Annotated in this window: 42 protein-coding genes (2 of these 42 running past the window's edge); 24 read left to right on the top strand and 18 right to left on the bottom strand. The window is 31.6% G+C overall.

The features are described from left to right. From ACH5TX_RS16805 to ACH5TX_RS16845, 9 genes are all read left to right on the top strand, one after another. Positions 1–227: the 3' portion of a hypothetical protein gene (locus tag ACH5TX_RS16805; protein ID WP_439340651.1), read on the top strand. The gene continues 22 nt to the left of window position 1, outside the view; only the last 227 of its 249 coding nucleotides appear in the window; its start codon lies off the left edge, out of view; it ends in the stop codon at positions 225–227. Between the two features lie 397 nt (positions 228–624). Beyond that, entirely contained in the window at positions 625–1,260 is a 636-nt protein-coding gene (locus ACH5TX_RS16810; RefSeq protein ID WP_439340652.1) for a Cap15 family cyclic dinucleotide receptor domain-containing protein, read from the top strand. Between the two features lie 4 nt (positions 1,261–1,264). Further along, entirely contained in the window at positions 1,265–2,263 is a 999-nt protein-coding gene (locus tag ACH5TX_RS16815; protein WP_439340653.1) for a CBASS cGAMP synthase, read from the top strand. Next, positions 2,263–4,047 carry a ThiF family adenylyltransferase gene (locus tag ACH5TX_RS16820; protein ID WP_439340654.1) on the top strand — a complete coding sequence of 595 codons (1,785 nt, stop codon included), beginning with the start codon at positions 2,263–2,265 and terminating at the stop codon, positions 4,045–4,047. Before ACH5TX_RS16815 ends, ACH5TX_RS16820 begins: the two co-directional genes overlap by 1 nt. Further along, positions 4,044–4,499: a Mov34/MPN/PAD-1 family protein gene (locus tag ACH5TX_RS16825; RefSeq protein WP_439340655.1), complete on the top strand. Its 456-nt coding sequence runs from the start codon at positions 4,044–4,046 to the stop codon at positions 4,497–4,499. Before ACH5TX_RS16820 ends, ACH5TX_RS16825 begins: the two co-directional genes overlap by 4 nt. A 386-nt stretch (positions 4,500–4,885) precedes the next feature. Then, positions 4,886–5,167, top strand: coding sequence for a hypothetical protein (locus ACH5TX_RS16830; RefSeq protein ID WP_439340656.1), 282 nt, complete (start codon positions 4,886–4,888; stop codon positions 5,165–5,167). A gap of 9 nt (positions 5,168–5,176) precedes the next feature. Then, the gene (locus tag ACH5TX_RS16835) at positions 5,177–5,746 is read left to right on the top strand and encodes a hypothetical protein (protein ID WP_439340657.1); all 570 of its coding nucleotides are present in this window, start codon (positions 5,177–5,179) and stop codon (positions 5,744–5,746) included. A gap of 1,041 nt (positions 5,747–6,787) precedes the next feature. Continuing rightward, complete coding sequence (locus ACH5TX_RS16840; RefSeq protein ID WP_439340658.1) at positions 6,788–8,266, top strand: ATP-binding protein; 1,479 nt, start codon at positions 6,788–6,790, stop codon at positions 8,264–8,266. Positions 8,267–8,280: 14 nt separating this feature from the next. Further along, positions 8,281–9,057 carry a YifB family Mg chelatase-like AAA ATPase gene (locus ACH5TX_RS16845; RefSeq protein WP_439340842.1) on the top strand — a complete coding sequence of 259 codons (777 nt, stop codon included), beginning with the start codon at positions 8,281–8,283 and terminating at the stop codon, positions 9,055–9,057. A 2-nt stretch (positions 9,058–9,059) separates the two neighbouring features. Here the strand turns inward: ACH5TX_RS16845 and ACH5TX_RS16850 are convergent, their stop codons facing one another. Beyond that, positions 9,060–9,314 (bottom strand): hypothetical protein, encoded by a 255-nt coding sequence (locus tag ACH5TX_RS16850; RefSeq protein ID WP_439340659.1) that lies wholly within the window; start codon positions 9,312–9,314, stop codon positions 9,060–9,062. Positions 9,315–9,915: 601 nt separating this feature from the next. Here ACH5TX_RS16850 and ACH5TX_RS16855 point away from each other — a divergent pair. Genes ACH5TX_RS16855 through ACH5TX_RS16870 form a run of 4 tightly spaced genes read left to right on the top strand, consistent with a single transcriptional unit; the run spans position 9,916 to position 13,462 of the window. Then, positions 9,916–11,148 (top strand): Nramp family divalent metal transporter, encoded by a 1,233-nt coding sequence (locus ACH5TX_RS16855; RefSeq protein ID WP_439340660.1) that lies wholly within the window; start codon positions 9,916–9,918, stop codon positions 11,146–11,148. Further along, positions 11,148–11,888, top strand: coding sequence for a 5-oxoprolinase subunit PxpA (pxpA, locus tag ACH5TX_RS16860; protein ID WP_439340661.1), 741 nt, complete (start codon positions 11,148–11,150; stop codon positions 11,886–11,888). The genes ACH5TX_RS16855 and pxpA overlap by 1 nt, the downstream gene beginning before the upstream one ends. Then, positions 11,875–12,624, top strand: a complete 750-nt coding sequence (gene pxpB, locus ACH5TX_RS16865; RefSeq protein WP_439340662.1) for a 5-oxoprolinase subunit PxpB — start codon at positions 11,875–11,877, stop codon at positions 12,622–12,624. Before pxpA ends, pxpB begins: the two co-directional genes overlap by 14 nt. Continuing rightward, complete coding sequence (locus tag ACH5TX_RS16870) at positions 12,605–13,462, top strand: 5-oxoprolinase subunit C family protein (protein WP_439340663.1); 858 nt, start codon at positions 12,605–12,607, stop codon at positions 13,460–13,462. Before pxpB ends, ACH5TX_RS16870 begins: the two co-directional genes overlap by 20 nt. A 60-nt stretch (positions 13,463–13,522) precedes the next feature. On the opposite strand, the gene deoD is transcribed toward ACH5TX_RS16870, so the two are convergent. After that, a complete protein-coding gene (gene deoD, locus ACH5TX_RS16875) occupies positions 13,523–14,221 on the bottom strand; it encodes a purine-nucleoside phosphorylase (RefSeq protein ID WP_439340664.1) in 699 nt (232 codons plus the stop codon). A gap of 2 nt (positions 14,222–14,223) precedes the next feature. Continuing rightward, complete coding sequence (gene deoC / locus ACH5TX_RS16880; RefSeq protein ID WP_439340665.1) at positions 14,224–14,892, bottom strand: deoxyribose-phosphate aldolase; 669 nt, start codon at positions 14,890–14,892, stop codon at positions 14,224–14,226. A 118-nt stretch (positions 14,893–15,010) separates the two neighbouring features. On the opposite strand from deoC (ACH5TX_RS16880), the gene ACH5TX_RS16885 reads away from it, so the two are divergent. Next, a complete protein-coding gene (locus ACH5TX_RS16885) occupies positions 15,011–15,664 on the top strand; it encodes an OmpW/AlkL family protein (protein ID WP_439340666.1) in 654 nt (217 codons plus the stop codon). An 82-nt stretch (positions 15,665–15,746) separates the two neighbouring features. On the opposite strand, the gene deoC (ACH5TX_RS16890) is transcribed toward ACH5TX_RS16885, so the two are convergent. Continuing rightward, entirely contained in the window at positions 15,747–16,478 is a 732-nt protein-coding gene (gene deoC, locus ACH5TX_RS16890; protein ID WP_439340667.1) for a deoxyribose-phosphate aldolase, read from the bottom strand. Positions 16,479–16,832: 354 nt separating this feature from the next. Next, positions 16,833–19,445 (bottom strand): ATP-dependent chaperone ClpB, encoded by a 2,613-nt coding sequence (gene clpB, locus ACH5TX_RS16895; protein ID WP_439340668.1) that lies wholly within the window; start codon positions 19,443–19,445, stop codon positions 16,833–16,835. 321 nt (positions 19,446–19,766) lie between these two features. Here clpB and ytxJ point away from each other — a divergent pair, with 321 nt between their 5' ends. Both ytxJ and ACH5TX_RS16905 read left to right on the top strand, forming a co-directional pair. Then, positions 19,767–20,159, top strand: a complete 393-nt coding sequence (gene ytxJ, locus ACH5TX_RS16900) for a bacillithiol system redox-active protein YtxJ (protein WP_439340669.1) — start codon at positions 19,767–19,769, stop codon at positions 20,157–20,159. Positions 20,160–20,252: 93 nt separating this feature from the next. Continuing rightward, a complete protein-coding gene (locus ACH5TX_RS16905) occupies positions 20,253–20,681 on the top strand; it encodes a hypothetical protein (protein ID WP_439340670.1) in 429 nt (142 codons plus the stop codon). 213 nt (positions 20,682–20,894) lie between these two features. Here ACH5TX_RS16905 and ACH5TX_RS16910 read toward each other — a convergent pair whose 3' ends face one another. Next, on the bottom strand, positions 20,895–22,070 hold the full coding sequence (locus tag ACH5TX_RS16910) for a hypothetical protein (protein WP_439340671.1): 1,176 nt from the start codon (positions 22,068–22,070) through the stop codon (positions 20,895–20,897). Positions 22,071–22,566: 496 nt separating this feature from the next. On the opposite strand from ACH5TX_RS16910, the gene glyA reads away from it, so the two are divergent. Next, positions 22,567–23,838, top strand: coding sequence for a serine hydroxymethyltransferase (gene glyA, locus ACH5TX_RS16915; RefSeq protein ID WP_439340672.1), 1,272 nt, complete (start codon positions 22,567–22,569; stop codon positions 23,836–23,838). Positions 23,839–24,161: 323 nt separating this feature from the next. Here the strand turns inward: glyA and ygiD are convergent, their stop codons facing one another. Continuing rightward, on the bottom strand, positions 24,162–24,995 hold the full coding sequence (gene ygiD / locus ACH5TX_RS16920; RefSeq protein WP_439340673.1) for a 4,5-DOPA-extradiol-dioxygenase: 834 nt from the start codon (positions 24,993–24,995) through the stop codon (positions 24,162–24,164). Between the two features lie 202 nt (positions 24,996–25,197). Here ygiD and ACH5TX_RS16925 point away from each other — a divergent pair, with 202 nt between their 5' ends. Next, on the top strand, positions 25,198–25,578 hold the full coding sequence (locus ACH5TX_RS16925; RefSeq protein WP_439340674.1) for a winged helix-turn-helix transcriptional regulator: 381 nt from the start codon (positions 25,198–25,200) through the stop codon (positions 25,576–25,578). A gap of 325 nt (positions 25,579–25,903) precedes the next feature. On the opposite strand, the gene ACH5TX_RS16930 is transcribed toward ACH5TX_RS16925, so the two are convergent. From ACH5TX_RS16930 to ACH5TX_RS16980, 11 genes are all read right to left on the bottom strand, one after another. Beyond that, positions 25,904–29,194: a S41 family peptidase gene (locus tag ACH5TX_RS16930; RefSeq protein ID WP_439340675.1), complete on the bottom strand. Its 3,291-nt coding sequence runs from the start codon at positions 29,192–29,194 to the stop codon at positions 25,904–25,906. 294 nt (positions 29,195–29,488) lie between these two features. After that, the gene (locus ACH5TX_RS16935) at positions 29,489–29,878 is read right to left on the bottom strand and encodes a nuclear transport factor 2 family protein (protein ID WP_439340676.1); all 390 of its coding nucleotides are present in this window, start codon (positions 29,876–29,878) and stop codon (positions 29,489–29,491) included. 65 nt (positions 29,879–29,943) lie between these two features. Continuing rightward, the gene (locus tag ACH5TX_RS16940; RefSeq protein ID WP_439340677.1) at positions 29,944–30,834 is read right to left on the bottom strand and encodes an MBL fold metallo-hydrolase; all 891 of its coding nucleotides are present in this window, start codon (positions 30,832–30,834) and stop codon (positions 29,944–29,946) included. 96 nt (positions 30,835–30,930) lie between these two features. Next, the gene (locus tag ACH5TX_RS16945; RefSeq protein WP_439340678.1) at positions 30,931–31,551 is read right to left on the bottom strand and encodes a DsbA family protein; all 621 of its coding nucleotides are present in this window, start codon (positions 31,549–31,551) and stop codon (positions 30,931–30,933) included. A gap of 161 nt (positions 31,552–31,712) precedes the next feature. After that, the gene (locus tag ACH5TX_RS16950) at positions 31,713–32,294 is read right to left on the bottom strand and encodes a Crp/Fnr family transcriptional regulator (protein WP_439340679.1); all 582 of its coding nucleotides are present in this window, start codon (positions 32,292–32,294) and stop codon (positions 31,713–31,715) included. 12 nt (positions 32,295–32,306) lie between these two features. Beyond that, the gene (locus ACH5TX_RS16955) at positions 32,307–33,872 is read right to left on the bottom strand and encodes a hypothetical protein (protein WP_439340680.1); all 1,566 of its coding nucleotides are present in this window, start codon (positions 33,870–33,872) and stop codon (positions 32,307–32,309) included. Positions 33,873–33,946: 74 nt separating this feature from the next. Next, positions 33,947–37,162 carry a beta-galactosidase, LacZ type gene (gene lacZ, locus ACH5TX_RS16960; RefSeq protein WP_439340681.1) on the bottom strand — a complete coding sequence of 1,072 codons (3,216 nt, stop codon included), beginning with the start codon at positions 37,160–37,162 and terminating at the stop codon, positions 33,947–33,949. A 17-nt stretch (positions 37,163–37,179) separates the two neighbouring features. Further along, the gene (locus ACH5TX_RS16965; protein WP_439340682.1) at positions 37,180–38,199 is read right to left on the bottom strand and encodes a UDP-glucose--hexose-1-phosphate uridylyltransferase; all 1,020 of its coding nucleotides are present in this window, start codon (positions 38,197–38,199) and stop codon (positions 37,180–37,182) included. A gap of 25 nt (positions 38,200–38,224) precedes the next feature. Further along, positions 38,225–39,373, bottom strand: a complete 1,149-nt coding sequence (galK, locus tag ACH5TX_RS16970; RefSeq protein ID WP_439340683.1) for a galactokinase — start codon at positions 39,371–39,373, stop codon at positions 38,225–38,227. A 142-nt stretch (positions 39,374–39,515) separates the two neighbouring features. After that, positions 39,516–41,723 (bottom strand): hypothetical protein, encoded by a 2,208-nt coding sequence (locus ACH5TX_RS16975; protein WP_439340684.1) that lies wholly within the window; start codon positions 41,721–41,723, stop codon positions 39,516–39,518. 11 nt (positions 41,724–41,734) lie between these two features. Further along, positions 41,735–45,142, bottom strand: coding sequence for a DUF4450 domain-containing protein (locus ACH5TX_RS16980; RefSeq protein WP_439340685.1), 3,408 nt, complete (start codon positions 45,140–45,142; stop codon positions 41,735–41,737). A 258-nt stretch (positions 45,143–45,400) separates the two neighbouring features. On the opposite strand from ACH5TX_RS16980, the gene ACH5TX_RS16985 reads away from it, so the two are divergent. The 6 genes from ACH5TX_RS16985 to ACH5TX_RS17010 form a co-directional block, all read left to right on the top strand. After that, positions 45,401–46,447: a GntR family transcriptional regulator gene (locus ACH5TX_RS16985; protein WP_439340686.1), complete on the top strand. Its 1,047-nt coding sequence runs from the start codon at positions 45,401–45,403 to the stop codon at positions 46,445–46,447. Between the two features lie 116 nt (positions 46,448–46,563). Next, positions 46,564–47,847, top strand: coding sequence for a rhamnogalacturonan acetylesterase (locus tag ACH5TX_RS16990; RefSeq protein ID WP_439340687.1), 1,284 nt, complete (start codon positions 46,564–46,566; stop codon positions 47,845–47,847). A 71-nt stretch (positions 47,848–47,918) separates the two neighbouring features. Further along, on the top strand, positions 47,919–50,714 hold the full coding sequence (locus ACH5TX_RS16995; protein WP_439340688.1) for a glycoside hydrolase family 2 protein: 2,796 nt from the start codon (positions 47,919–47,921) through the stop codon (positions 50,712–50,714). 20 nt (positions 50,715–50,734) lie between these two features. Then, on the top strand, positions 50,735–52,237 hold the full coding sequence (locus ACH5TX_RS17000; protein WP_439340689.1) for a rhamnogalacturonan acetylesterase: 1,503 nt from the start codon (positions 50,735–50,737) through the stop codon (positions 52,235–52,237). Between the two features lie 239 nt (positions 52,238–52,476). After that, complete coding sequence (locus ACH5TX_RS17005) at positions 52,477–54,720, top strand: fasciclin domain-containing protein (RefSeq protein ID WP_439340690.1); 2,244 nt, start codon at positions 52,477–52,479, stop codon at positions 54,718–54,720. Between the two features lies 1 nt (position 54,721). Continuing rightward, a protein-coding gene (locus ACH5TX_RS17010) for a SusC/RagA family TonB-linked outer membrane protein (protein WP_439340691.1) crosses the window boundary here: on the top strand, positions 54,722–57,671 show its 5' portion. Its footprint extends 329 nt past the window's final position; the window shows 2,950 of its 3,279 coding nt (coding positions 1–2,950); it begins with the start codon at positions 54,722–54,724; its stop codon lies beyond the right edge, outside the window.

Genomic DNA, 57,671 nt, shown 5'->3' on the forward strand with positions numbered 1-57,671 from the left:
ACGAATTAGGTTGGAAAATAAAAACAACTAGAAAAACGAAGTCTATTGATGTTTCACATGGTAATGGACTTGTCGATAACTGTTCAGTTTTGGAGCAAATCATTGTTTCTCCAAAAGGAGAAATAGTATGCGTAACTCAACATATAGGCAATCAATCAGAATATCATGATATTGATATTATGCAATTAACAGCACAAGAGCTATCAGATAAAGGAATACTAGAGTAATTTGAATGAAACTTTTTTAAAAAGGAATAAATAATTTATAGAACTAAAGTAGTTTATTCATAATGCTAAATAATGAGTAAGAGTAATATTTAAAGAGTTTTTATAATAAGATGTTTATTTGTTGGAATTCTTGCTTTTTTATTTGTCAGTTTTTGACTTTTTAGCCTAGTATGGGGGGATTACACCGAAATTAAGTCATGGGGGGGCATATAGAAATATGGTGGTTTATCCCATGACATATCAAATAGATATTAATTATTTTAGCACAACCTTACTTTGAAGTTGTTTTCTGTCAAACTGACATCTATCGATTTGATTATCAATATTTTTCTGCCAAATGTTAAGTTATCATAAAAAGGAAAGGTTTTTGCTATTAATATATCAATCAAAACTATCTATGAAGCCAACCTTTAATTTTAAGTACTATAAAGAAACATCTTTAATACTATTAATAATAATACTCTACATTCTTTCTGAAAGTTTAATCAAATTTTTAGATTCCTTATTGGAGAGTTATGATTTTGAGTATCATCGTTTCTATCCTGCTACCATATTGTTAGCTATGATATTTGGTTTCATAAATTATCATCTACACAAAATACCTTTTCTATGGAATTTATTAATTAAAGTTCCTCTTATTAGAGGAAAATATGAGGGGTTTATATATTATACAATTGACGGTGTAGAAATGAATAAAAAGTGTACTGCAATAATTAATCAAACTACTTCAAAAATAAAGATTAATTCTCGATTTTGGAATGAAGGTAAAAAAAAGAAAGTGGTAGTAGCATCTGAAACACCCTCTGAAAGTTTAGTTGAAGATTTTGTATTAAATGCTAGTGATGTGTATGAATTGCATTTTTATTACAGAAATGGAGGGAATCATAATAGTACAATTCCAATAAAAGAAGGTTATAATGTTTTAAAGTATAATAAAAAGGATAAATTATTAGAGGGACACTATTTTTCTAAAAACAGTATAACAGTAGGTAATGGTGGGAAAATAAAAATAAACTATAAAGGAAAAATTTAATAGGATGGCAGACAATCACGAACAATTCATTGAGTTTAACAAGACAGTAAAACTTGATAAAAGTAAGAAAGACGAATTAAAGCAAAATAGAGATGCTTTAAGAAAAAAAATAACTAAATACTTTAACGAGAAAAAGCCAAATGAAGTAAAGCCAAAGTATTCAGCTCAAGGTTCTTACATGATGAATACAATTGTTAATCCACTACCAAATGAAGAAACTGATGATGATGGTAATACAAGGATTTTGCTTCCTTATGATTTAGATGATGGAGTTTATTTTATTGATGAACTTGATAATAGAAAATCAGAATCTACTTATCATAATTGGATTTATGATGCAGTTAAAGAGCATACTACAAAAGGAGCTTTAAAAAAGAATACTTGTGTACGAGTATTGTATGCTGATGGGCATCATATTGATTTACCAATATATTTTAAAGAGATTGAAACTGATGATGAAAAAACGATACCTCAATTAGCTCATAAATCTGAAAAATATACAGATAGTGACCCAAGAAAATTTTATAAGTGGTTTAATAAGGATGCAGAAAAACAGCTAAAAAGAATAACAAGATATTTAAAAGCTTGGAGGGATAAGCAAAATAAATCATATTCTACCAAAATGCCAAGTGGAATGATTTTATCAATTTTAGCTAAAGACCATTTTTGTGCTGATGATAGGGATGATATAGCTTTTAGAGATACTTTAAAAGAAATTAAATCAGCTTTAGATTATGAATATAAATGTGAAAGACCTACTACGAAAAAGGGAGAGGATTTAATTCAAAAATATAGTAAAACACATTTTAAGGATAGATTAAATAAATTAATTGAAGCAGGAGATAAAGCGATTGAACATAAAAACCCTAAAGAAGCATGTAAAAAATGGCAAAAGCATTTAGGAGATAGGTTTTCATGTTCAAATGCAGAAGATTCGTCTAAAAATGAAGCTAAAACCTATAAAGAACAAGCAGTTTTTAGTGTAAATGCAGGAAGTGCTTAATGCAGTCAAAAATTGGAAATAATATACTTGATAGCTTTTCAAAAGAAATCGAAGACAATGTCTCTTTAATACCCAATAAGGATGCTAATTTTATTCTTAATAATCAGTATGAGGAAATATGGAAAATAGAAACAGGTCTTTATGATGATGAGAATGGTAATTGGTTAGTAGAAGAACTAAATGTATATATAGCATTCTCTAAAGAATTTCCTTTAGTACCACCCAAAATCTATTTTGACCATAATCATTTTCCAAAAATTGGATACATACCTCATATAACTTATGTCAGTTGTAATGTATGTGTGTTTGATGAATTTGTGATTGTTGATGAAACAAAACCTGCCGAAATAATATTATTTCAATATAAAAAAGCTAGACAGACTTTAATTGATGGAATAAAAGGTATAAATGATGCTGATTTTGATGATGAATTCATTGCTTATTGGGAAACTTATCAAAATAAGAAAGATTCTGTTAGTTCGAGAAACTATTTGACCTTAATTAAAAATGAACCAAAATCAGATAATGAGTTACAGGTATTGTTTTATAGAAAAAAGGAAAAAAGAAAAGGGCAGTATAAAGCAATAATTTTTAATAAAAATGAAACTCAAATTAAACCTTACGAAGCCTTTTTAGAAAAGCATGACTATGAGAAGGTAATTATTGATGTATTTTATTTAGGAGAGATAGATACTATCGATAAGCCATCTTTTTATATGGATTGTGAGAGTAGTTTAATTCATGTTCCAATTGACAAAAAGACTAGCTTTAAACATTTCTTTAATAATGAGGAACATTTCAGAATTGTTGTTTTTAGAAAGGAATTAAAAGGCATTGTTTATTATCTAGGGTGGGAATACCCATCTGTTAAAACAAAAGTGAATGGATTTAAAGGAAATAAAGTCTCTATTTATGATGCAACCTTTAAAAAGATTCTTCCAACTCATAAAAAAAGCGTAAAAAGGTTTCCAAGTGAAAGTATTGATTTGGATAGACTAATAAAAAGAACGTCATCTGAACACTTGAAAAATATTAAGAAAAATTTCTTGTTGGCAGGGATTGGAAGCGTAGGGTCAAACCTTCTTATTAATTTGAATAATTTTAACTTTCCTAATTTCACATTAGTAGATGATGATTCTTTGAGTACAGAAAATATAGGAAGACATATTTTTGGCTTTAAAGATATAGATAGAAAAAAAGTTGAAATAGCAGAAGAATTTTTAAAATCAAGATTACCAAGTCAGAAAGTTAGTGCTTTAGATAATTCGGTATATGATTTATTCAATGAGAATTCAGATTTATTTAATCAGCAAGATTATATCTTTCTGTGTATAGGCAAACAAAATTTAGAGAAATGGTTTATTAATCAGTTAATTTCAGGAAAACTTAAAAAACCTGTATTTATTATATGGGTTGAGCCATATCTTTTAGGTGGTCAATGTTTGTTCTTACACCCAGACATCAAATTAAATATAAACGATTTATTTTTTGATGTTTTTAAGTACAAATATTCGATAATTGAATCTGAAGAATTAGAGTTGAAAAGGGACTTGTTTACTTTAAAAGAGAGTGGCTGTCAATCTACTTTTTCTCCATATTCATCATCTCATTTGTCTGTTTTCTTATCATCTATATATCCTAAAATCTTTCAAATAATTGAAAATAATTCTATTCAAAATAAAGCTTTCTCTTGGATTGGAGATACTGAAATTGCAAAAGAACTAGATGTGAAGCTGAATTATGATGAAGATATGAAATACTCTCTAATAGAAAATACTATATGATTTTTAATAATAAGGAATATAAAATAATTATAGAAGGCAATGTGCTTGAATTGTTTGAAACATTTAAGCAAACTGGGCGTAAACATGAAAGAGGAGGTATTTTATTAGGCGAAGTTAGTAAAGCCGAAATTAGAATAAAAAAAGCTTCAATTCCAACAATGTTTGATAGTGGTAGTAGATTTAGATTCAATAGGCATAAAAAATCTGCTCAATTATTTACAGACTATGAATTTTATAATAGTCAAGGGACTATAATTTATTTAGGAGAATGGCACACACATCCTGAAAGTATCCCTAGTCCCTCAAATATTGATATAAAAATGATTGCAACTCAATTTAAAAAAAATAAAATTAATGAGTCTTTTCTGTTGATGATAATAGTAGGTATTAAAGGAATTTATTTAGGTTATTATGATGGAAAAAATCTAAAACAGCTAAAAAACGAACAATAAAAAAATTCCTTTTTTAGCTATTATATTTATGTAGGGTTTTGGTTTGGGAAAATAAGAGCCAAAATAGGTCTAAAAAGGGGTGTGACAGATACGTCTTGTTTTTCATAGATTTAATTTGTTTCATATCTTAAAATAACTCCTTAACTTTGGAGTAATTAAAATATAAAAAGAAGCATTGCTTTTTATTCTGTCAATAGAAATCTGGTAAATTTTAAACAGTACAGAATGAAGGAGTTGATGCTCATACCAATAGGTATGGGTATCTCTTATTCATACTGTTGGGCTTACCAGAGCCTCTATTGATGGAGAAGAGTGTAAATCCCATGCCTTCTTTCATTTAAATTAAAACTTCACTTTTGGGATTAGGTGGTTAAAACTTAATACTTATGGCAATAGTCCTTATCATTCTAGGAGTAATATTCCTGTACTGGAGTTTAGTTCCTAAAAAGCCCAAACAACCAACATTCAACGACATCATTAACAATTCAGAAAGGAAACAAGGTAAATATGCCAATGTTTACAAAAGCACTTTGTCCGAGCGAACTTTAGGGATGGCTATGTATTATTATGGAAGTTCTCCAGAAGACCCAACTGATAAAAAAGTCTTTTCAGGAACAGAAAACGAGTGCCAAATCTATGTCTCAAAACGAATGAACACTAATCTTTAAAATCTACTTATGGAAACCATTAAAAAAAATACAATAATTCTACTGACCTTAATAATTTGCTCATGTTCATCTAATGATAGCAATAATGATAAAGAGACCAATGGTAACAATGTTTTAACCATAAATGATGATAATTATGAACTTACGAATGCTTATATAAAACGAAATGAACTTGGTAATAATGCCGTGTACTCCATCTTATTGTCAAGTGGTGCTTTTGTAGATTTAGATAGCAACCCTGTAAAATATACCAACAATTTTAAACACGGACTTGGGTTAGTTGTAAAAGTACCTCTAACCGATAATATATTAAATACCATTACTTACAATTTTGATACTGATGGGGCAAACACAGTTCGTTATTTATCGACTATTGGATTTAATAATAACTATGTAATAGAAAACAATATGGTGCAATCATTCAATGTAGTGTTTACTCAAGATGATGTTATTGAAGAACAAGCAAGAGTAATCGTAACCGAATTAGGGAATGGAGAATACAACTTTAGTTTTAATGCTGTTACGGCTTTAGGTGTAATCAATTGTAACTATAAAGGTTCGGTGGTTATTGAAAACTAATAAAAAATATTATCTTTTTTAATTAACTGATATACAGGGTAGTGGGTAAAAAAGATAATACAGAATTTTACTTTGTTGTGTATCTCAAAAATTAGTTATAACTTCGTATTTCATAAGAAAGGCAATCAAAATAAAATCAGTAATTTTTTTACTGGTTTTTTTCTTTTTAAAGTGATTTTCTTCTTTAAAGAGTCAATAGTAGTGCTAAACTATTATTATATCAATAATCTTTTCTAGTATTCTTTATCCTATTTAACTATTGACCCTATAAAAATAGTAATCATATAATCTTTTTATGGTTTATGGGTGAATTATGTCCAGTCGGTAAATTTTCACAAAAAACGCAGGGATTTATGAGATATTCAACCCAATCTTGGAGAATAGGTATAGTAAGTATTGTACTTGGAAGCTGTACATTAAAATTAACACATATTGTTTTTGGTTCATTTAATGGTTTTGTTGGTTTACTGCTTATGATTCTATATACGGTTTACTTGTATAATTTGTTGATGAAGCTTCAAAAGTACCATTTGACCTATTTGGAAGTGACAATTAGGAAGAGAAACTTACACAAGTCAACCAGTACTTCTAGGATTAGATTTAAGCCATTTTATATACAAAGTGGACTCAATGCTTTGTCATAAATTTTAACGCAAAACAGAAGCTTTAAAATGCATTTTAAGTATATGTAAAAATCTGATGACCAGGTGTTTAACAAGTTTACTTCAAAAACATGTGGTTCATCTGAAAAAGTATATTTTCATGGGTTATTGCAAAAGAGTACTATAATTATGCATAGAATGAAAAATATATTGATAATAAGAAAATATGTAATAATTGTAGCTAAATATTTTCACCTTTAAATAAGTTCTCTATATTTAATAAATGTTTGACAATTATAAAAAAAATGACCCCAGATTTTGGATGTTTCAGTCCAAATTATTGTGGATTCTTTTTATAATATTGATAATAATAATTATTTATGATAAACTTAAATAGATAATAATTCTAAACAATCTACATTGCCTTAAATTTTAATAAATGAAAGAAGTTAACCTAGTATCATTAGTACAGGCATTCAAAAAATTTGACGAACAACTTTATCAAAAATATTCTGAATACTTTAGGATTAGTCCAAAAAATATTGAGTTATCAGATTTAGAATTACTCAAAGAACAAATACAATTAGTTGATAATGAATTTAATCTTCTGGATAAGTATTTTTTCGGTTATACTATACCACAAATAGGAAAGGAATTTGATTTATTAAGATTTGGAGAAAATTATATTGTAAATATTGAATTAAAAAGTATTAATACAGGAGACAGAATAACAAAACAACTCATTAGGAATAAGTACTATTTGAGTTTTTTAGGTGTGGAAACATATCATTATACATTTGTTTCTAGTGAAAAAAAACTTTATTCAATTGATGAGAATAATGATTTAGTTGAAAAAGAGTTTACTGAATTAGTACAGATTCTAGGAAATCAGAAAATAAAAGATATAATCAACGTAGATAATTTATTTAATCCTTCAAACTATTTAATTTCTCCATTTAATTCTACAAAAGAATTTATTGAAGATAAATACTTTTTAACTGTTCAACAAGAGGACGTTAAAAGACAAGTGATAGATATTATTAGTAATAATGACAAGTCTTTTTTATCTATTTGTGGGAAAGCAGGAACAGGAAAAACACTTCTAACTTATGACATTGCAAAAAAATACATAGAAAATAATGAAAAAGTTCTGATTATTCATTGTGGTAAGCTAAATGATGGACATCGTATTTTAAATGAGCAATATAAATGGGATGTAATTTCTATTAGAAACTTAATCGTTGATAATTTATCAAACTATTCATTAATTATTTTAGATGAAACACAAAGAATTTATCCACGTCAACTAGCATACATTATAAATCATATATATTCTAGCAAAGGAAGTTGTATCTTTTCTTATGATAAACAACAATGTTTACGAAAGGGGGAAATGAGAAATGATATTGCTCAATATATATCAGATAATTTTCCTGCCCATATATTTGAACTCACTAAAAAAATAAGAACGAATAAAGAAATAGCATCATTCATTATTGCTTTATTTAATAAAGGGAGAGCTATTAATAAATTAGATAGGTCTAATATAGAATTAAATTACTTTGATAATTACAAGGATGCTTATAAAAATATTAATTCACTAATGGAGCAAGGTTGGAAAATGGTTAACTATACTCCATCAAGCAGACATACACATCCTTATGAAAAGTTTTCAGTTGGTTCAGAAGATAATGCTCATGATGTAATAGGACAAGAGTTCGATAAGGTGGTAGCAGTTATTGATTCATATTTCTACTACGATGGTAATGAATTATCGACTAAAGGTTATAAGGATAAGCCATATTATCATCCAACAAAAATGTTATTTCAAATTATGACTAGAACTCGTAAGAAGCTTAATGTTATTATTATAAATAATAATGAGGTTATGGAAAGATGTTTGTCAATCCTTGAATAAAAATTAAAACGATTATCTTTATTGTAAAGAAGCTAATAATCAATTGTATATATAAAAATATTTTTACCCCCTCATTATATAATATCTCTAACGTTGCACTTGTTGGTGGTGGGAGTTATCCGCAACCTGGAGAAATATCTTTATCGCATAATGGCGTTTTGTTCTTAGATGAATTGCCCGAATTTAAGCGTGAAGTTTTAGAAGTGATGCGTCAACCTTTAGAAGATAGAGAAGTTACCATTTCAAGAGCGAAGTTTACAGTGACGTATCCATCATCGTTTATGTTGGTGGCGAGTATGAATCCGAGTCCTGGTGGTTATTTTAACGATCCGAATGCACCTGTAACTTCAAGTCCTGCCGAAATGCAACGTTATTTAAGTAAAGTTTCTGGTCCGTTGTTAGACAGAATCGATATTCATATTGAAGTAACGCCTGTGCCTTTTGAAAAACTATCAGATGAACGAAAAAGCGAAACCTCTGTAGAAATAAGAAAACGAGTAACCAAAGCCAGAGAAATACAAACGAAACGTTTTGAAGATTCTGATACCGTGCATTATAATGCACAAATGAATGTAAAGCAAATAAGAAAGCATTGCGCTTTAGATGAAGCATCTAAACAGCTTTTAAAAACGGCTATGGAACGCTTAAATTTATCGGCGCGTGCTTATGATAGAATACTTAAAGTATCTAGAACGATAGCCGATTTAGAAGGCGTAGAAGCTGTTAATGGCTCACATATTAGTGAAGCGATTCAATACAGAAGTTTGGATCGTGAGGGGTGGTTGGGTTAGGTTTAATAATCATAATATATACAATAGCCTAAATTGTAATCAAAAATTTCTAAAGTAAAATAATTAGAATTAAGGCTTATATGTCTTTCTATAGTATAAACCTTATTTTTCATTCTGTCTAGAATATGATCAACAATAATTGTACAAGTATGAGTAGTACCTCTATCATAAACTCCAATAGATGGACTATATCTCTTATTGCTAACAATGTATTCGTGGGTAGTTAGTTTTCTTTCAATTTTATCTAAAACATTCATAATTATCTAGTTTTTTATAATTACAAAGATATTTTAAAAGGTACTATGATGGTAATAAGGTTGTTAACAGTAAGTTTTAAGGTTTATATATAATGATACTTTTGTATATGTTTATATATGAAATTTGGTGACATTGATATTATAAATATTACTAACATATATACAACATGATACTTTATATATAGATGTATTGTTGATAAGTTTGTGTTTTTTTTATAATATCCAATCCTTTATGGTTAAGAATAATCCGTTTTTAATAAGCACATTAGTAACCAAGCTCACTAATTTAAAACTGTATTTGGCAGATAAGCGCGTTAGGGATTAAACGGTCTGTTTGAGCTCCCCGACATAGGAGGGAGCGAGTAGTGCAAGCCCGACCTTTAGCCTGAAATTAATTCAGGATAAAGGTAACGCCCAAAAAATGTAAGTTGTTTTCATTCCTATTTTTTTGTGATTAATAATTCTTTAAACCTTTATTTTTGAATATGTTTTAAGGGTAATAGCTTAAAATCCTGTCTTAGTTTATAAAAGAAATCATTTTAAATGCTCATTGTGTATATTTAGCACACGAAATTGGTTTTTTTACAAACACACTTAATAAATGATTAAGAATTGGTTTAAAAATATAGGCCCAGGACCTTTGGTGGCAGCTGCTTTTATTGGTCCAGGAACGGTAACGGTTTGCACGCTTTCGGGTGTTTCTTTTGGTTTTGCGTTGTTGTGGGCTATGGTGTTGTCTATAGTAGCAACGGTAGTTTTGCAAGAAATGGCGGCGCGTTTGGGTGTTATTTCGCAAAAAGGTTTATCGGAAATTATAAGAAGTGAGGTTAAAAATCCTGTTTTAAAAACCTTAGCTATTGTATTAATATTATCGGCCATTGTTGTTGGTAATGCGGCTTACGAAGCAGGAAATATTAGCGGTGGTGTTTTGGGGTTAGAGACTATTGTTGGGAACCCTAATGTGACTATTGCAGGTGTTTCTATTAATGTTTTAAGCATTGTTATAGGTGTTGTTGCGTTTATTTTGCTTTATATTGGTAATTATAAAGTGTTAGAAAAAGTATTGGTAAGCCTCGTTATTTTAATGAGTGTTGCCTTTTTGGTAACGGCAATAATAACGCAACCAAGTCTTTCTAGTATTCTAAAAGGCGCGTTTATCCCTAAATTTCCAAAAGATAGTATCTTAACCGTTATAGGTTTAATAGGCACAACAGTGGTGCCTTATAATTTGTTTTTGCATGCCTCTTTAGTAAAAGAGAAGTGGCATGATAAGCGTGATTTAAAATACGCTAGAAAAGATACTGTAATTGCAATTGTTTTAGGTGGTTTGGTATCTATGTGTATCATTATTTCAGCAGCATCCATTCAAGCTCATGATATTAGCAATGCATCTGATTTAGCGAAAGGTTTAGAGCCTTTATTCGGTAGTTTTGCAAAGTACTTTTTAGCTATTGGTTTGTTTGCCGCAGGAATTACTAGTGCCATTACAGCGCCTTTGGCTGCGGCCTTTGTAGCTAGTGGTTGTTTAGGTTGGAGTACAAATATGCGTTCTAAAAAGTTTAGAATGGTTTGGATGCTTATTTTGTTTATTGGGGTTGTTTCGTCTTCATCTGGAATAAAATCTATCGAGATTATAAAGTTTGCTCAAATAACCAATGGTATTTTGTTGCCTATAATTGCAGGGTTTTTAATTTGGATTATGAATAAAGAATCTGTTTTAGGAAGCTATAAAAACAATATGAAACAAAACATTGTTGGTGTTTTAATACTAGGAATTAGTATATTACTCTCTGTAGCAACATTAAATAAAGTGTTTAGCTTAAATTTGTTTTAGTGAATAATTTTTCGATAGACATAAATGTTGATGTTGGCGAGGGCATGGGTAACGAACCTCAGTTATTGCCTTTGGTTTCGTCTTGTAATATTGCCTGTGGCGGTCATGCAGGAGATGCAGAAACCATGTATTCTGTGGTTAAATTAGCAAAACAGCACCGTGTTAAAATAGGCGCACATCCTTCGTTTCCAGATAGAGAAAACTTTGGTAGGGTAAAGATAGATATGTCTTGTGCTGCGTTGTTTGCTTCGTTAAAGGGGCAAATAGAAGATTTACAAAGTATTCTTAGGAATGAGCATATAACCTTGCATCATGTAAAACCGCATGGAGCGCTTTATAATTTGGCGGCTGAAGATAAAAAGGCTGCTTTAGTTATTATAGAGGTAATGAAAAGTTTTGTAGAACCTATAAAATTATATGTGCCTTTTCAATCGGTAATTGCCAAATTAGCGATTGAAAATAACATTCCCATTGTTTATGAAGCTTTTGCAGATAGAAATTATAATGCCGATTTATCTTTGGTTTCAAGAACAAAAAAAGAAGCTTTAATACATGATACCGATGTGATGTTTAATCATGTTTATGGTATGATTTTAAATGAAAATGTTACTGCTGTAACGGGTAAAAATGTTTCAATAAAAGCCGAAACATTTTGTATTCATGGTGATAATTTTAATGCTGTAGCATTGCTTAAAAAGTTGCGAATTAATTTAGAAAAACAAGGTGTTGAAATTAGATAAATCAGTGGCTTTTAATCTTTCATATAAACCGTTTGGAGAACGCTCAATTTTAATAGAATGGCCAGCACTTATTGATGAAACTATTCTACAAGATATTATTCGGTTTAAAGATTGTATTAATAGTTTTTGTGTTGAATCTATTGTTGAGGTAAAAACTGCATACAACTCGTTGTTAATTATTTATAGTGGTGTTTGTAGGAATTTTGAAAACGAGGTAGATTTGCTGAAAAACATATATAAATCTCGTGATTTAGAACATGACATAGTGTCAAAATCGTGGGTAATCCCTGTGTGCTATGATCCTGTTTTTGGGGTAGATTTAGATGCTATTGCTGTTGAAAAGAAGCTTTCAAAAGATGCTATAATTAAGCGTCATTCTGAGGCTGTTTATACCGTATTTTTTATTGGTTTTTTACCTGGGTTTTTATATTTAGGAGGTTTAGATGAATCGCTTCATATGCCTCGAAAATCGACACCAAGATTACAAATTGAAAAAGGTGCAATTGCTATTGGTGGACAGCAAACGGGTGTGTATCCAAATGCGAGTCCTGGTGGTTGGAATATTATTGGAAACACCCCTGTTGAATTTTTTAATCCGAAATTAGAATCACCTTGTTTTGCTAAAGCTGGTGATAAGATTATTTTTAAATCGGTTTCGTTAAAAACATATAACGATATTAAAATATTAGTTGAAGCAGGTGTTTATCAATTAGAAAATGAACGCATCGATGGTTAAGGTTTTAAAAGCAGGATTTTATTCTAGCATTCAAGATTTGGGTCGTTTTGGGTATCAAGAATATGGTGTGCCGTATTCTGGAGTTATGGATGTGCTTTCGGCATCTATGACTAATAGTTTACTTGACAATGATGTTAATTCAGCTGTTATTGAAATTACTATGACGGGGCCAACACTTCAGTTTTTTAAAGCAACGACTATTTGTATTTCGGGAGCCGATATATCTCCGCAACTAAATAAATTATCTATAAAGCTTAATAAAGCAATATCAGTTAAAAGTGGCGATGTATTGTCGTTTGGTAAGTTAAATAGCGGATTTAGGTCTTATTTGGCTATTTCGGGAGGTTTCAAGACCGAAAAAGTAATGCAGAGTCAAAGTATGTATAAAGGCATTACAGATCGGTTTATGCTGTCTAAAGATGACGAATTAGATTTTGAAGAAAAAATAGTGTTAGCTAATGCTGCAAATGCCGCAATAAAAGTAAGCGCTTCACATTTTGATTCTAATATTATTGAAGTTTTTAAAGGTCCCGAATTTGATTTGCTTTCTCAAGAGCAGCAAAAAGAATTGTTTTCTAAAGCTTATAGTATTTCAAAAAATAATAATAGAATGGCATATCAATTAGAAGCTGTTCTAGAAAACGATTTAAAACCAATAATTACATCTCCCGTATTACCAGGAACCGTACAATTAACACCTTCGGGAAAATTGATTGTTTTAATGCGAGATTGCCAAACTACAGGTGGTTATCCTAGAGTACTTCAATTAAAAGAATCGGCAATTAATGTGTTGTCTCAAAAATATACAGGACAATCTGTTTTGTTTGAGTTGGTTTGATTTAGAAATACTTTATGCGATTTCTCACATGCGTTCGAAATGACTCAGGAATTTGAAATATTATGCTAATTCTAAAGCAATTTCAATCATGTCTTTAAAGGTGGTTTCTCTTTCTTTACTTGTGGTTCTTTCTCCTGTTACTAAAGAATCAGAAATTGTTAATATACTTAAAGCGTTTACATGATGTTTAGCAGCGACAGTATATAAACCAGCGGTTTCCATTTCAACACAAAGCACTCCGAATTTTGACCATTTTTTGTACGATTCAAAATCATCTGCATAAAATTCATCCGAAGTAAAAATATTACCAGCTTTTATTGGAATATTTTTTGTTTTTGCTGCATCAACAGCTTTTTGGAAGAGTTCAAAATTTGCAGTAGGCGCATAATCGGCACCTCCAAAACGAAGTTCATTAACGCCAGAATTTGAAGATGCTGCCATAGCTAAAACAATGTCTCTAATTTCAATATGTTTTTGATAAGAACCTGCGCTACCAACACGAATTAAATTTTTTACACCGTATTCAGTTATAAGCTCATGTGCATAAATTGAAATACTTGGTACACCCATACCGGTTCCCATTACAGAAACAGGTTTGCCTTTATAAGTGCCAGTATAACCATACATACCTCTTACTTTATTGAAACAAACAGGGTTTTCAAAAAAAGTTTCAGCAATCCATTTTGCTCTTAACGGATCTCCAGGTAATAAGATGGTTTCTGCTACATCTCCTTTTTTAGCTTCTATATGTACGCTCATAATTAATATTCTTTTTCTAAAGATTTATTTCCTGAAACAATAGCAATTCCAGAAGACGTACCAATGCGGTCTACGCCTAAGTTAATATATTCTAGTGCTGTTTTTAAATCTTTCACACCACCTGAAGCTTTTATTTTTGCTTCATTTTTAGCAATATGTTTCATAAGTTTTACATCATGAATGGTTGCGCCACCAGTACCAAAACCCGTAGAAGTTTTTATAAAATCGGCTCCACTTTGTATTGCTAATTCACTAGCTTTTATAATTTCAAGTTCTTCAAGATAACAGGTTTCTAAAATAACTTTTAAAGTATGATGTCTCATGCTATTTTTAACCGCTTCAATATCTTTCCAAACGGCATCAAAATCTTTGCTTTTTAACAGGCCAACGTTTATTACCATATCTATTTCATCAGCACCATCTAATATGGCTTGTTTTGCTTCAGCAACTTTGGCTTGTGTACTCATGGCTCCTAACGGAAAACCAATAACACTACATACTTTTATATTGGTGTCTTTTAATAATTGTTTAGCAAAAGCTACATAACAGCTGTTGATACATACAGAATAAAATTGATATTCTTTGGCTTCGTTACAAAGTTGTTCGATATCATTTTTTGTAGCAATAGCCTTTAGTAAGGTGTGGTCTATGTATTTGTTTATAAGCTTCATTTTGATAAAAAATTATGGATAAATATAAGGTTATTTTCTGTTTGAAATATGACTTTTGTTAGCTTTTGTATGTTATTTAAAAAATAGTTTTGCTTAATACTAATTTAACTATAAAAGAATGAAAAAAATTATTTTTACAGCTTTAACGCTGTGTTTAGCGTTTACTTCGGTTAATGCACAAGAAGATGTTTCAGCAAATGAAACAAATTTTAGTAAATGGCAAGTACGTTTAAGAGGTCTTGCAATTGTACCTAACGAATCAGCAACTATTGAAGCTATTGGAGGCGATGTTCAAATTTCTAATGCTTATATTCCAGAATTAGATTTTACTTATTTCTTTACAAAGAATATTGCAGCAGAATTAATTTTAGGAACATCAAATCATGATGTTAAAGCTGTTTCTACAGCTGTAGGAGATATTCCATTAGGAGATGTTTGGTTGTTACCACCAACATTAACATTGCAATATCATCTTGATGGCGAAGTGGTTCGTCCGTATATTGGAGCAGGTGTAAATTATACCTTATTTTACGGTGCAGATGAAGGACCTGTAGCAGATGCTGTAGACTACGATAGTAGTTTAGGTTTTGATGTGCAATTAGGTTTTGATATTTTTATAAATGATAAGTGGTTTATTAATTTAGATGCAAAGTATTTATGGTTAAATACAACAGCTACTGTTAATGCTTCTACAGCTTTAGGAGCAACGGTTGATGCCGATGTAGATATTAATCCTTTTATAGCTGGTATTGGATTTGGAATGAAGTTTTAATTAGCGGAAACTTTTTTTTTAATAAAAGGCTGGGGAAATCAATTGATTTACTCAGCCTTTTTTTGATTTATTAAATTTTCTTTTAATGTTTTAGTTTAGCAGCTAATGCCATTTCATTCTTTTTTTGAGCTTCTAAATACTTTTTGTATAGTTGGGTGCTTTTAGTAATTTTAATTTTGGTTAAATCTTTTATAGGTGTTGTAGATCCAATGATATCAGCTCCAGATTCAATGAATTTTAAAGCTGTTTCTAAGTCGTTAATACTACCATAAGCTTTTATTTTACAATTATTTTCAATGGTTTTCTTAATAATTTTCACAGCAGTTAAAGTAGCTCCGTTTTTAGAATACCCAGTAGATGTGCTTATGTAGTCAGCTTTAGCATCTAAAGAAATTTCACAAGCTTTAATGATTTCATTTTTACTTAATTCTGAAATTTCTATAATGACTTTTAAAGGAATTCTTCCAATGGCTAATTTTACATCACTAATATCTTTTAATACAGATACATAGTTTTTGCTTTTAAGAAAACCAAGGTTTATTACCATTTCAATTTCGCTAGCTCCATTTTCTATGGCTTTTTTTGCTTCGAAAACTTTTGATGTTGTAGACATGGCTCCTAATGGAAAACCAATAACCGCAGATACATTAATATCTGTTTTTTCTAAAAGTTGTTTTGAAAGTGAAACATAAGAGCTATTAACGCAAACAGAATAAAAGTTGTTTTTAATGGCTTGATTGCATAAATTAATAATTTCTCGTTCAGTTGTGGTTGGTTTTAATAGGGAGAACTCTATGTACTTAGATATGTCCATATTTTTAAGTAGGTTTTTAAGGACTTATTTGCTATTAATAAGTTTAATTTATAAATTTTTTATTGCATGTAGTTTTGGGGACTTACATTGTAGCTAATTTATAAATTTATATTTTTTGGGTTGTATAAAACTTAAAATATTAGACGAACGGTATCATTGTTTATCGATAAACTGTATTTTAAGAAGCCTAATGTGTTAGTTTTATTACTAATATAAGTTGTTGTATGGTTGTCTTTTTTTTTAATAAAAAAAAGCAACAATCACCTCATTACAAGATTCATGTTGCTTTTCACTAACCAACCAACTAATAGACTATTTATAACGCAATTTGTTACAAATAATGTCTACTAAATTTTATAAAGCTTCTGTAACTAAGTCACTTTGATTTCTAAAAACGAGTTTATCATCAAAGGCATCTAATAGAATAATACTATCTGTTGTTACTTTGCCAACAAGAATTTCTTTGCTTAAGGCGTTTAAGACTTCTTTTTGTATCACACGTTTTACAGGGCGTGCGCCGTATTCTGGATTATAACCTTTATCTGCTAAATAGGTAATAGCATCTGGTGTGGCATCAAATGTAATGCCTTGTTCTCCAATCATTTTAGTGATGCCTTTTAGTTGTAAACCAACAATAGCTGTTATGTTTTCTTTGTTTAAAGGTGTAAACATAATAGTATCATCTATACGGTTTAAAAACTCAGGTCTTACACTTTGTTTTAATAAGCCTAATACGTCAACTTTTGCAACTTCAATGGCTGAATCTATATCTTTAGTGGCTTCAAAACGTTCTTGAATAATGCTACTTCCTATGTTAGAAGTCATGATGATGATGGTGTTTTTAAAGTCGGCAATACGCCCTTTGTTATCTGTTAAATGACCTTCGTCTAATACTTGTAATAGAATGTTAAACGTATCAGGATGTGCTTTTTCAATTTCATCTAAAAGAACAACAGAATAAGGTTTACGTCTCACTGCTTCTGTTAGTTGTCCGCCTTCATCATAGCCTACATATCCTGGAGGTGCTCCTACTAATCGACTTACAGCATGACGTTCTTGATATTCGCTCATATCAATACGTGTCATGGCGCTTTCATCATCAAATAAATACTCTGCTAAAGCTTTTGCAAGTTCGGTTTTTCCAACTCCAGTAGTTCCTAAAAACAAGAAGGTTCCTATAGGTTTTTGCGGATTTTGTAAACCTGCACGACTTCTTCTTACAGCATCACTAACAGCTTCAATAGCTTCTTCTTGACCTACCACACGTTTGTGTAATTGATCTTCAAGTTTTAAAAGTTTTTCGCGTTCACTTTGAATCATTTTAGTCACAGGAATACCTGTCCATTTTGCAACAACTTCAGCTATATCATCATAAGTAACTTCCTCCTTTATTAAACTATCACTATTAGCTTGTTGATTAGAAAGTGTTGTTTGATAGGCTTCAAGGGCTTCTTGAGCTTCTTTTATTTTTCCATAACGTAATTCGGCAACTTTACCGTAATCACCTTCACGTTCGGCTTTTTCTGCTTCTAACTTGAGGTTTTCAATATCTTGTTTTGTGTTTTGAATATTTTCAACAACTTCTTTTTCAGATTTCCATTTAGCATTAAGCGCATTTCTGGTTTCTTTGATATTGGCTAAATCTGAACGAAGCGATTTTAATTTCGTTTCATCTTTTTCACGTTTAATAGCTTCAATTTCAATTTCTAACTGCATGATTTTTCTATCCAGTACATCTAATTCTTCTGGTTTAGAATTTATTTCCATGCGTAGTTTAGAAGCAGCTTCGTCCATTAAGTCAATAGCCTTATCTGGTAAAAAACGGTTTGTAATGTATCGAGTCGATAATTCTACCGCACCAATAATAGCTTCGTCTTTAATACGAACTTTATGATGGGTTTCGTATTTTTCTTTAATACCACGAAGTATAGAAATGGCGCTTTCGGTATCTGGTTCATCTACCATTACTTTTTGAAAACGACGTTCTAAAGCTTTGTCTTTTTCAAAATATTTTTGGTATTCATCTAAAGTGGTTGCTCCAATAGCACGTAATTCGCCACGGGCTAAAGCGGGTTTTAAAATATTGGCAGCATCCATGGCTCCTTGTCCGCCACCAGCACCAACAAGCGTGTGTATTTCATCAATAAACAGCACAATATCTCCTTCGCTATCGGTAACTTCTTTAATCACGGCTTTTAGGCGTTCTTCAAATTCTCCTTTGTATTTTGCCCCAGCAATAAGCGCTCCCATATCGAGTGCAAAAATTTGCTTTTCTTTTAAATTTTCAGGTATGTCGCCATCTACAATTCTGTGCGCTAAACCTTCTGCAATAGCAGTTTTACCAGTGCCAGGTTCTCCAACAAGAATGGGATTGTTTTTGGTTCTACGCGATAATATTTGCAGTATTCTACGAATTTCTTCATCGCGACCAATAACAGGGTCGAGTTTACCATCTTTAGCTAACTGATTTAAGTTTTTAGCATATTTGTTAAGCGAATTATATGTTTCTTCTTGACTTTGAGAGGTTACATTTTCACCTTTACGTAATTCGTCAATAGCAGCTTTAAGTGTTTTTTCGGTGATGCTTTGATCTTTTAACATCTGAGCTATTTTGCTTTTTGATTTAAAAACTGCTAGTATTAAATGTTCGATAGACACATAGTCGTCTTTCATTTTTTTTGCAATGATAGCCGCTTCATTAAGTGTTTTTCCTGCTTCACGAGATAGCATAAGTTCGCTGCCAGAAACTTTAGAGAAGCTTTCTAGTTGTTTGTCTAGCGCTTGTTTAAGAATGGCAATGTTTACATTCAGTTTTTTAAGAATGAATGGGAGTACGTTTTCATCAACTTCAAAGATACCTTTAAAAATATGTTCGTTTTCTATTTGTTGATGACCAAAACCTTGAGCAATTTGCTGTGCTTGCTGTATGGCTTCTTGCGATTTTATGGTATAATTATTTAAGTTCATTTGTATATTTATTTTTTCTTTCCCTAGTAGGAGGGAATCTAGTTATTATTAATTTATTTTTACAAAATCTATAAGTCAATAACCTTACCAATGGTTTTTGAGAGACAAAACGTCAGTTAAAGTCTTGTTTTTAATGACTTTATGTCGGTTTGTAAGCTTTAAAAAGTGTTTCGACTTATTATAACATAACAGTGGTGCGTTAGGGATTGCCGTGAAAAGCCCACAGCGAGGTACGAGCGAGGACTTGTAACAGAAAGCCCGACCTGTTCCTGAACTTAATTCAGGATAAAGGTAACGCCATAAAAAAATAAAGAAGTAAACATGGGATTAATAAATAAAATATTTGGAGGAACTGCCGAAAAGAAAGAAGAAAAGGTATTGCCTTGGATAGCTTTAAATACGCTACATCAATTAGATGATATTAAAGAAAAATCGAGTACTAAAACTCAGGTTCTTTTTAAACATTCTACACGATGCGGAATTAGTAGAATGGTGATGAGCCAGTTTGTTGAAGCTTATAATTTAACAGAGAACGACTTAGATTTATACTACTTAGATTTATTGAATTACAGAGAGGTTTCTAATGAAATTGCTGCTAAATTTCAAGTAATGCATGAGTCGCCTCAATTATTAATTATAAAAAATGGTGTTGTAGTTACGCATGCTTCACATGGTAGTATTAACGAGATTGATTTAAGCAAATTTGTTTCTTAGGGTAAAAATAATTTCGAATATTTTAGATAAATAACTTCTGAAGATGGAGTAAAGGTGATTAAGCGTTATTAATAAAAGAAAAATTAAATATATATGCATCAAATATTAAATAGAACTTATGTAGTGATAATCTGTTTGTTTTCTATGCACTATTCATTTAGTCAAAATCCAGATTTTAAGAACTTAGAGGTTGTTTTTGTAAAAAAAGTAGATGCGTATTCAAAGGGAGTTATAAGTAATAATAGTATGTTGCCAACAGGTAATACGAATCCGTATACAGAACTTAAATTTAAAATAAGGAATACAGGAAAATCAACCATTATTTTAAATCTGAATGAAATATACGCGCTAGACCGTTTTAAGAATCGATATCCTATTGAGTTTTCTACGCCATTATCAAAAACAAAAATTAAACTAAAAGCTTTTAAAACTTTAAAAAAGACTTTTAAGTTTGATATACCACATAATCAAGAACCTGTTATGTTATTAGTTGAGGATAGAATTTTTCAAATGTATTTGTAAGGTGTTTTACTACAGGTGAAATCATATAAAATGCTTAGGTTTTGTTTAAGAATGATATGCGATGTCTCAATCGTACCTCATTTCGACATGACAAATAACATATATTTAATATTTACGAGTCATTTCGACGCAAGGAGAAATCACATAAAGAGAACCATTAAGTAATGTATTTAAAAGCAAAAACTCCCAAAATAATTTGGGAGTTTTTGTTTTTTATAGCGCATAGGAATTAATAATATTCTTAAGCTGAAGTTTTAAATCTTCACCTGTGTCGTAAATCATTTGTTCTTCCGAAGGAAAAGGAACAGCACGTCTTTCTAAAAAGTGCAATAAGCTATTATCTAAAGCACGACGATCGCCTCTAGAAGTTGCATAAATATGTTCAAAAACAAACTCGCTACTAATTGGGAAAGCATCAATTAACTGATTAGTTTTTGTATTTACATATTCTACATTACCTGTAATTTGTGTAGATTTAAACTGTTTGGATTCGTAATATCTGCATCTCACAGTTTTCATTTTATCTACTTTAATACTGTTGCCAAGACTGTCTTTAACTTCTTTACCATCTTTTCCAACTAAATATTGCCATCCATCAACAATTTGTTTCTCTTTTATAATTTCACGCTCTTTAATTTGTTCTGGTGAAATATTAATGCCTCTTAAATTAACACGCATGTAATAATCATAATCAATTTTATCTACAGGAGTACCGTGATATACCCACCAAAAATTATTAAGTCCGTAGTTACTAAAATTCAATAAATCATCTTCTAGTCTTTCCGGAATTATTTTTCGGGTATCATTAATCATATCAACCAAAACAAAATCGGTCCCTTTATTATGAGCAACATCCATAAGTTGACGCACATCTTTATAGTTTGGGTTTATGTTTTCAATTTCCTTTAATTCATCATAAGCCATTCTGAAATCTAATTTTTTATTAGAATTTAAAAGGGCAGTAGCATTTACATAAATATGCTCTGAAGCATTGTTTTTATAGTCTATAATTTGATTGTCATAATTTTTTAAATTGAAATCAATATTTTTTCCATTTACATATAAAGGTAATAATGGTTTAATGCGTTCTTGTCTATTACTTAAACCAACAAACTTGTCGTAAATACGTATATAATTTTCAGGGTTATTATCTTTTTTTAGAAAATTTATGTCATTTAAATCGCGTTCACTAGCTTTATTAAAAGCCTCTTGAAGCATGATAATAAAATCTGCTTTTCCTTTTTTGTTTTTATTAGTTCGTAATTTACTAATGGCATCAGTAATAGCTTGGTCGTAATTACCGTAGCTAAGCGATTTTTCAATTTGTTTGCTCGTGCTACAAGCAATTATTGAAATGGCTATTATTGTAGAAAGTAATAATTTTTTCATCTGTTAGGGTTTTTATTGTTTTTTAACTGTCAGATGTCATTCGCCTTTAAGTATTTTGATGGGTATCAAAGATTATAGAGGCTCATTTCATAGGTCAAATATTTGGTTATTGGTCTACTATTCCAAAAGTGGTGCCAAAATATAAAATCCATAGGTATGGGAGAAGTAAATCTAATTAAATGATTAGTTAAAATCTATTAGAAAGGATTAAAATCTTACTTTTTTAGTTTAAAAAGAAACGGGTTTTATGTTAATTTAAAGAATGTTTAATCGAGAAGCATCTTTTCATTAAAACCACAGATAATAGTGTCATTATCAATAATGAATTAAAGTAGATTGTCGTTATTCATTTTAATAATGAAAAAGCCTAAAAAATAGAATTCTTTCAAACGTTAACAAAATCGTTGAAAACTTAGAGGTAAATAAATCTTTTTTAACGAATTTGAATAATCTATTTGTTATTTTTGCCGAATATTTAACTAGAACAATATTTTATATGCAACGCGACGAACAAATTTTTGAACTTATACAAGCTGAAAAAGAGCGCCAATTACATGGAATTGAATTGATTGCTTCAGAGAATTTTGTAAGCGAACAAGTTATGGAAGCTGCCGGATCGGTACTTACAAACAAATACGCCGAAGGTTACCCAGGTAAACGTTATTATGGTGGATGCGAAGTGGTAGATGAAGTAGAGCAAATTGCTATAGATAGAGCAAAAGCATTGTTTGGAGCTGCTTATGTAAATGTACAACCACACTCTGGAAGTCAAGCAAACACAGCTGTGTATCACGCTTGTTTAAAGCCTGGTGATAAAATATTAGGATTCGATTTGTCTCACGGTGGGCATTTAACACACGGATCGCCAGTAAACTTTTCTGGTAAACTTTACAATCCTGTATTTTACGGCGTAGAGCAGGAAACAGGTGTTTTAAATTATGATAAAATACAAGAGATAGCAACTAAAGAGCAACCAAAATTAATAATTGCTGGTGCTTCTGCTTATTCTCGTGATATCGATTTTGAACGTTTCAGAATTATTGCAGATAGCGTTGGTGCTATTTTAATGGCCGATATATCGCATCCAGCAGGATTAATTGCAAAAGGTATTTTAAACGATCCGCTTCCACATTGTCATATTGTTACAACAACAACTCACAAGACTTTAAGAGGTCCTAGAGGTGGTATGATTATGATGGGGAAAGATTTTGAAAACCCTTTCGGAATTACACTTAAAAACGGAAACTTACGTAAAATGTCATCTTTATTAGATTCTGCAGTTTTCCCAGGAAATCAAGGAGGACCATTAGAACATATTATTGCAGCTAAAGCGATTGCTTTTGGTGAAGCATTAACCGATGATTTTTTACATTACCAATTACAAGTAAAAGAAAACGCATCAGCCTTAGCTAAAGCATTAGTTGCTAAAGATTATAACATTATTTCTGGAGGAACCGATAACCACTGTATGTTAATCGATTTACGTAATAAAAATGTATCTGGTAAAGATGCAGAACAAGCTTTAGTAAAAGCCGATATTACTGTAAACAAAAACATGGTGCCTTTTGATGATAAATCACCATTTGTAACTTCTGGAATAAGAATTGGTGCTGCAGCCATTACAACAAGAGGTTTAAAAGAAACTGATATGGCAGAGATAGTTAATTTAATTGATGAGGTTATTAATAACTTTGAAGATGAAGCTGTTTTAGAAGCTGTTAAAACAAAAGTAAATGCAATGATGGCAGGAAAACCATTGTTTGTATAAACTAAAATAAACTATATATTAAATTGAAAATCCCGCTTTATTAAGTGGGATTTTTTGTTTTTGGGCGTTACCTTTATCCTGAATTAAGTTCAGGACCAGGTCAGGCTTTATTCGTGGATTAATATTTTTAATTAAAAGAACTCATGAATATAAATATTTACGCTACTCAATCTTTTTGCGAAAAAGCAAAAAGGATTTCAAACAGACCGCTCAATCCCTAACGCGAGAATGTTGACATGTTTAAGCAACTAATTTAGTAAATAGAAATTTCCCAAGTAGGATAGAACCATCCATTAATTTTATACTTTGTTACCTGCTTTTGTTTAACCTATCTTAACAGAAGTCATAGATAAAGATCCGCCTACATATTGATCATTAAATAAAGAAACATTTTCTTTATCTTCTTTTACACCAAGCGTGTAAAGTAATGGCAAATAATGTTCTGCAGTTGGAATAGATAATTTAAATGAATTACCTTGTTTTGTAAAGTCAATTATCGGTTGGTGATTGCTTTCAAATATACATTTTTTTACTTTTTCGTTCATTTCAATTGCCCAGTCATAGCCATAATTTTCATTCATTTTATTCCAAGCTATTTCACCTAAATTATGAACAATATTGCCGCTTCCTACAATTAAAATCCCTTTATCTCTTAGTTGGTGTAATTGTTGGGCTAATTCATAATGATAACTGGCACCTTTTGTATAATCAATACTTAATTGAATAACAGGAACATCTGCATTAGGAAATAAATGTTTTACTACAGTCCAAGCGCCGTGGTCTAAACCCCATTTTTCATCTAAACCAATAGTGTCTTTAGGTTGAATTAAATTTGATATCTCTTTTGCTAATATTGGGTGACCAGGAGCAGGATATTGCTGTTCGTATAACTCCTTTGGAAAACCACCGAAATCATGTATTGTTCTTGGGTTTTGCATTGCAGTAACAAAAGTTCCTTTGGTTTCCCAGTGGGCAGAAATTACTACTATAGCTTTTGGTTTACTTAATTGTAACCCTTGTGCTTTCATTTCCTTTACAAATTCATTATCTTCAATGGCATTCATAGGAGAACCGTGTCCTATGAAGAAAGCAGGCATTTTTTGAGAGTTAGGAAGACTGTCTGTAAACTTCTCTAACGACTTTAGTGATGTTATCATAGGGATTGATATTGCACTTAAACTGGCTATTTTTATAAAATCTTTTCTATTCACTATATTTTTGATAAATAATACTCAAGCTTTAGTAGCTTTTTTTGTTAGTATATTTTTGTGTTTGTTAATACAAATTTAATACATTTGCTATAAAAAGTATAGTTAATTATATAAATATATTGCTATACTTTAGGATAGTAATATATTTATGAATGATAAAGCAGAACATAAAAAGTGTCCGAAAAAATACGTTTTGGCAGTTAATGATACCTTAAATGTAATTAGTGGAAAATGGAAACTTCCAATCATTGCTTCTTTACTATATGGAAAGAAAAGATATAAAGATATTCAGGAGAATATAGATAGAATTACTCCTAGAATGTTGTCTAAAGAATTAAAAGACTTGGAGTTAAATGGAGTTGTAAAACGTACAGTGTTTGATTCTACACCTGTACGAATTGAATATACTTTAACTGATTCTGGTAAAAAAATTATTAGTGTTTTAGATGCAATGGTTGACTGGGGAATAGAACACAGAGATTTAGTTTTCTTTAATGCAGGTAACGACGTTGATTTTAAATCGTTTTAATACTGAAATAAATTCAGCATAAATATTTTATATCATACGTTAAACGAAGTTAGCTAAAATTTCTGACAAAATCAAGTTAAGAAAAGCGAAATAAGCTTTCCTATATTTAAAAAAGTAATAGATGTTAACTTTAATTTGTGGAGACAACTTTGATGATTTGAGATAAGTTTAGGTTGAATAAAAAAATCCCACGTTATGTGGGATTTTTTTTGCTTTGGGTATTAGCACAAGGCGAGGGCTTTCTGTTACTCAATCTATAATGTGAGTTTAGAGGTTAGTATGTTCTATAAGCCGTTATAATTTTATATGTATTGTTGTGTGCTTGCTATTTTTTTGGTCTTATGACTCTTATAGGGTCTTTAGGTTGAGGTAACAATATTACCTCCTGTGTTTTTAATAATTCTAAGGCCACTTCAACTGCTTTTTCTAATTGAGGATCATGACCCTCAATCACTAATTTAGCATCTTGTTCTACCATAATATCAGGGGAGATACCAATATTCTCGACATCCCATTTCCCTTTTGTATTATAGAAACCGCCTCGAGGTGATGTGATGTGTCCATTATCAATGAGGTTTGGGACATCCCATATTCCAACAAGACCTCCCCAAGTTTTTGTACCAACTAACGGACCAATTTTTCGCATTTTAAACATATAAGGTAGCATATCTCCACCTGACCCGGCCATTTCATTAATAATCATAACTTTTGGTCCAAAAATGCCAGCGTTGGGAGCGGTGAAGGGCTGTTTATTTCCAGTAGGGTTATTGAAATAACCAAGAAGTTCTCTTGAAAGTAAGTCTGTGATGTAATCGGCAATGGACCCTCCATGATTAAAACGTTCATCAATTATAGCTCCCTTTTTATTTTTTTGGGCGAAATAATAACGATTGAAATTATTGTAGCCATCTTGGGCTGTATTTGGTAACCAAACATAGGCTAGTTTACCATTTGAAAGCGCATTAACTTTTCTTCTGTTATTTTCCACCCAATCTTGTTGACGTAGATTGTATTCACTTCTAACAGGAACGACCGTATATTCTTTTGCATTTTTTAAAACAGGTGTGCTATTTGTAGAAATTGTAATCTGTTTATTTGCAGTTTGAGCAAAATAAGAATACAGATTGGTCGTTGTACTAAGCGGAACACCATTAACAGCTAACAGGTAATCGCCAGGTTTAATATTAATTCCAGGACCACTTAATGGGGCGCTTACAGTAGAATTCCAATTTTCACCATTGTAAATTTTTTTGATACGATATTTACCATTTTCAATTATAAAATCGGCTCCTAGTAATCCAGTAGTTACTTTATTAACTTCAGGATAATCTCCACCACCTACAAACGAATGGCCAATAGAGGTTTCTCCACTAAAAATGTCAAGCACATAATTAAGATCAGACCTATGTTTTACATGATCTATCCAAGGAGAATATGTTTTATATGCCCAATCCATATCCAAACCGTGAACATTTTCTACATAAAAATAATCACGCTGGTATCTCCATGCTTCTCTAAATATTTGGTGCCATTCTAGAATCGGATCAACTTTTATTTTAAGCTCTGCAATTGCTAAACTTTCTTTTTCAGGATTAGGCTTTTCGGTTACCTTAGAAATTACAAATTGGTTGTTTTTGGTTTTATATAGATATTTCTCGCCTTCTGCAGCTATTTCAAATCCAGAGATACCATCTACTACTTTTTCAGATTTTCTTTTTTCTATCGTAAATCGATGTAAAGAAAGTCCTTTTTCTCCTGGTACTTGTTCGGAATAAAGTATCACACCTTCCTTAGCAGCTTCTAATTGAACATAGGATTTTTCTGGAATTGGCAAGGCTATTATGCGTTGTTGTAATTCTTCGAAATCAATTTTTACAGGTTTTATTTTATTTTCAACTTCTTTTTCTTCAGCTTCATTATTTTTACTCTTTCCAGATTTTTTTTTATCGGTTTCTGATGCTTTATCTTTTTCTACCTCTTCATCATCACTTTCTGGAGCTAGGGGAGAAACTGTTTCTTTTGATAAGACTGCCATATATATAGAACTCGTAACAGGATGATCAAAAGAAGACATGTCAAGCCAGCCTACATTCATACCATAATCGATACTTGCCGTAAAATAAATATACTTACCACTTTTATCCCAAGCTGGCATTTTGCAATTTGCCATTTCATCTGTTATTTGAAAAGACTTTTTTTGATCTAATGAATATATAAATATGGATGAATATTCATTACTTAATCTTTTTGTATAGGTAAGCCATTTAGAGTCAGGGGACCATTCGCCATAAATGACATGTTCAGGATGAGCAAATCCTTCTGTATCAATTTCTGTGAATTCACCAGTACTTATCTCAACAATCCATAAGGTTCTGTTTTCATTATAAAAACTTAAGTATTTGGAGTCAGGAGACCAAGAAGGTTTATAATAGAATGTTGGATTCTTGATTGGAATTATTTTTTTCTCTTTTCCAAATTGATCTGCAATGATTAATTGATATTCTCCGCTTTCATCAGAAAACCAACTTATGTTTTTACCATCAGGAGACCAAGCAACAGCTCTATCTGCGACACCCTGACTATTAGAAATATTTCTTGAGCTTCCTTTTTTTGCAGGAACTGTAAAAATATCACCTCTTCCTGATAAGGCTATGCGTTTCCCATTTGGTGAAATAGCGGAAGATTCAATATACGTTTCAATTTTACTCCAATGAGGTCGAGTCCATGGAAAATCTCCAGTTACGTTAATTGTAAGTTTAACAGGCTTATCTGAATCGCTAGCCAAGGTGTATAAATAACCTCCATTTTCGAAAATAAGAGTAGTATCGTCGCCTTCCAGATTCTTACAATCAAATTCTTTAAAGAAGGTTACCTGTTTTACTGCTTTTGTTTGGGTATTATATGCCCATATATTCATTGCAAAATCTCGATCAGAAAGAAAATAAATTAGGTCTCCCATCCACACAGGGTCTATATCTTTGCTATTCTCCCATGGTAATTTCTGTGTTACAAAGGTTTTTAAATTAAAGATTCGTAGGGGATTATTTTGTCCTCCTCTGTAATTTCTAAACTCAGTTTCCCAAGGGGAGATTTGTTCATATACAAACTGCAATCCATCGGGTGAGAATTTGCCATTAGCCGCTCTTGGTAAATCAAAAGGCATTGGGTTATTACCTTCAACAGAAACTTCCCATAACTGATCTAAATCAGCATAAGGTGCGTTTTTGCGACCAGAAGTGAAAATAATTTTTGTTCCATCATTAGACCATCCCGTTACCAAGTCAGCTCCAGGATGCTGTGTCAACCTTTTAGGGGTGCCACCATTAACAGATACTACGTATACGTCTATATTTCCGTCATATTCACCAGTAAAAGCAATTGATTGGCCATTTGGAGAGAAATGCGGATTGAGTTCTACTCCATTAAAGGCTGTGATTCTTTTAACACCAGAACCATCTTTATTTGCTACCCAAATATCTCCTGCATAAATGAATGAAATTTTATTATGACTTATTGAAGGGCTTCTTAATAATCGCGATTCCTGACCAAATACTTGTGGAGCTGTCATTAAGATGGAGAAGTAAAGGAGTGTAGAAAAATTAATTAATTTTTTCATGATAATGATGTTTTTTAATTGATAATAATATGAAAGTATTTTAGATAAGGAGTTAAACGAAGTTATCGTTTTTTTCTGATAAAATAAAGTTGTAAAAAGTTAAATATTTTTTTTGATATTTATAATGTTGATAGGTGCTTTTACTGCTTTTTTAGCTAATGTATAGAAAACTTCTGAATCATATCAATACTTAATATCACGATAACCAGAAATAAGTTTTTAGGTTAACGAAAAAAATCCCACATTAAGTGAGATTTTAGTTTTTGAATGTTTCAACAAGAGTTTTGTTGTTCTTTATTGCATAGCATTATTTACAGGTTGACTATCAACAAACTGTTCGAAACTTATAATTTTTCCATCTTTCAATTTCCAAACATGTGCTACTCTTGCTTCAAAATAGTTATTGGTTGCTTTATAAGTGCCTGAATATGTGCCATAGGCAACTACTTTATCTTCATTAGCAATATAATCTTCTGGTGTAAATTTGTAATCAATCCATTCACTACCTAAACGGCTAAATACATTTTTAGTAACACTTTCTAAACCTATATAAGTTCCTGCATACGGAAAGCCTTTAGCTTCTGTCCATACAATATCTTCAGCCACATGTTTTGCTAAATTTTTGCCGTTTTCTTCCGAAGTTTTTCCTTCGTAAGTACTTTTTATAATGTCTAGGTTTGTCATTGTTGTATTCTTAAATGAACAACTTGACAATAGTATTAATATTGTCAAGTTGGAGATGATGTGTTTTACCATTTCATTTCACCAGTATTTACTTTTGCCCCTAATTGTAAGGCAATTTCAAAAGTAAGTTCTGGGTATGCTGTTTTTATAGTTTTAATCAATGCTTCCGAAGTTTTGTTCGTTTTTAAAGCTTCTTCATAAAACTGAATGTAATTTTTAGTATGTTTTACTGTTGCTAAATCTAAAGCTGATTTAGAGTTAGCATGTGCAGGTATAACAATTTCTGGTTGTAACGATTCTATTTTATTTAGAACAGAAATCCATTGATTACGTACATCTGTTGTTTGTGCATCGGCCATCCATAAGTTAAAGCTAGTTCCAAATACATTAATACCACCTATAACAGCTTTAATTGAAGGAATCGAAACAAATGTTCTTGATGGAAATTCCTCTAAACCTATAATTTCTAATTTTTCACCTTCTAAATCGATACTGTTACCTTTTAAAACTTGTGGTAAAATAACATTAGATGTAATGTTGCTACCTAATCTTTCGCCCCAAACATCAAGTTTTTTCTGAGCTGTAGCTTTTATATGTTCAATAGTTGCTGGTGATGCATATACTATAACTTCTGGAAAGTGTTTTTTGAAAACTTCTAAACCAAAGTAAAAGTCTGGATCGCCATGAGATACATAAATAGTGCTTAATTTTTTACCAGATTGTTTAATTTCTTGAGTCACAGCTTCGGCATCTGCTAAAGTAAATTGCGCGTCAATTAATATCGCATCTGTTTTTCCAGATACTATTACTGATGCTACACCAAAACTGTTTTCAGAGGCATTGTAAACTTGAACTTTTAAGTTATTTGCTTCTATAGTTTTGAAGCTTTGAGCTTGTGTTTCCATATTTAATAATGTTAAGATTGTTACTAATATCGTTAAATTAATTCGTTTCATGTTTATTTGTTTCTATTTAATGATACAAAGTTGCGAATAGCTTTGTTTTAAAACATTGAACTTGTTCAATAAATAGAATTTAAATAGGTGTAAGGCTTATTTTATTATTTGATTAATGGTTTCTACAATTTTTGAAAATGGTGCATAACCTTGTTCAACTATAAATAGTTCACCATCTTTTTCTAGTAATAATGTAGGGTAAGAGCTTGCGTATTTTGTAGCTTTTGTAAAAGATTCTTGCGTTTGCTTTTTTAATTCTTCGGAAGAAAAGGTTTTTACAAACACTGTTGCATCGATACTTAAAGTTTCACAAATAGAAACATATGTTTGCACGTTATTTAAATCTTTACCGAACATATATCTTGCTTTTTGAACTTCTAGAGCAAAAGGAATAGCTTTTTGTGGCGCTATGTTTTTTACACTAACTATAGCTCTTGAGGGGATTTCACTATCAAGAATAATGGTTTCGTTTTTCAGGAATTCGAAATAAGCTTCTCCAAACGGAGTTCCTGTGTATTGTTCAATTTGTTTGTCGCCTTTCTCGAAAAAGGACACCATATTTTTATCTTGTCTCTTAGCTTGATTCCCTGTCCACATACCTGCAGGAAGTATTTCAAATTCAATTTTGCTCTCAAATTCAGAATAGAGCTTTTTGGTATTAATAGAGTTTCCATAACACCATCCGCATAAGGGATCCATCACATAAATTAATTTCATAGTCTTTAAGTTTTGACTTTCAATATTACTTATGGAAAACCAACAAAGTAATATCAATAAGTAATGTTTCATTTTACTTCTTTTTTATTCGTGTTTTATGGTACAAAGGTGTGCTAATTGTATCTTAAAAACATTGAAGAAGTTCAATAAATGTAATTTCGTTATTTTCCGAGTGCTATTTTTTTACGGATTTTACTAACAAATTCGTGACTGATGCCAAGATAGGCAGCTATTTGTATATTGGTAAGTCTTTGGGCTAGTTTTGGATATTTTTCAATGAAATCAATATATCTTTGATCGGAGGTTTTGCTCAAATTATTAATCAACTTTCGTTGTAATGCAACGTAGGTTTTTTGAGTCATTATCCTGAATAACTTTTCTATAAAAGGTAAGTACGTATAAGCATACTCTTTATCTTTTTTAGAGATAAAAAGCACCTCACTGTCTTCAAGAGCTTGTATTGTAAATTTAGAGGGTACTGTATTTGTAAAGCTATCAATATCTGTTATCCACCAGTTTTCAGAAGCAAAATAAAGAATTTGTTCATTGCCATTTTTATCAATATGTGCCACTTTAAAAAGGCCTTTTGTTACAAATGCTTCAAATTTACATACGTCGCCTTCTTTTAATAAAAAATGTTTCTTTTTTACTGTTTTGTGTTGAAACAAGTTACAAAATGCTTCAATATCCTTCTCGTTATGATTTATATGTTTAGCTATATGTTTTTTGAGAAGTTCTGTCATACCATAAAACATTTAATCTTCCTCTGGAAATGTAATATGTTGGTAAGCGCCTAAATCTGGAGCCGTTGTCCTGTTTACGTTTAAAATATCAACGGGTACTTGTGTAGCAAAAGAAGCGTTCCCTTTGTTTATAGCAGCCGATTCGTCACCAATCATTAATTTGTTTAGCGATGTATCAAGGAAATTAGGATCTTCATTAAAAATGTTTCCTTCAAATTTTGATGCATCATTTAAATCGTAATTAGGACCTGTGAAATTATTGTTTTCATCTTTAAAACGGATAAGACAATTGGTAAACTTAAAGTTGAAAACCACATTGTCATCTTCAAGCTCGTCCACTAATATTTCAGGATTATCGTTTCCGTAAATAATGCAGTTGTTAAAATTAGCTTCTGTTAAATCTGCTAATGTGGCATTGTTTTCTTCATCTAAAATAAAATTATTTAGTAATACAGAAGGGAATTGTCTAAAGCCATTATCCCAATAATTAACTAATGTACTGTGGGTGAAATTATATTTACCACCTAGAGTTCCAGCAAGCGATACTTGTCCGCTATTGTTAATAACCACGTTGTCTCCCTTAATAGATGTGTTTCTACCTAAAATACCATAACTACTTGAATTATATATTTGGGAGTTTGTAATGGTTAGTTTGTTATTAACTTCATTTGGGTTACCATCACATAAAATTCCCGCAATAGCATTTTTAATAGTGGCATAATTTATAGTATTATTTATACTGCCATCAAAAAACCAAATGGTGCCCCATTGTCCAGGAACATCTGAATAATCAGGTTCTAAACGGTCGCCTTCAAAAATAACTTCGTTTTCTAATAATTCTGGATCGGTACTTAAACTACCATTTACATGAAGTGAAGCGCCTTCATTAACAATTAAACCAGAGTTTTCATGAAAATGGATACGTGCACCAGCTTCAATGGTTAATGTTTCGTCATTTGGTACTGCAGCAAAACCATAAATAACATAAGGTTTTTCGTTTGTAAAGGTTAGTTCGTTTGGTAATAATTCGCGTCCGTTTATATCGGTTTCTAATACTTCGCCACCAACATTAAGCGTTAACTTGTCTATAACTTTAGTCGTGTAATCTCTATTCGGGTAAATAAAAACAGCATCTTGAATAAGTGTTACCAATTCTACTTTTTGAAGGTTTGTATTGGTGTCAAATTCAATTTGATCTGTGTTTAAAAAGGTACCATCTGGATTTGAAAAATTACTATTATTTACGGTAGTTTCAATAAAAATATACAGACTGTCTTTTGCTAAAATTGGAATGTCTTGAAAGGTTTTGCCTGCTAATCCATCAACGTTTAATCTGTAATTAGAAGCTTCGCCTGTGCTTAGTTTTATAGAAGGAATAAGAATGTCGTTATTACTTCTATTATATACTTTTAAGTTATAAGTACTAGAGCTTGTTTTATTAAATACAGTATCTAAATAAACGGTGTCTTTTGAAAACTCTAAACTTCCTGTACTTGGTGTAAAATCAAAATCTTTACGACAAGAACTCCAAAGCATTAAAAAACCGATGGTAAAAACTAAATATATAAGGCGCTTCATTAATGAATAGTTGTATTGTTTGTATGAATTATCAAAAATATAACTTTTAAAATTATGAATTAGTATGTAGCTTATTAATTTAATCCAGTGGTATTACTTCTTCCTAAGCTTTTAGAATTCAAAACGGGTTCTATTAAAAAGCTATATGAGTAATCTTTTGAAGGTATTCTAAACTCTTTATGAGGAAGTGCGTTTAAAGACCAGCTATCATCTCCACCAAGCCCCATTTGCTTGTAATCGATATTTACGGTTATAAAATCTCTTGCTACCAAATCGTAGGTGTGTTGTGCATTGTCAATATCATTTGTAGTATAAGGCCATGCGCTAATGCTTAGGTTTTTTGAAATACCTGTTATTTTTAGCCCAATGCCTTTCGTGTTTGTTAAAGCAAACCAGCGAACATCTGTTTTATTGCTGCTTTCTTGTGGTCTTATATAGGCATAGTAATCGTTTAAAACGGATTCTTTATAAAGCCCAACATCCGCACTTAATTGTCTATCTATATAATTTTCTTGTGGCCCTTTACCAAGCCAAGTTAAATTGTCAAAGGTTTTTGAAGTTTCTAATTGAAGACCTAATTTAGGAAGCATTGGTAAGGTATCATTTCCTTTAAAATTAGTTTCTACTAAAATACGTCCTTTGTTATCAATTGTATAATTAACCTCCATCGTGGTATCTGTGTTTTCAAAACCAAACACACTTTTTACTTCAACCTTAGAGTTTTTTCCTTTAGTTATATTGAATGTTTTTAAGGCACGAACTTCAGATGCTTCTTTCCAAATAGCTAAGGATTTATATGTTTTACCTCCTAAATGATCGTTATCGGTATCTGGTCTCCAGAAACTAGGGGTTAAACCGTTTTGTATAAGTTGATTGTTTTTAAAGGTATAGTTATCTAATAATCCTGTTTCAGAATTGAAATGAACAAGGAAGTCTTTACCTTTAACAGTATTATCATTAACTTCAATAGGATTGTTCGATTTTTTAGACGTTTTAAAGTCTTTGTTATAATTCAGTTTTATTTGTTCCCAAGCAACCTCATGATTTTTTTTAGCCCAACTTTCATTTGTTTTTAAACTAAAACTAATTCTTAGGAAATATTCTGCTCCTGCTTTTGTTTTAGGGGTTTTATAAGGAATTGTAATTTTTGTAGTCTGCTTTGGTGCAACATTTAAAGATGTAATAATTCCTTTTTGAATGGTTTTTCCATCTTCTTGAAGTTGCCAGTTCAAATTAAACTTTGATAAATTATCGAAATTGTGTCTGTTAAGAATTTTAACTTCTTTAGAATCAGTATTTGACGCTGTAATTTTTATAGGTTGAAATACTTTTTTACATTCCCATAACGTTGGTTTCGGATTAATATCAGGATCTACAATCCCATTGATACAAAAGTTTGAAGAATTAGGTAGTTCTGCATCTCCCATATCCCCTCCATAGGCGTAATATTCAATGCCGTCTTTATTTTTTTGTAATAAACCTTGGTCTACCCAATCCCAAATGAAACCACCAATCATGTTTTTATGTGAACGAATGGCATCCCAAAATTCGAATAAGTTTCCTGTAGAATTTCCCATAGAGTGTGCATATTCACAATATATAATGGGCCTAGTTTCGTCTTTATATTCCGCCATACGAACCATATAATCAAGAGAAGAATACATACGGCTAACCATATCTACATAATCAGGATCTTTTAAAATTTTATTTTCTACTCTGTGTTTTCCTCCTGTGGTTTGTGCACCTTCGTAATGTATAAAACGTGTGTTATCGTAATCTTTAATCCAATGCGCCATGGTATCATGATTAAAGCCAGATCCAGATTCGTTTCCTAAAGACCAAAATATAATAGAAGGATGGTTTTTATCACGTTCTACCATTCGGATTGCACGTTGTAAAAAAGCTCCAGACCATGCCACATCGTTACTTAATTTACCTCCTAATCCATGTGTTTCTAAGTTAGCTTCGTCTATTAAATAAATACCATATTTGTCGCATAACTCATACCATATTTCGTTATTAGGGTAATGTGATGTTCTAACAGCATTTATGTTAAACTGCTTCATGGTTAAAATATCTTTGGTCATAGACGCTTCGCTAACAACTTTACCATGAATAGGGTCGTGGTCATGCCTGTTAACACCATATAATAGAACAGATTGTCCGTTTACAAATAGTTCACCATCAATAATTTCAATGTTTCTAAATCCAACTTTTGTGCTTCTAGTTTCTAGAATATCACCGTTTTTATTTTTTAAGTCGAAAACTAAAGTGTATAAATTAGGGGTTTCTGCACTCCATTTTTTAGGATTTTTTACAAATGTTTGCATTAAAGCAAAATCGTTTTCACCACGTTGTGAATATCTTTCGTTATATATGTTATCGGCAGTAATTCGTGTAGTGTCTTGAATAATATTGTTATTGTTTTCATCAAACAGTTTCATGCCTAATGTTATGCCTTCTAAAGAAGCACCATCAAAAACTTTTATTTTTGGACGTACTTTAAGAATGGCATCTTCGTAATTTTCGTCTAAATCTGTTTGAACAAAAAAGTCATATAACTGCACTTTTGGTGCCGCAGTAATGTATACATCACGATGAATACCGCTAAGTCTCCAATGGTCTTGATCCTCTAAATAGGTTCCATCACTCCATCTATAAACTTTTACTACTAAATTGTTTTCTCCTTCTTTAAGAAATGGTGAAATATCGAAGTGAGTTGGTAGCATACTGTCTTCACTATACCCTAATAACTCACCATTTAACCAAACATAGTAAGCAGAACTAACACCACCAAAAGTGAGTGTTGTTTGCATGTTTTTCCAATTGCTAGGCGTTTCAAATGTTGTTCTATATACACCTGTTGGGTTATCGTTTTCTGGAGTAAAAGGCGGTTCAATAGGACTAAATGTATAACCAGCACTTGTGTATAAAGCTGTGCCATAACCTTTAAGCTCCCAGTTTGATGGCACAGGAATGGTTTTCCAACTTGAATCTTTAAAAGACGGTTTCTCAATTTCTGATGGAATTCCTTTTGGGGTGGGAGCCCATAAAAACTTCCAGTCTCCATTTAATAATTGATATCTTTCAGAAGTTTCTTTTGTGTTTTCTAAAGCCGCTATTTCATTAGGAAATGAAAATGAGGTAGCCTTAGCTGGCATTCTATTTATTCCTGATACTTCTGGATCTTCCCAAGGTCTAATTTTATTAGCTGATTTTTTACTTACTTGACAAGTTGTTATTTGTGAAGCAAATAATAGAAGAGTAAAAAGAGAAATAGATAGTCTCATATTTTATATGTTAAAAATTATACCAAATTGCGTATCATTTTAGCTGCAATTTCAGCCGTAATATCTCGTTGTGGCGATCCAAACATTTCATAACCTACCATGAATTTTTTAACGGTTGCACTTCTTAATAAAGGCGGGTAAAAACTCATGTGCCAGTGCCAATGGTTATTAGCTTTTCCATTTGTTGGAGCTTGATGAATACCACTAGAATAGGGGAAAGAGGTGTTAAATAATTTGTCGTATGCTTTGGTTAAAACCGAAATAGCTTCAGCAAAAAGAAAGGATTCGTTTTTTTCTAATTCTAAGATGTTTTTTTTATGAGCTTTAGGCACAATCATAGCTTCAAAAGGCCATACTGCCCAAAACGGAATAAGTACAACAAAAGCGTCGTTTTCAAAAATGATACGTTCGTTTTTTTCTAATTCTTGTTTCAGATAATCTCCTAAAAGACTGCTTTTATTTTTAGTATAATAATCTAATTGTTGCCCGTCTTTTTTTACTACTTCGTTTGGTAAGGTTGATTGACTCCAAATTTGACCGTGTGGATGCGGATTACTACATCCCATAACAGCTCCTTTGTTTTCAAAAATTTGGACATAATTGATAAGGTCATTTTCGCTAAGTGATTGATACTCATTTTGCCATGCAAAAACCACTTTTTCAATGTCTTTTGCATCCATATCAGCTAAACTTTTTGAGTGGTCTGGACTAAAACAAATGACTTTACAAATACCTTGCTCGCTCTGTGCTTTAAATAAACCATCTTCTACCGAAAATGATTTTGAATCGGTTTGAAGGGCACCAAAATCATTCATAAACACAAAAGCATCTTTGTAATCTGGATTTATTTCACCATTAATTCTTGTGTTTCCAGCACATAAATAACAACTTGGATCGTGTGATGGTCTGACTTCATTAGAAACCGCTTCATTTTGTCCTTGCCAAGGTCTTTTAGCACGATGTGGCGATACTAAAACCCATTCACCAGTTAATATGTTGAAACGTTTATGTGAATAATCTTGTAAATCTGAATTCATGTTGTTGAAATAATACTATAATTAATTATTTTATAAGATGCGTGCCATCTGAAAGCTCTACAGAATAGATAGAACAGTCTTTATTAAACTCGGTTTTGTATGCTTTAGAAACTGTTGTTTTAAATTCATCTACTGCTGTTTTAGCTATTAAATTTATAGTGCAACCACCAAAACCGCCTCCCATCATTCTTGCTCCTAATATGTCTTGGTTTTGTTTGGCTTGTTCTACAAGGAAATCTAATTCATCACAACTTACTTTATATTGGTTTTGTAATCCATCATGTGAACCATATATTAATGCTCCTAGTGTTTTTAAGTCACCATCTGTCATGGCTTTTGATGCTTTTTCTGCACGTGTATTTTCTTGAATAACGAAAAGTGCTTTTTGAAAGTCTTCTTCAGAAAGGTTCGTTTTAATTTTTTCTAAATCTTTTGGAGTAGCATCTCTTAAAGCTTTAATGTCTAACATTTTTGAAACGTTTTCACATACAGATCGCCTGTCGTTATACGCACTATCACACAAGCTGTGCTTTACATTGGTATTGATAAGTATTAACTCATGATTTTTAAAATTAATTTCAAAAGGTTTTGCATCAATGGTTCTACAATCTAAAAGTAGCGCATGGTTTTTTATACCAAACATGCTAGCATATTGATCCATAATACCACAATTAACCCCTACATAATTATGCTCTGCTTTTTGAGAGATAAAAATCATTTCCGTTTTAGTTAAACCTAAATTAAATAATTCATTCAATCCAAATACAACAACATTTTCTAATGCTGCAGAAGAAGACATACCTGAACCAGCAGGAATATTTCCACTAAAGGTTATATTGAAATTACCAACGCTTATACCTTTTTTCTGAATTTCTGAAATAACTCCCAAAATATAGTTTCCCCAACTTTCTTTTTCTAATGGACTTATAGCTTCGGTTGAAAACTCAATAGTTTCACCTAAATCTAATGCATTTGCTTTTGAGGTTTTAGAATCACTTTTTTCAATTGCAGCTAGAATACCTTTATTTACTGCTGCAGGAAATACAAATCCATCATTATAATCGGTATGTTCTCCTATAATATTTATTCTACCAGGGGAAAAAACAAGGATAGGTTCTATTTTGAACGTATTAATAAAGTTGTCTTTTACTTTTTTTATTATTGCGTTGTTCATTATATGAATGTAGTTGGTAAATTATATATGCAAATATAGTAATAAATGTAAATAATACATTTATTACTTGTTAATTTTTATAATATTGAAAAGCTACTCTTTTGAAGTAGCTTTTTAGTTATTAATTATTTGTAATTTATTCTTACGGCATAGGCTTTAAATTCTCCCATTTAACATTCCAAGTACCATCTTTAGGAAACCCAGGGTTTTTAATAGAGTTTCCATCGTAACCAGCACACATAAGAGCAACAGCAGAAAGTATACCGCCATTTCCAGGTAAATATAACGTTAACCTTTCTGTTTGGTAATTATGTCCGTTAGGTAAATAGGTATTGGTTATTTCATCTCTGAATAAGGCTTTAATAGCATCTTCAGGTCTGTTTAAACGAGTTGCAGCCATAGCTTCAAGTGGAAAGTCCCATCCCCAAGTGTGGTTCCATGTCCAAACTTCATCTACTAAATCAAAAGTTCTATTCATAACTTCTAAATCTACATAATCATTATGAGGTGTAGCACTTATAGCTCCCAAAACAGCAGGATGGTCTATTAAATGTTCACTTGTAGCATCATACGAGTTTTGTACACTTTCAGCCACTAAATACACACCATCTTTTTGAGCCATTGGCGATAATTTATCAATAATTTTTTGCCAATCGTCTTGACGTTCTAAACCTAATCGTTCTTGCCACTTTTGAGCAGTTTGTAAGGCCCATTTCCAATATGCTAATTCCCAAGGTGGGTTAAAAGTTTCTAATTTATCAAAGCATTCTTGAGCAGGAATAACGCCTTTTCCTAAAACATATCGGTCGTTTTTAGCGTCATAATTAGGGTATGAAGCCATAAATTCCGCTGTAGAAAATATGAGCTTTTTATATTTTTCTAAGTTCTCTTTTGAAGGGTTATTACGATAAATCATTTCGGCTAAATAAATAACATGGGGTTGTTGCCATATTAAAAAAGAACCTACTGATGATGGAGCTTCACCAGCATCATGGTCGGTCATTTTTTGCCAACGTACGCCTTTGTAACCTTGTCTTTCTGCAATTAATTTCGCATTGTCATACGCATCAAAATACCATCCCATACTGTTTTCTAATAATGGCGTTCTACTCCATAGCGGATAATGAGCTGAGTGCCACCAGTACATTTCCATATGCGGTTTACCATACCAACTGTTATATGTTAATCCTGTTTCTTGCACTGGGTAGTTTCCTGCGCATTGAACTCTAGTAAGGTATTGCGATAACACAACACGTCTTTCTAACTCAAAAGCTCTAGAATCTGTGCATTCTGAAAAATCGACAGCACCTCCAGATTGCCAAAAGGTATCCCAGGCTGTGATGCTGTTTTGTTCTGTTTCATTAAAGTTTGCTATTTGTTGTTTTTCTTTTTGAGAAAAGTTAATAGCGACCTCAAAACTGTTTTCAGCATCTGGTGATATTGTATAGTAATGATCTTCAATTTTTGCAACAGTTGCATGGGTATTAAAATTAGCTTTTACAAAATAGGTATCATTATCTAAAGTTCTTTCAAAAACAAAATCTTTACCAGATTCTTTTTTATTTACATGTGTTTGATGTTTATCACTGTTTGAGTAGTTTACACCTCTGTCTGCAAACTGATTTGTTGGATAAGGAAATCTTAATTTTACTTTAATACGTTTTTCTTTTAATAGGGGAGACTCAATTTTTGCTGCAATACCATCTGTTTTAGAATCACCATAGGTAATCACTTTTACAGGAATACCATCAATAGTAAAATGACTTTCTAGTTTACCTGTCCACATATCTAATTCTTGATTTATAGCTTTTAAATCGTTTGCAGTAGCAAGTGTACCATCGTTTTTAGTAATTTCTAAACCAATAGATCCTAGTTGAAGTCTGTGCGGATTTGCTCTAAAATGGTCTACGGCATTTTTAGTCCTTAAAATAGCATTAGATTCTGCTGAGCCTAAATTGTTTTCAGCTTTCTGTAGTTTGGCTTTTTCAACTTGTACCGCATATAAACTATTTGGGTTTCCATTAAAGTCATAAGCCTTTAAAGCTTCATTAAATTCGAAGTTTTCAGAATTAGGAAAGGTATGCCATCCCCATTCAGACTGTGTTCCTAAAGGAACTCCTAGAGCATAATGTTCAGGAAAAGATTGTAACCCTGTAGCATCAACTGTAAAGGCGAATTTACCATTACCTACTGATAAAGATGCTAGCGTGTCTACTTTATTTATTTTAATAGTATGTCGTGTAACGAGTGCTTTACGATCTATTTTTTTTGGTTTTTTATTTTTTTCTGTACATGAATAGATACCTAAAAAGGCAAATGCTAAAAGATAAAAAAGTTTTGTTTTATTCATTAGGTTGGGTATTAATTTCTAATTAGTGTAACACTCATTAGGCCAATTACCACTTCGTTGGCAATGGCTTTAATTTTAAGTGATTTTAATGTTTTATTTTGGTTTAATGGTAAGTCTAAAAGAGTGGCTGCACCGCCATCTATTCCATAATCACTGAATCCTTTTATGTGTACAAAATCTTTAAACGTTCTAGTGATTTTACCCGTTTTTAAATAAACTCTTGGTGGTTTTGGAGCATCGGTTGTAAAGGCTAATCCGTTTACAAAATAATCTTGTTCTATAGGCCACCAATTTTCTGGATTCTTTAATTCTAAAGTTTCAATACTTCCATCGGAATAGGTTATTTCAACACGACCATTTATAAATCTACTCTGCATTGGGTTAGTGGTTCCTGCCATCATTAAATAGGCGTGTGAAGCATTTCCTGAAAGCGGAATTTCTATAGATTTAGGAAAATTATCCCATTGTGATACAAATGCAATATTGTTTTGGTTGATTTCTGAAGGTGTTTGAAATGGAATGTTTTGCGGACTAATAATTGTATTATCATCACTTGCTTTTTCTCGTAATCCAGAATCATTAATACTAGGTTTTACGTACGGGTAGCACCAGTTTCCAATACCTTGAGTAGGTAATTGTAGGGTAGGAGATGCGGGTCTTGGTGTTAAATATTTTTGTTCGAAAATATTGGTTACTTTACTGTTGAAAATAGATTCTAATGAAACCATTTCAAATTTAGTATTAGTTGGAAGTGCTAAATCCCAATTTTGAATTCTTGAATTTTCTTCTGATTTAGAAATAACATTTAAATGTACAGGTTGCCACCAAAGCATGTGGTTTTGTTTTAGTTGAATGAAAAAGGTTTTATGTCCTTCTTTAGAATTTATTTTGAAATCTAATTGATGATTTGTTTTGTTTGTTTCTAAAATGGATGCTTGCGGATCGTAAATGTTTACAATGTCTGCCTTTGAGGTTTTAAATTGAAGTGCTTTACCAAATGTTCCAGCGAATTCAAATATTGTGTTTTCTAAAGCTTCTCCTTTCCAGTTTATTTTAATATCGTATTCTTTTTGATACTGACTTTCAATAATTATTTTAGGACTTCCTATGGCAGATTCGTCTAATTTCCATGATACGTTTTCATTATTAATTGTAATAGCATCAATCGCTTCATAGGATGCATTGATACGCAATTGCAGTGTCATTTCATGCTTAAACTTTGAAACAATATTATATTTTGAAACGAGTTCATCTTCCGCGAAAGCGATAGAAATATCTGGAACTTCTAAAGATGCTTCTTTCCAATCTTTAGGAAAACCAGGAGTTATTGTCAAAGTATTTTCAATAGCATTGGGTTGAATGCCAAACAAACCTTCAACTAAAGAACGCGCCGCCATACCAATAGGGTCGGCAAAATCACGATACAACTCACCACGAATGGCATCGTAAGCAGATAATTGCTGAAAACCACCAGGAGACGCCCCTAAATACATGCTTTCCACTAGAGCGCTTTTCCATAATTTAAAAGCTGCTTCGTTTCTTCCTCCTTGCCAATAAGCTAGTGAAGCATGTAGATTTTCAGCTAGAGCCACATTGTTAACAGACCATGTGTAAGGTTGCCAATTGGAAGTAGATACCAATTCTAAATCGGTATACGGTAATCCTTCAGCTTTTACAGGAATATGTGGAATTTCAGTATCTACATATCTTAAAGATTGATAAGCTTGAAAGGAGTTTGCTATGTTTTCATCTAAGCTGTGATAAATAGTCCAAAGCCCAGGATTATCATGTACTAATTGGTTTCCTAGTAGATCTTTATATTCTGCAAATATGCCTTTTTCTGCAACCCATAATTTTGTTTCAATAGCACTTTTAATAAGCTTCGCTTCTTTAATATAAGGATTTGGGTTTTTATCTAATAGTTTAGCAATACTAGCTGCTAATAAATTTGCAGAATAATTATATGCCGATGCGTAAGTAACGCCTCCACCTGTATATTGCAGCGCATCACTTGCCCAAATAGTGGCGTAGGCATCATAAAGTCCGTCGTTATCAGCATCAAAATTTCGTTTTTCCCATGCGATATGACGCTCAACAACAGGCCATATTTCTTTCATGAAAACCAAATCACCTGTCCATTGATAATGTCTTAGTAATTGATTAATAAACACCGAGTTCATATCATAATGATGTGCTACCGTATTTTTATTTGGATGTCTGCTTATATAACCACGACTAAACATGGCAGTGCCTAATATTTCTTTTTGTCTTGCAAAATTTCTAGAACTATCTAATACTACTGGTCCAGATTCTGGTTCTAAAACTTGTGAATTACCATAGGCTTTAAAATGCGTTTCAGCTCTATCATGCCAACCAAGAGGATCGGCAACATAAGCACCACGCCATGCATTTAAGTGCATACGCCATGCGACAGATCCGTGTAAATAGGCAGGGCTTTCCCAAATGGCATCGCCAGCAATAGCCAAAGCACCTCCTAAAGTGTTAATGTACTTATCTGGCGTTTTTAACTTAACTCTGGAAGCTAAAGTTTTTACTTTTTGTAAGGCTTCTTTAAATTCTGTATCTAATTGTTTTTGACTAGAGGAAATAAGTGTATCATTATTTTCTAATTTCCAAAGGAAGGTGTCTTGATTATTTAACGCTATCTTTCCTGAAATTGCGGGCGCGTTTATAGCTTTAGTATTGAATAGATCAATAGGTTGTTTTTCAAGATGAGCTTCTACAAGTTTTGTGTCTGATTTAGGAAAGCTTCCAACAATACTTCTATTATTACCCGTTTTCTCTTTATTGTTTTCTGATCCATAGTTTAATAGAAAGCTATTCTTTTTGATAGTATATTGGTTGTTCTTGCAATATTCTGGTTTTAAATAAAATACAGATTCTGGGTCGGCTCCAATATCACCTTCTCTATGAAATCGTTTGCCGCTAGCACCTCCATATAGCCAAACCAGTTCTAAGTTTTTAGGAATGTTTTCAGTGTCAACTTTTATAATCATGGCATCATTTTCAGCATGAGCCACCACTTGTATTTTAATTACACCATTTTGTAGTAAGGGATCCCGAATTTCATATAACATGGTTCCAGGTTTATAACGCGTAGTAATGGAGTCGCATGTTGTTATCCATTTACTTGTAGACTTGGTTGCAATGCCTAATTTGAAATTACCACCCATTTTTGTCATGTACATGGCAAATTCTGGCAAGTCTCCAGTTTCTACTCTAAAACCAGTATTGGTACCATATAATGCTCTATTGAATTTTCTAGAGCCTTTTTTTAGAATGAAATTTTCACCTTCTGGAGCATAGTGAATCTTTGTAGGTTTTGTTTCTTGAGCAAAAGAGTTTAACGTAGTTAAAACAATAAAAAGTAAACAAAAATAGGGTTTGTAAAGTTGCATTAATAAGTCTTATAAAAAATAAGGCTAAAGTTAAAATAATAGATATTGTTTAGTGTCCTGTACATACATGTATTTATGTTTTATCAATATAATAAGGAATCACTTTTTATTACGACAGATATTATAATAAAAACCTAAGTTTATATGAATTGTTAAATTTTAATAAAAATCAATTATTAATCATGTAATCGATAACTTTTTAAGTTAGTTTTATTACTTTTACTTTAACTAAACTACAACTAATTACTATAATAACTTATGTCTCAATTAATTGAAATAAAGATTAATGAATCTTCGCGTATACCTAAATATAAGCAAATTGTAGATTCTGTAATTAATGACGTTTCTAAAGGGAAATTAAAGGTTGGTGAAAAAATCCCTTCTATAAATGAATTAAGTGAATCTTGTTATCTATCTAGAGATACTGTAGAGAAGGCTTATAAAATTCTTAAAGAACAAAAAGTAATTTTATCTGTTAAAGGAAAAGGGTATTATACTGCTAAAACAGATTTAATATCTAAGGTTCAAATTTTCTTTATGATAAATAAGCTTAGTTCTTATAAAATGCGCATTTATAATTCGTTTGTAAATAGTATTGGAATTAATGGACATGTAACTTTATCTGTTTATCATTGTGAAGAATCTATTTTTGCAAGAACTTTAGAAAAAAATCTTGGAGCTTATGATTATTATATTATCATGCCCCATTTTAAAACAGATGATTCTAATCATATTAGTACAACAAATGTCGTACAAGATGTTATTGAAAAAATCCCTAAAGATAAATTGGTGATTTTAGATAATAATAAATTAGATATTAAAGGAAACTATGGAGCAGTTTATCAAGATTTTCAAGAAGATATTTATGAAGCACTAAGTAAAGGTGTTAATAAATTTAAAAACTATGATAAGTTAGTATTGGTGTACCCTGATAAATCTGTTTATCCTTATCCAAAAAGAATAGTTCATGGATTTAGAAAATTTTGTTCAAAATATAATTTTGATTTTGAAATTTTAAATGAAGTATATGAAGACATGGATCTTGATAGTAAAGATATCTATGTTATTATTGAAGAAAATGATTTGGTTAATTTAGTGCGACAGGTACGTAAAAAGAAATTAACTTTAGGGAAAGATATTGGCATAATATCATATAATGATACACCTTTAAAAGACCTTTTAGGAATAAACGTAATAAGTACAAGGTTTACGGTTATGGGGGAAACAGCAGCACAATTAGTGTTGGATAATAAGAAAGAAAAAGTTAAAAATGTTTTTGATTATATAGAACGAAATTCTGTTTAAAATTAATTTTTTTTAAATAAAATATTAAAGATTCATCATAGTACAGGATGGATCTTTTTTTTTTTGGAGATATTTTAGGCAAAAATTAATCTATGTCCTTTTTTAATAAACGTATTTTGTACATTTTTTTTGTTATCGCTTCTTATAATGGCGTTGCTCAAAGTAATGACATTAATAAAAACTTTTCTTTTGGTAAAAGGCAATGTAAAGCTTCAGAAGTTATAATAGATAAGCCGATTTTGTATAATGATGAAGTTGGTTATGGTTTTGATTATCAATCTGTAGAAAATGTAGTTTTTAATAAGAAATCTATAACAGGAGAAAAATCAATTTATTTTTCAGTAAAATTACCAGAAGGAAACTATAAGGTAGACGTTGTTTTAAGGGGGAAAAAAAGTTCAACCACAACAATAAAAGCAGAGTCTAGAAGATTAATGCTAAAGGAACAAAAATTAGACAAAAAGGAAACGTTTAAATATTCCTTTGTTGTTAATGTTAGAACACCTAGAATTGATGGTGCTAATAAGATAAATATTAAAGACAGGGAAAAGTATTATTTAAATTGGGATGATAAATTAACGTTAGAGTTTTTGGGCAATCCTATAATTCAAAGTTTAAAAATTAGTTCGGTATCAAGCATTAAAACTGTTTTCTTAGCGGGCGATTCCACAGTAACCGATCAAGATTTAGAACCTTGGGCATCTTGGGGGCAATTCTTTACTAACTATTTTACTAAAGATGTTGTTATAACAAATTATGCAGTTTCAGGGTCTTCTTTAAGTTCTTTTAAATCTAGAAAACGATTAGAAAAAATTATATCAGTTATGCAAGCCGGAGACTATTTGTTTATTGAGTTTGGTCATAATGATGAAAAGATAAAAGGAGAAGGCAATGGTGCGTGGGGATTATATACTAATCTATTAAAAGAGTTTATTACCAAAGCTAGAAACAAAGGTGGCATTCCTGTATTAGTAACCCCAACACAACGACGTGCATTTAATTCAGATGGTACATTAAAACCAACTCATGGCGATTTTCCAGATGCCATGCGAAAAGTTGCAGCAGATTTGCAGGTACCTTTAATAGATGTTACTAAAATGACGACCAACATGTATGAAAGTTGGGGAGCAGAAACATCTAGAAAAGCGTTTGTTCAATATCCTGCTAACACATTTCCTGGTCAAAAAAAGGAATTAAAAGACAATACACATTTTAATAGTTTTGGAGCTAATGAAATAGCTAAATGTGTTATTCAAGGTATTAGAGATTTAGATTTAGAAATCGCAAAATATATAAAAGAGAATACACCAAGTTACAATCCTAATAACCCTGATAATTTGACTGATTGGACCGTGCCAATGAGCTTAAGATTTGAAAACACTAAACCTGACGGTAATTGATAATTATGATAAATAAAACTATAAAACACTTTATGGCATGTTTTGCCTTTGTGTTATTCTGTTGTTCGAACATGTTTTCTCAAGAAACTAAGAAAATATATCTATCTGGTAAAGATTTTAAAAACCCAGTACAATGGGAGTTTATGTGTACCGATGGAAATAATAGTAAAACTTGGAGTACTATTAATGTACCATCTAATTGGGAATTAGAAGGCTTTGGTGAATATACCTATGGTAGATGGTATAAAGAATTAAATCAAGAAGAACCAAGTAAAGAGGAAGGTTTTTATAAATATAAATTTAATGTTCCAAAAGAATACCAAGGGCAAAATGTTGTTATTGTTTTTGGTGGTGCTATGACGGACACCGAAGTAAAAATTAATGGGAAATCTGCAGGGGATATCCACCAAGGAGGTTTTTACGAATTCAAATATGATATTTCGTCGTTGGTTAATTATGGAGAAGACAACCTTTTAGAAGCGCATGTGTCTAAACATTCAAGTAATAATACTGTTAACAATGCAGAAAGAAAAACAGATTGGTGGTTATTTGGAGGTATTTATCGCCCTGTTTGGTTAGAAGTGTCTCCTAAATCATTTATTGAGCATGTGGCGGTTGATGCTAAAATGGATGGATCATTGAGAGCTGATTTAAATTTGAAAAATATTCCAAATAATTCCACCGTTGAAGCTAGCATAAGTCCAATAGGAAGTAATAAAATATTTAAGACGATTACAATTCCTTTAAAAAACAATCTAGATGTTCAAACTATTGAAGCTAAATGGGACGATGTAAAAACATGGGATCCAGAATCACCTAATTTGTATACGTTAAGCTTATCGCTTAAAAATAACGGACAAACACTTCATACATCTAAAACTAAAATAGGTTTTAGAACTTTAGAATTTCTTAAAAAAGATGGTATTTACGTAAATGGTAAAAAAATCATCATGAAAGGTATTAACAGGCACACAATTTGGCCAGAATCGGGTAGAAGTACAGATAAAGTTATTAGCGAATTAGATGTTAACTTACTAAAGGATATGAATATGAATGCGGTTCGTTTTCATTATCCTCCAGATACCCATTTTTTAGAAGTTTGTGATTCTTTAGGATTGTTTGTTTTAAATGAAGTAGCTGGTTGGCAAAATGGGTACGATACTAAAACGGGAACTAAAATAATAAGAGAAACGGTTCAAAGAGATGTTAATCATCCATCTGTAATCATTTGGGATCATGGTAATGAAGGTGGCTGGAATTATGAAATAGATCATGTTTTTCATGATTACGATCCGCAAAAAAGAATTGTAATTCATCCTTGGTCAGATTTTAATGGTTGGGATACACATCACTATCCAACGTATTTAACAGGAATGCACCGTTTTAATAATGGTGAAAATGTGTTTTTTCCAACAGAATTTATGCATGGTACTTACGATAATGGAATAGGGGCAGGATTAGAAGATTTTTGGAAACGCTATAAGAAGAGTCCATTATTTGCAGGAGGTTTTATATGGGCAATGCTTGATGAAGCCGTTTTAAGAAGTGATTGGACAGGCGAGCAAAAATATGATTCTAAAGGAAACTTAGCAGCCGATGGGGTTTTAGGGCCACATAGAGAAAAGGAAGGTAGTTTTTTTACAGTAAAGGAAGTATGGTCGCCTATTCAATTTGAACCTAAACTAATAACACAAAAATTTGATGGATCCTTTTTAGTTACTAATGAATATATTTATTCAAATCTTAAAGATTGTAAATTAGAATATCGTGTTCTAAAAGCCAATGAAAGTATTTTATATACTGATGAAAAAGCAGAAGTAATAGCATCAAAATCTATTTCAATAGCGAGTATAGAGCCAGGAGAAACTCGAAAAATTCATTTTGATGTTCCCGAAAATTTCTTTGAAGGCGATTGGTTAGAAATAACAGCGCATGATAAGCATGGTAGAGAAATATATACTTGGTCATGGCCAATACATCACGCACCTTATTTAGCAAATAAGTTTTTAGCTAAAGAAAAAGTCAAAAAAACGGTTAAAGCTTCAAAACAGAATAACGAAGTGCTTTTAAAAAGCAAGAGTGTTTCTGTTAAGTTGAGTATGATTTCAGGTGAAATAATAAGTATTGAAAATGAAAACGCGAATGTACCTTTTAATAATGGTCCAAAGCCTATTGGTATGAAAGCAGAAGTTGAAGCTGTTTCTGTTGAAGAACATAAAGACGCTGCTATTTGTAATATTAAATATTCAGGAGGAATTCATTCTGCAAAATGGACACTTTTTAATGATGGAAGATTAAAAATAGAGTTAGTTTTACTGAAAAACGCAGGAAAAACAAATGGTTTTGATGGAGCCTTTTTTGAAGGTGCTATTAATAAATTTGGTGTGACATTCGATTTTCCCGAAGAAGGTGTAGAAGGTTTAAAATGGATTGGAAATGGACCTTACCACGTTTGGAAAAATAGAATAAAAGGCACCACACTTGGTCTTTGGGAGAAAGATTATAATACTACTATAACAGGAGAGAGTTTTGAAAACTTGGTGTACCCTGAATTTAAAGGCTATCACGCTAATTTTATAGCAGGGAACCTTAAAACGAAAGAAGGCAATTTTAAATTCTTTAGTGAAAATGATAAATTATTTTTAAGATTATTTACACCAGACCTTCCTAAGAAAGCCATATCAAAAACGTTCCCACAACCAAAATTTCCTAAAGGAAATATTTCGTTTATGTATGAGATACCTGCTATGAGAGCTTTTAAACCTATAGAGCATCAAGGACCAGAAAGTCAACCAACAAATATTAGAATCAAAAAAGGAGATAATGGTATTCCTATGACTTTATGGTTCGATTTTAGAGAAAATTAATTCATTATTATAATTCATTTATGAAAACATTACAGTTATTAGCAATTCTTTTTTTGACAGTTTCATTTTCAAATTGTACACAGCAAAGCACCATAAAACCCACCGTTTATACAGTAGGTGATTCTACAGTAAAAAATGGAAAAGGTGATGGTTACGGAGGTCTTTGGGGTTGGGGCGATTTTATAGGTCAGTTTTTAGATACTACGAAAGTAAAAGTTGAAAATCATGCTTTAGGCGGAACTAGTAGTAGAACTTATCAAAATTTAGGATTGTGGGATACTGTAAACAATAAGCTTAAAAAAGGAGATTATGTGTTAATTCAATTTGGTCATAATGATAATGGACCAGTAAACGACACCATTAGAGCTAGAGGTACTATTAAAGGTATTGGTGATGAAACGGAAGAGATTGATAATATGATTACTGGCGATCATGAAATAGTACATAGCTACGGATGGTATATAGAAAAAATTGTAAAAAACACTAAAGAAAAAGGCGCTATTCCAGTAATCATGTCTCCTATTCCAAGAAACGATTGGAAAGAAGGTAAAATACCAAGAAATAATACTTCTTACGGATTATGGGCAAAACAAATAGCAGAAAGAAATGATGTGACATTTATTGATTTAAATGATAAAATGGTTGCCACATTAGAGCCTTTAGGAGAAGAGAAAGTAACAGGTACTTATTTTTATAAACGAGATCATACACATACTTCTGCTAAAGGAGCGGTTTTGGCTGCTTCACTTATTGTAGACGAATTAAAAGAAACGGATAATTCCTTAAAAAATTATTTCGTTGTAAACCCTGAAATTAATTATCCAAAAAAGAAAAATATCTTTTTAATAGGCGATTCTACAATGGCCGATAATGGTAATGAAAATGCTGTTGGTTGGGGAGTTCCTTTTCCTCAATTTTGTGATACCATGCAAGTAAACATTATTAATAAAGCACGAGGAGGAAGAAGTACGAGGACTTTTGAATTTGAAGGCTTATGGGATGCTGCAAGAGAAGAATTTCAAAGTGGAGATATTGTATTCATTCAATTTGGACATAATGATGCTGGAAATATTGATAAAGCAAAATTTAGAGGTTCTTTAAAAGGTATGGGAGATGAAACCCAAGAAGTTCAGAGAGATAGTGTTACAGAAATTGTTCATACTTATGGTTGGTATATAAAAAAAATGATTAGAGAAACTAAAGAAAAAGGAGCGCTTCCTGTTGTTTTAAGTTTGACTCCTAGAAATGAATGGCCAAATGGTGTAGTAGAACAAAGACATGACACGTATGTAAAATGGGCAAAAGAAGCAGCAGTAGCCGAAGGCGTAATATTTATTAATTTAAGCGATGTTGTTGCTAAAAAATACCTAGCATTAGGTAAAGACAACGTTAAACCCTTTTTTCCAAAAGATCATACACACACAGGTTTAGAAGGCGCCACTTTTACAGCAAAGACTTTTGCAGAAATATTAAAAAAGCATAAAGAGATAGGATTACGAGGATCTGTTTATATTAATCAATAGATAGATTTGAGGTATATTCTATGTGAATTATTGATATATTTACGAAATCGTTTGTTTTAAGCGTATAATTTACGTTTTTTTTCAAAAAACGTTTCAAAAACAGGATGGTACAGGATAGTAATACTGTTCGATAATAATATTTTTGAGTGTTAAAAAAAATACAATGTTTTGTTAAGCAAATATTAATTTAACAATATCAACTAACTAATAATTTCAACCACTATATAAGTTATTACATAATGAAGAAAAAAATATTATATTATTTACTTTTCTTACCTCTTATCTCCTTTATTACTAGTTGTAATAGTAAAGAGGAATTTGATGAGTACTACGCAAGACCAGATGATCTTGAACCTCCTATTTATCAACAGCTAGAAGCTCAAGGTAATTTTAACAACCTAATTACGCTTATTGAAAAAGCGGGTTATAAAGATATATTGGGTAAATCTGGCTATTGGACTATGATGGCGCCTAACGATGCTGCTTTTTCATCTTTTTTTCAAGAACAAGGTATTTCAGATGTGTCGGCTGTAGATTCAATTATGGCTTCAAAGATTGTTAGATATGCTTTAATTTATAATGCTTTTCGTACTGAAAGGCTTTCAGATTATCAATCAAGATTAGGCTGGGAAGAAGATATTTCTTTTAGACGTAGAACAGCTTATTATGATGGATTTAAAGAGAAGACTATTGATGGTAGTTCATTGATAGTAGCTGGCTCTAATAGAAATAATGCTCCTGGTGCAGATTATTATATTCCTGGGGACAATAATAATAAATACGTTACTTATTTCATGGAAGAATATGTAACATCTCTTGGACTTAGTCCTTTTGATTACAATTACTTTTATCCTAATTCAACGTATACAGGTTTTAATGTTCTTTCTGGAGAAACAGTAAAAGCTGATATTGTTGCTGAAAATGGTATTATACATGAAGTAAGTAAAGTATCATTACCACTAATAAATTTAGATCAAAAACTAGAGGAGAGTCCAAATTATAGTGTTTTTAGAGATATGTTGGAAACTAATTTAGTAAATTATGTTTTCGATCAAGATGCTACAACAACCTATCAAAACTTTACTAGAAAATCTGAAGATGCATATGTGAAAGTATATGATCCTGCATTATTCTTTTCACCAAACAATGAAAATTATATAAAGGAAGCAGATAATGATGGGCAAAGTGATGCTTATTCTTTATTTGTTCCAGAAAATGATGTATTACAAGACTTTATTGATGAAGTGCTTTTGAAGAATTATGAATCTTTAGAACAATTACCAAAATACATATATGAAGACTTTTTTAATGCTCATATGGTTCAAAATGCTGTTTGGCCTTCACAGATAGCCTCATATAGTAACGGCTTAGATGAAGATGTACGTTTTAATGTTGATACAGATATATCTGAGGCAAACATTTTAAGTAACGGATTTTTTTATGGAACTAATAAAGTACAGGAGTCAAATTTATTCTATAGTGTTTATACTTCAGCATATTTAGATCCAAAATTCACTTTAGCTACAAGACTTTATAATGATGGTTCTGGTTATCGAGAGATTATAAGTAATATATCTGGTAAGTATACTTTGTTTTTACCTTCAGATGAGGTATTAATGAATCTTGGGTATGATTATGATATTAACAGAAGTGAGTGGGTGTACACTTCTCCTGAGACGGGCAATACGTCTAGAGGTACATTAGCAAGAACACGTTTGTTAAGAGTATTATACAATGGAATTGTTCCTACTCCAAATGGTGAATTAGATGATTTGTCAGGGTCAGGTATAATACGTACAGGAGATTTTGATTTAGCAGGTGAATATATAAGGTGGGAAAATAATCAAGTTTGGGCTGCAGGAGGTAAAAAGACTGAAATTGTTGGAGGAGAAGTGGTTCAAGAAGAAAATAAAATAAATATTATTGGATATGAAGATCAAAATAATGGACGTACCTATTATATTGATGGAGTTATAGAGTTTACTGAAGTTCAACCAGGTTTCGACTTGTTTGATTTAGCGCTTCAGGGAAAAGGATACTTAAACTTCTTCTTTTACTTATATAGCTCTTCTATATTTGACCCAGAAACAGGAAGTATTGATGGAGTAGAATTAGGTACATCTTATACTTTTGCTATTCCAAGTGATGATGCTGTAAATCAAGCAGTAATTGATGGGGTTTTACCTGCAAATCAAAACCCAACAGATGCAGGAGAAAAGAGACAAATTGAGGATTTTATTAAATATCACATTTTAGCTACTAGAACAGCATCAGATGATGGCTTAATTAATGGTCAAACAGAAACATTACTTAAAAGTGAATTAGGAAATAAAACCTATATAAGTGTAATTAGTTCACCAGGAGAATTATCATTCTTAGATTCTCAAAGTAGAATTGCAAATTATATACCTAGTGTTAGTAATAACTTAGCAGATCGTACATTAATTCATTTAATTGACAATTATCTATTATACGCAGAATAAAATGAAATATAAATTAACCAACTTACTATACTGCTTTTCATTTATACTAGTTTCTATAACATCTATGCAGTTATCTGCACAAGAAGTAAATAATGTTATTAGAGGTCAAGTATTAGATGCAAGTGACAAATTACCCTTACCTGGTGCAACTGTAATTGAACAAGATGCTGAAAAACGTACTATAACAGGTGTTATAACCGATTTTGATGGGAATTTTGCAATTCGTGTTAAAAGCACTTCTAATCAATTAGTTATTTCAACGCTTGGTTACAAGACTAAAACAATAAATATTGGAAACCAGAAGAACATAATTGTTAATATGGAAGTTTCAGTAGAAGGATTAGATGAAATTATAATTACAGCTGAAAAAGCTGCAGAAAGTGGATTGCTTCAAGTTGCTGAACGTAATTTAACTACAAGTGCAGTTACTATTAAGGCAGCTGATGTTGAAAATACTCAGGCAGCTTCTATTGATGAAGCACTACAAGGAAGAGTAGCAGGTGTAGATATTACTGCTGCTTCTGGTGATCCAGGAGCAGGTATGCAAATTCGTATTAGAGGAACATCTTCTATTACTGGTTCATCAGACCCTTTAGTTGTAGTTGATGGTATGCCTTATGAAACATCTATTCCTGAAGATTTTAATTTTGGTTCTGCGGATGCGCAAGGATATGCGGCTTTACTAAATGTTGCCCCTAGTGATATCGAAAGTATTACCATATTAAAAGATGCTGCGGCTACTGCCATGTGGGGTGCTAGAGCAGCCAGTGGTGTATTAGTAATTAATACAAAAAGGGGGGCTGTAGGTGCACCAAAAATAGGATATAGCTATACAGGTACCATGTCTCAACTTCCTAACACAATACCTATGCTTAGTGGCGATCAATATTCTATATTAATTCCTGAGGCATTTATGAATAGTACAGGAGCTCCTCTTAATACACTAACCGTTAAAGAATTTCAATTTGACCCACAAGAAGTTTATTGGTATAAGAATTATGGTAACAATACCAATTGGGTTGATGCAATTTCTCAAACAGGTATAACAGGTGAGCATAATTTATCTTTACAAGGTGGAGGGCAAAAGGCTCGCTATTATACATCTGTTGGTTATTATAATCAAAAAGGTGTTACAAAAGGAACCGGTTTTGAACGTATTAATGGCCGTCTTAATTTAGATTATGTGGTTTCTGATAGAATTCGTTTTAAGGCCGATTTTTCATATACACGTACAGAAACAGAACGAAATTATGTTAATGGAACTGGTAGTGGAGATAGAGTAAGAAGTGTAGCATATGGTAAGATGCCAAACATGAGTATTTATGAATATGATGATTTAGGTGATTTAACACCAAATTATTTTTCACCTGCTCAGAATATTCAAGGAGGATATTCAAGTACTTACAATCCTGTTGCTTTAGCTGAATATGCATCAAATGTGCAAACAGGAGATAGAATTGTTCCACATTTTAATTTAAAAGTAGATTTAATTCCTGAAAGATTAATTTCTACTTTCGATCTTCAGTTTGACTTTAACAGTACAAAGGCTAAAACGTTTTTACCACAAAATGCTACAGGTAGACCTTTTACAGAAACAGTTGTTAATAGAGCGTCAGATGCCGATGTTGATGCTACTACAGTAACATCAAAAACAAACATTGTATATACTCCAGATTTAGGTACAGATCATAATCTTCAAACTATTGTTTCGTTGCAAACTAGTGATTATAGGTACGAGTCTCATCAAGCACTTACATCTAATACAGCATCATCTTTATTAACAGATCCATCTGTGCCTTCAAGAACACAAAATTCAGAATTAAGACTTTATAATAATAATAGTCAATCACGTAATGTCTCTGCTTTAATTAGTGCTCAGTATAGTTTATTAGATAAATATATTTTAAATGTAGGGGTTCGTGGTGATGGAAATTCAAAATTTGGACCCGATAATCGTTATGCCGTTTTTCCTTCTCTTTCTGCACGTTGGAGGGTTTCAGGGGAAAAGTTTATGGAAAATTTAGACTTTGTTGATGACTTTAGTTTTAGAGCTAGTATAGGACAATCAGGAAGAGCACCTCGTTATGATTACCGTTATTTTAATACTTATGGTAATTTTAATTCTGAGTATGTTGGATATAGTGGTGTGTATCCAGAAAATATTGAGTTGTCTAACTTACGATGGGAAACATTAACTGGTAAAAATTTAGGAATAAACCTTAAAATGTTTGATAATCGTTTTTCTGTAGATATTGATGTGTATCAAAATAGAACTAGAGATCTTCTTTTTAGAGATATTGATGTAACGAGTATTTCAGGATATTCTGATATTTCAGATCAAAATGTTGGTACTCTTGATAATCAAGGTTGGGAAATAGGTCTTTTTACAACACCTTTTAAGTCTGACAAGTGGCGAGTAGATTTTAATTTCAATATCTCGAGAAATGAAAATGTAATTCGTGAAATTTCAGAATTTTATCCAAGTGAAAGTGGTAATGTTGACCGTAATGGGGAATTTAAACGTTTTCTTCAAACAGATAATCCATTCGGTTCTTTTTATGGTTATAGGTTCAAGGGAGTTTATCCAGATACACAATCTACGCTTGCAAAAGATGCAAATGGAGATGTGATTACAGGTCCAAATGGACAAAACGTATATATGAGATTTAATTACCCAAATACAGACTACGTGTTTCAACAGGGAGATGCGATATATGAAGATATAAATAAAGATGGTAATATAGATAGTCGTGATGTAGTATATCTTGGTAATAGTAATCCTAAATTTACTGGAGGTTTCGGACCATCTATATCGTTTGATAATAGGATTAAATTATTATTATTCTTTACATATCGTTTAGATTATGATATTATAAATGGTACTGATATGAAGGCTACTAATATGTATGGTTATGATAATCAAAGTACAGCTACTCTATCGCGTTGGAGGA

It is taken from the genome of Thalassobellus citreus, from assembly GCF_044385915.1.
Taxonomy (GTDB): domain Bacteria; phylum Bacteroidota; class Bacteroidia; order Flavobacteriales; family Flavobacteriaceae; genus Thalassobellus; species Thalassobellus citreus.

Coding starts and splice junctions, on each gene's coding strand:
- ACH5TX_RS16855 (WP_439340660.1), top strand. CDS start 9,916: ATGATTAAGAATTGGTTTAAAAATATAGGCCCAGGACCTTTGGTGGCA.
- ACH5TX_RS16870 (WP_439340663.1), top strand. CDS start 12,605: ATGAACGCATCGATGGTTAAGGTTTTAAAAGCAGGATTTTATTCTAGC.
- deoD (WP_439340664.1), bottom strand. CDS start 14,221: ATGAGCGTACATATAGAAGCTAAAAAAGGAGATGTAGCAGAAACCATC.
- ACH5TX_RS16955 (WP_439340680.1), bottom strand. CDS start 33,872: ATGAAGCGCCTTATATATTTAGTTTTTACCATCGGTTTTTTAATGCTT.
- ACH5TX_RS16935 (WP_439340676.1), bottom strand. CDS start 29,878: ATGACAAACCTAGACATTATAAAAAGTACTTACGAAGGAAAAACTTCG.
- ACH5TX_RS17005 (WP_439340690.1), top strand. CDS start 52,477: ATGAAGAAAAAAATATTATATTATTTACTTTTCTTACCTCTTATCTCC.
- ygiD (WP_439340673.1), bottom strand. CDS start 24,995: ATGATAACATCACTAAAGTCGTTAGAGAAGTTTACAGACAGTCTTCCT.
- ACH5TX_RS16940 (WP_439340677.1), bottom strand. CDS start 30,834: ATGAAACGAATTAATTTAACGATATTAGTAACAATCTTAACATTATTA.
- ACH5TX_RS16815 (WP_439340653.1), top strand. CDS start 1,265: ATGGCAGACAATCACGAACAATTCATTGAGTTTAACAAGACAGTAAAA.
- ytxJ (WP_439340669.1), top strand. CDS start 19,767: ATGGGATTAATAAATAAAATATTTGGAGGAACTGCCGAAAAGAAAGAA.
- ACH5TX_RS16840 (WP_439340658.1), top strand. CDS start 6,788: ATGAAAGAAGTTAACCTAGTATCATTAGTACAGGCATTCAAAAAATTT.
- deoC (WP_439340665.1), bottom strand. CDS start 14,892: ATGAAGCTTATAAACAAATACATAGACCACACCTTACTAAAGGCTATT.
- ACH5TX_RS16930 (WP_439340675.1), bottom strand. CDS start 29,194: ATGAAAAAATTAATTAATTTTTCTACACTCCTTTACTTCTCCATCTTA.
- ACH5TX_RS16885 (WP_439340666.1), top strand. CDS start 15,011: ATGAAAAAAATTATTTTTACAGCTTTAACGCTGTGTTTAGCGTTTACT.
- ACH5TX_RS16835 (WP_439340657.1), top strand. CDS start 5,177: ATGGAAACCATTAAAAAAAATACAATAATTCTACTGACCTTAATAATT.
- ACH5TX_RS16820 (WP_439340654.1), top strand. CDS start 2,263: ATGCAGTCAAAAATTGGAAATAATATACTTGATAGCTTTTCAAAAGAA.
- ACH5TX_RS17000 (WP_439340689.1), top strand. CDS start 50,735: ATGAAAACATTACAGTTATTAGCAATTCTTTTTTTGACAGTTTCATTT.
- ACH5TX_RS16825 (WP_439340655.1), top strand. CDS start 4,044: ATGATTTTTAATAATAAGGAATATAAAATAATTATAGAAGGCAATGTG.
- ACH5TX_RS16965 (WP_439340682.1), bottom strand. CDS start 38,199: ATGAATTCAGATTTACAAGATTATTCACATAAACGTTTCAACATATTA.
- ACH5TX_RS16975 (WP_439340684.1), bottom strand. CDS start 41,723: ATGAATAAAACAAAACTTTTTTATCTTTTAGCATTTGCCTTTTTAGGT.
- ACH5TX_RS16985 (WP_439340686.1), top strand. CDS start 45,401: ATGTCTCAATTAATTGAAATAAAGATTAATGAATCTTCGCGTATACCT.
- ACH5TX_RS16905 (WP_439340670.1), top strand. CDS start 20,253: ATGCATCAAATATTAAATAGAACTTATGTAGTGATAATCTGTTTGTTT.
- ACH5TX_RS16945 (WP_439340678.1), bottom strand. CDS start 31,551: ATGAAATTAATTTATGTGATGGATCCCTTATGCGGATGGTGTTATGGA.
- lacZ (WP_439340681.1), bottom strand. CDS start 37,162: ATGAGACTATCTATTTCTCTTTTTACTCTTCTATTATTTGCTTCACAA.
- ACH5TX_RS16850 (WP_439340659.1), bottom strand. CDS start 9,314: ATGAATGTTTTAGATAAAATTGAAAGAAAACTAACTACCCACGAATAC.
- galK (WP_439340683.1), bottom strand. CDS start 39,373: ATGAACAACGCAATAATAAAAAAAGTAAAAGACAACTTTATTAATACG.
- ACH5TX_RS16980 (WP_439340685.1), bottom strand. CDS start 45,142: ATGCAACTTTACAAACCCTATTTTTGTTTACTTTTTATTGTTTTAACT.
- clpB (WP_439340668.1), bottom strand. CDS start 19,445: ATGAACTTAAATAATTATACCATAAAATCGCAAGAAGCCATACAGCAA.
- ACH5TX_RS16830 (WP_439340656.1), top strand. CDS start 4,886: ATGGCAATAGTCCTTATCATTCTAGGAGTAATATTCCTGTACTGGAGT.
- ACH5TX_RS16925 (WP_439340674.1), top strand. CDS start 25,198: ATGAATGATAAAGCAGAACATAAAAAGTGTCCGAAAAAATACGTTTTG.
- ACH5TX_RS16995 (WP_439340688.1), top strand. CDS start 47,919: ATGTTTTCTCAAGAAACTAAGAAAATATATCTATCTGGTAAAGATTTT.
- ACH5TX_RS16910 (WP_439340671.1), bottom strand. CDS start 22,070: ATGAAAAAATTATTACTTTCTACAATAATAGCCATTTCAATAATTGCT.
- glyA (WP_439340672.1), top strand. CDS start 22,567: ATGCAACGCGACGAACAAATTTTTGAACTTATACAAGCTGAAAAAGAG.
- ACH5TX_RS16950 (WP_439340679.1), bottom strand. CDS start 32,294: ATGACAGAACTTCTCAAAAAACATATAGCTAAACATATAAATCATAAC.
- ACH5TX_RS16810 (WP_439340652.1), top strand. CDS start 625: ATGAAGCCAACCTTTAATTTTAAGTACTATAAAGAAACATCTTTAATA.
- deoC (WP_439340667.1), bottom strand. CDS start 16,478: ATGGACATATCTAAGTACATAGAGTTCTCCCTATTAAAACCAACCACA.